The sequence below is a fragment of the Acinetobacter sp. YH12027 genome (assembly GCF_013420085.1).
Lineage (GTDB): Bacteria > Pseudomonadota > Gammaproteobacteria > Pseudomonadales > Moraxellaceae > Acinetobacter > Acinetobacter amyesii.
Genome location: NZ_VOYW01000013.1, coordinates 57,672 through 108,572, shown reverse-complemented (window position 1 = coordinate 108,572; position 50,901 = coordinate 57,672). Strand labels below are relative to the sequence as shown.

Here is a 50,901-nt window from a genome sequence, read left to right as displayed (position 1 = left end):
ACAATAGCAAGAGTGAACCACCTGATCCCTTCCCGAACTCAGAAGTGAAACCTCTTAGCGCTGATGGTAGTGTGGGGTTACCCATGTGAGAGTAAGTCATCGCCAGCTCATTATTCGAAACACCCCCTGATATCTCAGGGGGTGTTTTTTTATGCGTGATGAAAAGGGAAGAAAAAAATAATAAGAAAAGCAGAAGAAAAAACAGGGAAATGATAGATATTTAAAAAGAATAAGGCCGATCAACAATAAACTCGTCTAGAACTCTTTTATATCATTTAAAATGTTTTGCTAATGAAAATGTGTAATAAATCAATATAATAAAATCGTTTGTCTCTTTAATAATATATAGGGTATTTAAGATGTTTTTAAAAAAATTATTAGCTACAGTTTTATTTGCATTTGTTTCTTTCAATACTACAGCCGGTGTGTATCAGGATAAACTAAGTGAATGTTTGGTAAATAAAATTTCAGCAAAAGAGAGTCAGAACTTAACAGCTTGGATTTATTTGGCATTTTCAGCACATCCAGAAATTTCTAAATATAGTAAAGTAACGCCAGTTGAGATACAAAAAATTGATAAAAATATGGCTATTCTATTTCAAGATTTATTTACTAAACGTTGTAATGCTGAAATCAAAGCTGTTACAGAAAATGAAGGAACAAATGCTCTAGGTAAAGCATTTGAACTATTGGGAAATCGTGCAGCTGAAAATCTGATGAAAAATCCAATTGTTGAAAAACGTATTGCATCATTTGCGCAATATTTTGATGAAGATAAAATGCGTCAATCTATGAAATAATTGAAGAGATTAGACCTAACAAAATTTATCCTCTTAAGCTTAGTTAGGTCTATATGGTTAAATAAAAGATTAAATTTTTAGAAATTATAAGGAACTTTTTAAATTATTTTGATGTTCTTTAACTTGTTTTGCATAACGTTTGCCTTGTTTTTTCATTTTTCGATTGGTGTTATAAGCAGTAGGTCCGACATTATAGTAGGCTAAAGCTTTTGGAATACTACCTGCCGCATTTTTATATTTAGTTAAAATAAATGACCCACAATTAATATTGGTTAATTCGTCATATAAATCCCCAGGGCATGTTGCTTGCCAATAACGTGGCATCACCTGAGTTAAACCGACTGCACCTGCAGGAGAACTGACATAAGGGCGGAAAGTTGATTCTTGGCGAATAACGGCAGCCAGTAGTAAAGGATCTAAGTTGTATTGATCAGCAGTTTGCACAATGTAGGGGGACACTCGATTTGCAGTTTCAGGATTGACTGAATAGGCCTTTTGTATCCCTGATGAAAGTTTAACAGCACGTTTCTCTACAGAGCCACCACCAAGTGATGAACATGCAGAAATCAGACTTACAGATATAATAACAGTTGAAAACTTTAAGCTGTGAGCGCTCAGGAGCGAAGTAAGACGAGTTGAAAGGCGAGTTTTATTCAGTACATTCTGCATTTATGTTCACTTTAAAATAATCGTGGCTAAGTGTAATTTCTAAAGCGATATTATGAACTGGAGACTTAGAGGTCAATATTTTCTTAAGATGGTCTGTACAGTGAAATTGTAAGAATTGATGGAAATGTACTCAAATTACATGATTTTTTAAGTGAAGAGAGAAAAAGATCGTGTTAATTGAATCAGTATTTCTCTCTTAACATGGTACTTATTAAGATTATGGGAACATTCAAATCCCGAGAACTTTAGTTATAAAAAACTAGAATATCCATTCATCAAATAACTGTATTTGATAAAGCTGTAAATCTTTCCAGTGAAATTTGTAGAATCTAATTTTATTTAAAGCGTTTTAAGCATCCAAATTTCGCATGCTTGGCTATGACCTGTATTGCCCTTGGGAGCTTGTAAGTGTTCAAATCCTACTTTTTCATAGAGTTTTACCGCTTGTCCAAGTGCATGTGTAGTTTCTAAATAACACGCTTTAAAATTATGATCTTTGGCGAATTGAAAACAAAGTTCTAAAATATCTTTGGCTAAGCCATGACCACGTAATTCAGGCATAAAATACATTTTTTGGATTTCTAAAATGCTTGAATCTCCAGCTAAAGGAGAAAGGCCGCCACCACCTAAAATTGTACCGTGTTGATTTTCAATAACCCAATATTGTGCATTTGCTTGCGCATAGACGTGATATAAATCATCTAAAATTGGATCTGCAACGGAAAATCCTGATTCAGGTGCTAATCCAAATTCTTTGGAAACTGTGCGAATGACATTGGCAATGCTTGCATTGTCTTCAGGTTGAAGTGGTCGGATCTGAAACATAATCATCGAAAAACAAAAAGATGGATTGTTTTATAGACTGATCCTATATAAAAATCCATCTTTAAGTTTCAAATTGCTCAAGCAAAGTAATTATTTTAATTCGCTTGAACTTTTACCCAGTTCACGTCGTGCAACGATTAATTGTTGAATTTGCTGTGTTCCTTCAAATATATCAAGGATTTTTGAATCACGTGCCCATTTTTCCAATAATTCATCTTCGTTATAACCAACTGCAGCTGCGAGCTCTACACATTTTAAGGTGATTTCATTACCTACACGGCCTGCTTTTGCTTTAGCGATGGATGCTTCACGTGAGTTAGGTTTTTTGTTGTCGGCCATCCATGCGGCTTTGAGCATGAGTAGACGCGCTGCTTCCCAGTCTGCTTCCATACGGTAGATTTGTGCAGCAATATTCGAGCTTTGTAAGATGGGTGTTGAATACTGCTCATCTAGTTCATCTTTGAAGATTTCTTTAATTCGCTCTAAAGATGCTTTTGCACAGCCTATAGCCATCGCAGCAACGAGTGGGCGAGTATTATCAAAAGTTTCCATAACCCCAGCAAAACCCTTTGCTACATCAATTTCAGCATTGCCTAATAAGTTTGCAGCAGGGACACGACAATCTACAAAACTAATGGCAGCAGTATCAGAAGCTTTAATACCCAATTTATGTTCTAGGCGTTCTACAGTCATTCCTGGTGTACCTTTTTCAACCACAAGGGATTTAATCGCTGCTCGACCTAATTTTTTATCTAGCGTTGCCCAAACCACCACGGAATCAGCACGCTCACCCGAGGTGACAAAGATTTTTTCCCCATTGAGAATGTATTCATCGCCATCTTTCGTCGCTGTTGTCCTAATTGCAGCAGAATCAGAGCCGCAATTGGGTTCTGTAATGGCCATAGCGGCCCAAGTTCCTTTTAAGCGCTCTAGTTGTTCATCATTGGCTACTGCTGCAATAGCCGAGTTTCCAAGCCCTTGTCGAGGCATGCTGAGCAACAGGCCTGTATCTCCATAGCACATCTCGATGATACTGAGGGCTGTCGACATATTGACACCGTTTTTATTTCCTGTGTCTGTGTCGCCACGTTTATTGACGGCGGCACCTGCATTCATGCCATCACCGCCATCATTCATACCGTCGACGAGGGAAGATAACATATCTAACTCTTTAGGATAGGCATGTTCGGCTTTGTCATATTTACGTGAAATAGGACGTAGAACATTTAAAGCGACTTCATGGGCTTGGTCGATCAGCAATTTAAATTTTTTCGGATTTTGTAAGTTCATGGACATCTCCTTGTTTTTATTTTGCTGAATTATGCATGTAAGCCAGATTGAAGAATCGCTGTGGCACGTAAGTCTCGATACCAACGTTCTACGGGATGTTCTTTGGTAAAGCCGTGACCACCTAATATTTGCACGCCATCGGTCCCAATTTTCATTGACTTTTCAGCACATAGCACGCGGGCTAAATAGGCTTCACGATGAAATGGCTTGCCGGCTTCGGCTAGACTTGCTGCGTTTAGGATGAGCATATGCATGGCATCAATTTCGATTGCCATATCTGCAATCATAAATGCCACACTTTGACGGTGCGAAATTGGCTCTCCAAAAGCTGTACGTTCGTTTGCATATTGAATGCAATATTTTTTGACTGCAGTTGCGGTGCCAACAGCCATGGCACACCACATTAAGTTGCCAAGATCGATAAATGAGGTGTAATTGAAATCTTGATCACCTAAGCGTTGGGCAGGGGTGTGAGTAAATTTTAAAGTTACCGTTTCAGTGGCTTTTAAACCCATAGCTGGTGTTTTTTTAGCGCTAATGCTCTGGTCGCGTTGCACAATAAAAACTTCAGGCTGTCCATTGAGTATGGCACTCACTAACAGCACATCTGCCTGTTCGCCTAGAAGGACTAAGGTTTTCTCCCCACTGATTTTATACTGCTGGCCATCAGCAATCGCGTGAGTTTTAAGTTGATAGGGATTAAATGCCGCTGTTGCCTCTTGAACCGCAAAGCTTGCACGTAGGGCTGAATCATCTGCAAATGCCGCTAAGTAGGTTGCTTGAACAGATTCGGAACCCCATTGGGTGATGGCGTTGATACAGCTAAATGTCGACAGTAAACCTGCTGTTAAACTAAAGTCACCTTCAGCCAATTGTTCCGCAATTAAGATATTGCTAATGATGTTTTTTTCTGCTGCAACGCCACCCAAATCTTCAGGTAAGGCATAATAATTTAGACCTAGATCTTGGATATGTTGCGATAACGCTTCAGGAAATTTTTCCTCTTGATCGGCTTGATGAGCAAGTGGATACAAAACTTCTGTGGCAAACTGCTGCATCGCATCAGCAGTCATTTGCTGTTCTTCAGTCAGGTTTAAATCAAATAATGATTTTTGTTGATTTGGCAAACGTTGCTTATGCACATCTTTGTTGGTCTGAAATACTTTTTGCGTCTGGCTCAGGGTTTTAAAACCAGCTTTTGAGCTTTGATACAAAGATTTTTCAACAAATTTGCGCAGTTTAAACTGATCGAGTACATCACTTCCGGCAATTTTTGTTAAAAGTGAGAGTCCAAATCCTTGTGCCTTGTTTACCATATTGGTCATTGTTGTTTTCCATTTGCGTTGTTCTTATTTAATGCTGACATGCCAAAGATAGAAAAACCATGTCATAAATGACATGCATGATTGTCAAAGATAAACGGCGAGATTAGGTGGGATTTGATAGCTAAATGATTAATTAAGAATAGAAAAGTAAAAAGGCTTAAAAGGATTGTTATTTTGAAATTGACTTGGCTGACATTTGAGTCAGCCAAGTCTTAAGGTGTGCATTGAGTGTTTATTGATATTTTTGAATCATACGACGAACATTGGTTTTCGCTTCAATGACAGTCATAAAGGTATATGCACCGATAAATTTACGGCTAATAAACATAAACTCTTTCGGTGGAACTGAGAAGTAGCGAGATGCCATCGATTTTGAAGCTTGTTGCATTACACGGCTATGTAATTGGCTTTTTTTCCAGTCATAGCGTTGTTGTTCGTCCATAACACCAGCAGGGATGTTTGGGTTATTTTCAGTGCTACTAAATGCCTCTGTCGCTAACAAAAAGACTTTAGCCATATCAGGTTTAATACTTTGTGGAATACCATCAAAGAACTCATAACCTGTCATCGCTTTGACCATTTGCTCAGAGCTGTGATGGTAACCCGCGGTAATCAAATTACGCGCAACGCCTAATAGATGCTCATCGAACTGACGGATCGCACCAAAGTCGAGGAGTACAATTTTATCTGGCACATCCGCACCATTGCCTAAACGGACCAAATAGTTTCCGAAGTTAGGGTCGGTTTGCATTTCACCCCATTCAAAAATTTCGCGTACGGCAATTTCAAGTGATGCTTCACCTAAGGCGTTACGGCGCTCTTGAGGAAGTGACAGCATTACTGGGCTGTTAATCGGTACACCACGTTCAAAGGTCATACACAGTACTTGAGGTGTTGAATAACCTTCAATGATTTGCGGCACGATATAGCGTGGGTCTTCTTTTAAGCGTGCTGCAAAACGGCGAGTGGTATCTGCTTCGATTTTATAATTTACTTCACGATGCATCATTTCACGAACTTCATCAAACCACTGATCAAATTCACGGGTTTGGGGCACCATTCGTGTTAGTTTGAGCATGTTTTTGAATAGATTCATATCTGAATCGATTGCATCTGCAACACCTGGATACTGGATTTTTAATACCAGTTCTAAGCCATCAGATTTACGTTTTGCACGGTGAACCTGTGCCAAAGATGCTGTACCAAGTGGCTCATGATCAATCACGAGATCATCAAGCTTTGAACCAAGTTGATTTTGTAATTGGACTTTGATGGCTGGCCATGCCAATGCAACTGTTTGATTGTTCAGGGTGTTGAGGGCTTGGGTGATTTCTTCAGGCAGAAAATGTTCACCATACAATGCCATCATTTGCCCAATTTTTACAATTGAACCTTTTAATTTACCAATTTCTGCGACGAGATATTCAGCCTGATCTTTCATGGCTTTTTTACGCTTTTTCTCTTTTTCTTCTTCACTCGAAAAAATAGAAGTGGCGTTTGATGCTGCCCAACGAGTTCCCGCAAGTAGCGATGCCTTTGCGATAGATAAGCGTCGATCCATAGAAGACGTTTTCAAGTGTTTGAGCTTATCGTTCTGATCTGACATGTAAATTAAATCCTTTAATCAGCAATTCGCAGAAAAATACATTGTAGCTAATTTTAACGTTTCTTAACGTATTAAAATAGTTCAACTTACTGAATATGCAGTAAGCATTTGCAAACTTAAGCAAGATGCCACGTAGACAGGCACATTGGAAAAGAAAACTATAAACGATATTTGATTTTTACCGTATCGTTTTGCATCAATGCGGCTTTATGTTCTTCAATATGTTGATGAATAAGATGTTGGACAGATTCGTCTTTAAATCCGGCAGCATAACCTTTGACAATAATAATGCTCGGTAAGCTAAAAAATAGGGTACGTGCGTTTTCTAGACTCGCATCAGGGAAAACTTGATGTTCGATCAGCAGTTGCTGAAAAAATGCCTTTTCAGTTTGCACGTTTAAAGACTGAGTGTCTTCCCAATAGCTTTGACGCATAGCCATGAGGTTATTGTGCTTATAGCTCATTGGAGCTCCGCATTTAAAATTTAACTGTTTGTATGGGGATGATTTTAAGAAAATAAAGCTTAGGATCAAGTACAAATTGCTAAACAATTGAGCTTGAATTGGTTTTTATTCGTAATTTTCATCTAATTAGATTTTATAGAATGCTGAAAGGCATAAAGTACACATTTCATTTCAGCGAATGTATCAGACCTCATATATACGGTTATGAAATGCTTTCAAGCGGTGAATAATGCCGTATTTTTATTATAAATAGCATTAAAACAAGGTATCATAGGGTGTTTAAAAAATTATGAACTGGAGACGCCTTAAGTGGATCGACCGACTATTAGCCCTGAACATTTACAGGAAGCAGCTGAAAACCTATCTACAATTCGTGATTATATCCGCTTTGGGGTAACAGCTTTACGTCAATATGATGCCCACTTAGGACAAGGTACAGAAGACTATTTTGCTGAAAGCTCAGCATTGGTTTTACAAACGTTATCTCTAGATTGGAATGCAGATGCGGAAATCTTAGATGCGAAATTATTGCCAAGTGAAGTTGCAGAATTTTTAGCATTGTTAGAACGTCGTATTAATGAAAAAGTTCCGACGTCTTATTTACTTAACTTGTCGTATTTCTTTGGTAAGCCATTTTATGTCGATGAACGTGTACTGATTCCACGTTCTCCAATTGCAGAATTGATTGAAAACCGTTTTGCGCCGTATTGCTTAGGTGAAAATGGCGAAATGGGTGCTGCGGTTAATAACCTACCTGAAAATGCCAATCCAAAAACTCCTCAGCGCATTTTAGATATGTGTACGGGTTCGGGTTGTATCGCGATTGCCTTAGCTTATGCATTCCCAGACGCTGAAGTTGATGCAACAGATTTATCTAAAGATGCACTTGAAGTGGCACAAATTAACTGTGAACACCACAATAAACAATATCAAGTGGCATTACTCGAGTCTGATTTATTCGCCAAAATTCCAGCAGAAAATCAATATGATTTAATCGTGTCGAATCCACCGTATGTGGATGCTGAAGACATGGCAGATTTACCAGAAGAATTCCACCATGAACCTGAAATGGCGCTTGCTGCGGGTCAAGATGGTTTGGATCTTGTACGTAAAATGTTGGCACAAGCTGCAGATTACCTGACTGAAGATGGCTTAATTGTGATCGAAGTGGGTAACTCAGAATGGGCAATGCGTCAAAACTTCAATACCGTTGATTTTTATTGGTTACAGTTCCAAAAAGGCGGTACAGGTATCTTTGCATTGACTGCTGCTCAATGCCGCGAATACCGAGATTTATTCATTCAATCTGTTCAAGCATAAGGAGTCGTTTGACATGGCAGGTAATAGTATAGGGCAACTCTTCCGTGTAACGACTTGTGGTGAATCTCATGGCGTTGGTCTGATGGCCATTGTCGATGGGGTTCCACCGGGTATTGAACTGACTGAAGCCGATTTGCAAAAGGATCTGGATCGTCGTAAGCCGGGCACATCTAAGTTTGCGACTCAGCGTAAAGAACCCGATGAAGTTGAAATTATTTCAGGCGTATTTGAAGGCAAAACGACCGGTACATCGATTGGTCTATTGATCCGTAACACAGATCAAAAATCAAAAGATTATGGCAACATCGCGCAAACCTTCCGTCCGGGTCATGCAGACTATACGTATACACATAAGTATGGTTTCCGTGATTATCGTGGTGGTGGTCGCTCGAGTGCTCGTGAAACTGCGATGCGTGTTGCTGCGGGTGCTATTGCTAAAAAATACTTGTTTGAGAAATTTGGCATCGAAATTCGTGGTCATGTAACCCAAATTGGTACCGAAAAAGCAGAGAAATTGGACTGGACTGAAGTTCCGAATAACCCATTTTTCTGTGGTGATGCAGATGCCGTCCCACGTTTTGAAGCTCTCGTAACGTCACTTCGTGAACAAGGAACGAGCTGTGGCGCCAAACTGGAAATTATTGCGACACAAGTTCCAGTTGGTTGGGGCGAGCCTGTATTTGATCGTTTAGATGCAGATATTGCACATGCTATGATGTCCATCAACGCTGTAAAAGGTGTTGAAATTGGTGATGGCTTTGGCGTTGCTGAGCAGTTTGGTCATGAAACCCGTGATGAATTAACTACGGATGGTTTCTTGGCAAACCATGCTGGCGGCATTTTGGGTGGTATTTCGAGTGGTCAGGACATTCGTGTTGCGATCGCCTTGAAACCAACAGCTTCCATTACTACGCCGGGTAAAACCATTACGATTAATCGTGAAGATACAGATGTGTTGACCAAAGGTCGCCATGATCCTTGTGTCGGTGTTCGTGCGACACCAATTGCAGAGGCGATGTTGGCAATTGTGCTCATGGATCACTTCATGCGTAACCGTGCACAAAATGCGGATGTAGTCGCACCATTTGCCCCAATTGAACCCAAGTGAGGAAACAAAGCGCTGCTTTGTTCCGAACGCGGTTGGTGAGTAGCGTTAGCGAGTCACAGTAGATAAATAACAAAGCGTTGCTTTGTTCCGAACGCGGTTAGTGAATAGCGTTAGCGAGTCACAGTGGATAAATAACAAAGCGTTGCTTTGTTCCGAACGCGGTTAGTGAATAGCTTTAGCAAGTCACAGTGTATAAATAACAAAGCGTTGCTTTGTTCCGAACGCGGTTGGTGAGTCGCGTTTAGCGAGTCACAGTGGATAAATAACAAAGCGCTGCTTTGTTCCGAACGCGGTTGGTGAATAGCTTTAGCAAGTCACACTGATGAGAAAATTGCATAAAAAAACCAGACAATTGTCTGGTTTTTTTATTTCGGTAAACTAGGCCTATGAAAATAAATAGCAAAAAAATATGAATATACGAAATGCTTTACTTGGTGATATTCAGCAGCTTGAAAGCTTAATGAATACAGCCTATCGGGAAAATCATCCCAAGAGTTGGACGACAGAACATCATATTGTTCGAGGAAATCGAATAAATGTGTCTCAACTCAGTCAACTCTTACAAAAAAGGGATTTTCATTTATATGTGATTGAGTCGGTACATGCGCAGATCATGGGGTGTATTGGTATTCAAATGCAGGGGAAGAGCTGTGAAATTGGTCATTTTGCAATTCATCCAAATGAGCAAGCTCAGGGCTTAGGAAAAAAATTATTGCAATTTGCAGAACAGCAAGCGATGTTGATTGAACCCAATGTTGAAGAATTTGTGATGTATGTGATTGATCGGCGTTTAGAATTAATAAAATATTATCAACGACGTGGCTATAAGCTTACAGATGAAAATCAAGCCTATCCTCTTCATCTAGAGGTAGGTCAACCGATTTGTGAACTGACAATTAAACAATTAATTAAACGAATAAAATAAAGACCATGTGATGCATTTGATCAATTTATAAAGCGAGATGAATAAAAAATCCCCAAAAAACATACACTAACTTTTGGGATTTTGATTTTAGACTATTTGGGCTTAAGAGTAAGCACGTAAAAATAGACGATAGGCATCTGAAGATTTTTGGTTTTTTAGCATATAGTGTGCGATTTCACCTTGGTTGGTATTCATAATCACAGCAATATTTTTTGCGTCCCGAAATTTTTTAAGTACAGCATCTGGGATCATCACGGTATTAGAAGAATCAATCACATTTGAATTATCTAAGCGACGATAATTTGTTTGACCTATTGCAGGATAAGACAATACTTTGCCGTCGATCACAAAAGATATTTCATTCATATCAAGCTGCTGTTGATCATAAGAATGCAGTGAAAGTGCATACTCACCTTTATTCTTTTGCTAATCAATTGCAAGTTCAGGACATTTTTGTCCAGTTTCACACAGTAATTGACCTCGAGTAATGGTTCGTTGGATTACGTTACTGTTTTCAACGGTATTCACACCATTCAGCTTTAATGTTTTGGTTTCAGGTTTATTTTTAGGTACGGTAATACAACCTGTGAGTAGTAGGAGTGTAAATCCTAGAACTAAATAATTTTTCATGTGTTTTTCCATGTTAGCGTTATTTTTATAAGCAATATTTATTTTGGCGCATATTCACACAGAAAAAACAAAAAAGTAAAATACATCACACTTTTCTAGTTTTGTTTGAGCACTGCTTTGATATAAGTGGTCGATATTCAAATAAAAAATATTATTAAGTGATGTAAATCTTATTTCATTGAAATTTAGATAACTTAAGTAAGATCTGTGATTTTGCGCTATCAATCTGCTCGGGATTGGTTTGTCGAGACAATTGGTCACGTGGTTTTTCGCCTAAAAAATATTTGATCCGTTCAGCATTCGCACCCGATGGATGGGGAAGTCCTGCTAAAATCTGCTGATCATTTAAATAGCCTAAGCTGCTTACATAATTTAAAACCTCATCTACACCTTTGCCTAGCGGAATATAAATTGCGTTCGGAAGCTGTTGAATCATAGGAATAAAATAATCATCAATATGTTGTTTTAATAATTCATTTTTCAACATTGCGGGCGTTGAGCCTGCATAATTTTTTCCATTGACCAAAATACATTGCTGTAAAACCGAACACATTTGCACCATATCTTGATGATTGCTAAATAGCTCTGCAGTGGTCTGTATGCCTAATTGATTCTGTAATCCAATATGATCTAGCAGTTGAGTTAAATTTTTACGAATAGGACCACTAAAAGCACCACTATTCTTGGCAAGTTTAAGTATGTTTTCCTCAGATAATTGCTGCTCTACGCCGTCCTTCGCTGCAATTAATGCATTACGCCATTGTTGTTGGCCTGGGCAGATGCCGACGATGACCACTTTTGCATCATGATTTATGGCCTCGAATGGTGCATAAAAACTTTGAATAGGTCCCAGAGTCTTAAGTAGGAGTAAATCACTTTGGGTTAATTCTTCAATAGAATGTGTTTGGATCACAGATGCAAAGCGAGAGAAAAGCATAGACTTGGACATAAAACTTCAATCTTTCTAGATGTAAATTTCATTTAATATTTTAAAGATGAAGTATTTAGGTGTAGAAAAAATTGAGTCGAAATACTTAGCCTAACAACTTAAATCGATATAAAAATAATATTTAACAATATTGACCCAAATAGGACTTGAGATTTGGTACAAATATTGCTCATATCTAACTAAGGCAATACCAAGATGAATGCCGAATAAAAACGAATGGATGATTGCAGGAGAGAAGCACAGATTGTGCTCGCCGAAGGAACAAGTTCCCCCAGGAAACTCTCAGGCAAAAGGACTGTAATCATATAAAAAATCTGGAGAGAAGTAGGCTAGACCTACTCACCGAAGGGGAAGGTTCACATTGCTTCGCAAGGAACCAAAGCTCTCAGGTACCAATGACAGATGGGGCGAGCATAGGAAATGTAATTTCCAAGGAGCCTATATGTGTCATATTGTTGTGATTGGTGCAGGTATTACTGGGGTAACGACAGCTTACGAACTCGGATTACTCGGTTATCGTGTCACTGTGGTCGATAAACATCTTTATCCTGCGATGGAAACGTCGTTTGCCAATGGTGGACAATTATCAGCGTGTAATGCTGAAGTCTGGAACCAAAAAGCAACGGTGGTGAAAGGCATTAAATGGATGTCACAAAAAACCGCGCCATTATTATTAAATCCAAGTTTTAATCTACACAAATATTCATGGCTCTTTGAGTTTATGGGACATATTAAAGATTATCGTGAAAATACTCACGAGACCGTCCGTCTCGCATTGATGGCACGTCAGCGTTTATTTGAAATTGCTGAGCATGAAAACTTGCAGTTTGATTTAGAAAAACGCGGCATTTTACATTTCTTTCATAATCAACATGATTATGAGGTGGCGACTCAAGTTAATAATATGCTCTGTGAGGGTGGCTTAGAGCGTCATCCTGTGACATTAGCTGAAATCCGTGATATTGAGCCTAGTCTGACAGGTGAATACTATGGTGGTTTTTATTGCCCAGGGGATGCCACGGGCGACATCCACAAATTTACCACGCAGCTTGCTAAAGCAACAGAGCGCTTTGATGTGAAATATATGTGGGGTTTTGAGGTGACTGACTTTGAACATCATGCAAAAGGTGTCAATGTTCAGTTAAAAGCCAGTGATGAAAATATGGAACATCCTGATGCTGATACCATACTTGAAGCAGATGCTGTGGTGGTCTGTGGTGGTGTAGGTAGTTATGAACTTGCACATAAACTCGGTGACCGCGTAAATGTCTATCCAGTCAAAGGATATTCAATCACCATTAATTTAAATGATGAACAAAGTCAGGCCAATGCGCCTTGGGTAAGTCTGTTGGATGAAAGTGCCAAAATTGTGACTTCACGCTTAGGTGCAAATCGACTCCGTGTTGCAGGTACGGCAGAGTTTAATGGCTATAACCGAGATATTCGTGCCGATCGCATTCAGCCTTTAATTGATTGGTCGAATCGCAACTTTAATCTATCAACAGAACATGTGGTGCCGTGGGCGGGTTTACGACCAATGATGCCCAATATGATGCCAGTAGTGCATGCAGGTAAGCGAGATCATATTTTCTATAATACAGGGCATGGTCACCTTGGATGGACTTTATCTGCGGCAACAGCTGCAATGATCAGCCAGCAAGTGCAGCAAACACATCCGATTTAACTGACATATTGTAGACATCAAAAAAGCCTCAATGTTGAGGCTTTTTTGTATTTTTCTAAGTCATTCGAATTTGATCTTAATCATATAAACGATAAATCCCTGCAAAACGTTCACAGCCTTTTTGTTCGGTTTTTACTGAGAGTAAGGCCTTACTGTAATTGAACTGATATTTGCAGTCGTGTTCATTATCGGTGATTTGATTTTTTTGTTCGGGTGTTGTGTAAGCTAAAAATGGAATGGTTTGTGTTTCAACTCGATTGTTCGGATTACGATAGGCAATGCCTTCGATTTTGATGCTGTCTTTGCCCAGTTGATGCACTTTTAAATGTACAGGTGATGTCGCAAAATGGCCATTTTCAAATTTAAGATAATGCTGCGTTAAACTTTGGTTCATTGAGGTATAAATATTCAAATCTTCATAGCGAAGCTCGAATTGTTGTTTAAAACACTCCAAGTTTTTGCATTGCTGAACTCGGCTGTACCATAATTTTTGCGTATCTATCAGCAAGCGTATTGGGGCATCGGTAATCAACTGCGCTGTTAAAAAAAGCCCATCTAGCTTTTCACGTTGTTCTTCAAAACCGTTAGAACAGTAATTTTTTTTTGCATGAGTATTGGCATGATCACAGTCTATCTTTTCTGCATGCGTAAACGTCGCTAGGCCAGAACCTATTAGCAGAACCAGTCCGAATTTTTTGATGATATTTATTTCAGTTTTCAACAGCATGATCGCTTATACTTTCACTATGTTGCGCTTGCCCACACTATAGCGAAATAGAAAGCGTGAATACAAGATTTCAATCATTATTTTCTCAAGGAACTCAAGCATGATAGCTCAAATTCGTATCGGTCAGGGCATGGATGTGCATGCATTTGAAGAAGGTGATTTTGTAACGCTTGCTGGTGTTCAAATTCCACACACACATGGACTCAAAGCACATTCAGATGGTGATGTGGTATTGCATGCGCTTTGTGATGCATTATTAGGAGCTTTGGCACTTGGAGATATTGGTCAGCATTTTCCAGATACAGATCCAAAATTTAAAGGTGCCGATAGTCGAGTACTTTTAAAACACGTCTACCAAATGATTTTAGATCGTGGATATGTACTTAATAATGCTGATATTACCGTGGCTTGTGAGCGCCCTAAACTAGCAAAACATAATTTAGAAATGCGTCAAAGTATCGCAAATGTTATGGATGTTGAAGTTACACAAATTAGCATCAAAGCGACCACCACCGAAAAATTAGGGTTTACTGGTCGCCAAGAAGGAATTCTTTCTACCGCAACTGTACTGATTTCTCACGCAAAATGATCTGGATGGATCAGCGCATGTTGTAAATCTTGAGTTGCTTTACGGCCTTGAAGTTGTAAGGCAACCGCATGGATTAAACCTGTCCATGTTTCATTAGGTTCCCAAATTTGATGCATAAATTCTTGAGCCTTTGGCATATCAACATCCATATAGTATTGACGATATAAATACATCAAACTGCTGACACGGAAGTTTTTCGCACAGTGTAGCCAAACCGTTTGACCTTGAACCAAATGGTCAATCATATCAAGTACTAATAGGCATTGATCATCTGAAGGGGTATCCCAAGAGATTGGAACTTGGATATAGTTCAGGCCTAGATCTAGGCAAATGCGGTCTTCATGCTCGATATGATTGGATGCATCAGTCAATGCTAAATTGATAACTGTTGAAACACCATATTCTTTGATCGTTTGAAGCTCAGAAGGAGATGGTTGTCCTGACGTTAATAAGTGTTCATGTATATATTGGAAGTTTTCAATGTGACTTAACGCATTTTCGATTTCATTCATCTGACAAATAATCCTTCAAAGTAAAACGCCATCTCGAAGATGGCGTTTTTCATTCACTTAGCGTGTCGGTAACACGTCTTTAAGTGCTTCATGCATCTCTAACAAGACTTTTTCAGTCGTATCCCAATCGATACAGCCATCAGTCACTGATTTACCATATTCGAGGTCACAGAGGTTGGCAGGAATATCCTGACGACCACCTTTTAAGTGACTTTCTACCATAATACCCACGATTGACTTGTTTCCGTCAAGGATTTGTTCAGTAATATTTTTCAGAACAAGGGGTTGTAGGTACGGGTCTTTGTTTGAGTTTGCATGACTGGTATCAATCATGATTTTGCCACTAACTTTTGCTTTGGCTAATGCCGCTTCGGCATCTGCAACAGAACCTGCGTCGTAGTTTGGTTTACCGTTACCGCCACGAAGTACAACGTGTGCATAAGGGTTACCACTGGTACGAATAACTGAAACTTGACCTTGGTCGCTTAAGCCCAAGAAGCTATGACCATGTTTAACAGATTGCATGGCATTGGTCGCAACGGTTAAACCGCCATCTGTACCATTTTTAAAGCCCACAGGTGAAGAAAGGCCAGAAGACATTTCACGATGTGTTTGGCTTTCAGTGGTACGCGCACCAATCGCTGACCAAGAAATAAGATCTTGGTAGTACTGTGGTGAGTTTGGATCGAGCGCTTCAGTTGCACAAGGCAAACCTTTTTCATTCAATTCAAGTAAAAGTTTACGACCAATACGTAAGCCTTTTTCGATGTTGAAAGAGTCGTTCATGTCTGGGTCATTAATTAGACCTTTCCAACCCACAGTGGTACGTGGTTTTTCAAAATACACTCGCATCACGACATAGATCGTATCTTGGATTTTGTCGCTTAAAACTTTTAAACGGTCAGCATAATCATGTGCAGCGACTGTGTCGTGAATTGAACATGGACCAATGACAACAAAAAGACGTTTGTCATTTCCATCTAAAATATTACGTACAGTTTCACGGCCCTTAAGGACTGTTTGATAGGCAGTTTCAGTCAGAGGTAGCTCTTTTTTTAGTTCTGCAGGAGTAACAAGAGGCTGAATGCTTTTTACATTCACGTCATCAATGTCGTTTTGGGTAATAGAATTTGACTGTAAAGTATTCATTGCCGTCACTGGTTTGATTATACAAAAGGTTGTTTCGTGAGCCGAATATAACATGAATATAGCATTCAAATGTTATAAAAAAGATCAATAAGTCTCTGAAAAAAAAGTGATGAATCGGGCAGTTAATTTAAACCTGCTGACTATTCACTGTCGGTGCGATCAACATTGCAGTTGTTGGTTTTTCGACAGGTTTTGATTTTACTGGATTAATGATGAAATTCATGCCTAAAACAAACAAGGTAATGCCTAAGACTTTACGAATGACTTTTTCAGGTAAACGTGAGCTGATTAAAGTTCCGACCACAATTGCAGGAATAGAACCCACCAATAACCAACCCAATAAATGAAAATCGACATTACCTGAGCTCATATGACCCAAGCCTGCAACCAGTGTAAGAAGCACGGCATGTACGACGTCAGAACCAATAATACGAATCATCGGTAAGTTCGGGAACATAAGTACCAAAGCCATAATACCGAAGGCACCTGCACCAACAGACGATAGGGTAACGAATACGCCTAAAATAATCCCCATAATGATGATATATGCACGCTTATTTTTTGCTTGGAAATTGATACGTTCAAGATCCGCACTCATATCATCTAACTGATCAGTTTTTCGAAATTTATTAAAGAATTTTTCAATATGACCACGGAAAATAATTGAGATCCCAGTAATCGTCAGCATAAAACCCAAAAACATGGTTAATACGGTTTTGTAATGTGTCGATTGGCTCAGATAGTTTTCAAGGACCCAATGGGTCGCAAAAGACGCAGGGATACTGCCGACAGCAAGCCAAATAACAATGGTCCATACGATATTCATTTTACGTGCATGAACTAAAGAACCACAAAATTTTGAAATTGCGGCATATAGTAAGTCTGTGCCAATCGCAATATGGGGTTCAATTTTATACAGGCTGATCAGGATCGGGGTCATCAGTGAACCACCGCCAACACCGGTAATACCTACGCAGAAACCTACAATTACACCTGCCAGAATGAACTCTAAAGGACCGACCATCGCTGAATGCCAAATATCAAAAAACGTGCATATCTTATGACTAATTGATATAAGTCGTTGTCTCGATTAGTGATTTGCTTGTGAAAAAAATAGATAAAGAATGATTTTAATTTGGAAATTAATGGATTTTATATAACTGATGTTACGCACGTAAAAGTAATTTTGCATTTTTAGAATGATTTTTAAGCCTATTCGACGGAGTCTTGCATCTAGGGTTTAAATAAAGGGATTAGCCTTCGGCTGGAGGTACTCTTACGAAACGTTGTTTCTCATTTGGCAAAATGAGAAGCATGCTTCGTAAGGAAACAATCTTGCGGAGCAATGCTCCTCACCGCAAAACTCGTTCACTCGCGTCTACTTATTCAAAGTATCGCAAAAACATTTTTGATTAGACGTAGTCCTGTCTCAAACACTTGCGGATGACGTTACCGCGTATCGTCCTTTTATTTGAATCAAATTGCACTTCTGGTGTTACTGAGTAACATCAGTTAAAAAGATAAAGTTTCGCCATCTAAAGGAATCAACACTTTATCCTGAATATTTTGGGCTTTTACATAGGCTGCCAGTTGTTCACGCGTTAACGACATGTGGTTTATGGCGTCCATATGTACAGCAATAATTTTAGCTTTTGGCGCCTGTTGTACAGCACGTAAGGTGTCTTCTTTGCCCATAATAATGGATTCTTTAAACCCAGCGACTAAGGCATTGCCTGTATTCAAAATAATCACATCAGGTTGGGAGCTTTGAATGGCTTGCTCCACTTCAGGGCGCCAAATCGTGTCACCCGCCAAATAAATGGTTTCATGTCCTGAGGCTTCAAAAATGATCCCCATGGCTTCACCCAAGCTTTTTTTAGTTCAGGGACTCGATACATGGCATCCGTACCGTGTTGTCCACCGGTTTTGGTTAACTTCACGCCTTCAAATGTGGTCTGCGTTAATACACGTACATCTTTAAAGCCTTGGGATTGGATAGTCTTTTGATCTTGACTGTTTTGGACAAAGATCGGCAGTGTTTTAGGGATCGCTGCTTACGCAGCATCATCCCAATGGTCGAGATGAGTATGGGTAATGATCACGGCATCGATATTCGCCAAAATGGTTTCGGCTTTAAGCGGTAAATCCACCAATGGATTACGTAAATAACTCCGATATGTATGTGGAAACCCTTCATAGAATCCTTTGGGTGCAAACATCGGGTCTATTAAAAAGGTCGTGTCTGCATAGCTGATTTTGACCGTCGCATTACGTATTTCTTGAACTTGAGTGATTTTAGAAATATCACGGACTTGGTCTTGATTTGCCGATGCCGTAGCAGAGCTGATAATCAAAGCAGTCGCTAGAACCGTATAACCTAAAAATGTTTTCATAAAAAGCATTCGTATAAAAAGATAACTTTATTATTGGGAAATAAGCACTTTAAATATATTGTCCTCAAAGACATAAATAGAAACTATTAGGCCAAATGTTATAATGGATTTATTTATGAATAGCCGCGTGATGTCTATACCTAAAATTGCGTTGTTTATATATCCATATATTCCGCTGTTTCATTTTTCAGTCCCGCAAACCATATTCAATATTGAAATAGAGGGATAGAAATTATTTGAAGTAACGACGTTTTCGGTTGATGGAATGCCCGTCCGTACTGAAAAGGCGGTCATGATTCAGGCTGATGGTGGCTTAGAGCGGATGCTTGATGCTGACCTTGTAATTATTCCGGGCTGGGATGATATCCATCAAAAGCCAGAACTTGAGCTGATGACAGCCTTACAAAAGGTACATGAAAAAGAAATTAAGATTGCAGGCCTTTGCTATGGTGCATATCCATTAGCGTATGCTGGGTTACTTGACCACAAACAGGTCACGACACATTGGGCTGGCAGTGCCGATTTTAAGCAAAAATTTCCATGTGTGAACTTAGATAAAGATGCTTTATATATTGAAGATACAGGCCTCATTACTTCCGCAGGTACGGGGGCTGCTTTAGATTGTTGTTTATACATTGTCGGGGAAATCTACGGGGCAAAAATTGCCAATAAAATATCGAGATTGATGGTAATTCCAACCCATCGTGAAGGCGGACAGGCGCAATTTATTGAGCAGCCAATTTCTACGATGACTTACGATACGGAGATCAATCGTTTACTCGATTATTTACGGCATAACCTGTCGAAACCGCACACTATTGAAGAACTTGCCGATTATTCCAATATGAGTAGAAGGACACTGACCAGACATTTTAAACATGCGACAGGACTACCTATTGTCACTTGGTTAAACAATGAAAGACTGCGATATGCGGCTGAATTGCTTGAAGTGACAGATTATTCGATTGATAAAATTGCGGAAAGCGCAGGTTTTAATACCGCAGTGCTATTTCGTAAATTGTTTAAGAATAAATACGGTAGAAATCCGAACCATTGGCGGAAAAATTTTAATCAGCAGCTAAATAGCAGTGATGAATATTCCTAAAATGTTGAATTAAAGACGTGCAGCTTTTTTTTGGAAATCTATTAACTTTGTGAAGGACTCGTATAGAATCTATAGCTAAAGAACATTGAGTTAAAAGGACAGACTTTTGCAAAATCGGAAACTGAAAATTGGCATCGTGGTTGGGGAAGTATCCGGGGATACATTAGGCGCCAAGCTTATCCGCAGTTTTCGAGAGCAAGGGATTGATGCGGAATTTGAAGGCATCGGCGGTCCGCAAATGATTGCAGAAGGTTTTAATAGCTATTATCCGATGGATATTTTATCGGTAATGGGGATTGTTGAGGTCTTAAAAGATATTAAAAAACTCTTTGCTGTACGCGATGGTCTGGTTGAAAAATGGACTGAAAATCCTGTCGATGTTTTTGTGGGGATTGATGCGCCGGATTTTAATTTGCGTTTATCTAAGAGCTTAAAGCAAAAACAGCTACCAATTAAAACAGTACAATATGTTAGCCCTTCAGTGTGGGCGTGGCGTCAAGGGCGTGTACATGGCATTAAAGCAAGTATTGATTTAGTCCTTTGCTTATTTCCATTTGAAAAAGCGTTTTTCCAAAAATGGCAAGTTCCGGCTGCATTTGTCGGACACCCATTGGCAAGTCAGTTGCCTTTAGATAATCCACTCGTTGCGGCTAAACACGAGTTAGGCTTAGATGAGCATCAAAAGCACATTGCATTACTTCCGGGCAGCCGTCGCGGGGAAATTGAGCGCTTGGGGCCTTTGGTGCTGTCTGCCGCACAGATTTTGACGGAGCAGCATCCGGATTATGTTTTTCTGATTCCTGCAATCAATGATGCACGTAAACAGCAAATTGAATTGTTGCTCAAGCAGTACTCTGAAACATTACAAACCAAAGTTCGTTTGATGGAAAACACCGATACTGAATCTAAAATTGGCCGTCAGGTGATGAACGCATCCAATATTGTCGCTTTAGCATCTGGTACAGCGACTTTAGAAGCGATGCTTTTACACCGCCCAATGGTGACCTTTTATAAGTTAAATTGGCTGACCTACCATGTGGTGAAATTGCTGATCAAAATTCCGTATTATTCATTGCCAAATATTATTGCGGGCAAAAAGGTGATTCAGGAACTCATCCAACATGATGCAACACCTGAAAAATTAGCAGCAGAAATTGAAAGCTTGATGGATGTTGAAACATCGCAAATTCAAGTGATGCAGCACATCACCATGCATAAACAACTGCTTTCAGGCAATAGTGAAAACCCTGTGGAAGCGATTTTAAAGCTTTTAAATTAAATAACTGATGTTACGCAGTAACATCAGGAGCGTAATTTAATTTAAATAAAAGTATGATACACGGTAACGTCATCCGCAACTGTTCGACGCAGGACTACTTCTAATCAAAAAAGTTTTTGCGATACTTTGAGTAATTTGACGCTAGTGAACGAGTTTTGTCGGTGAGGTGCATTGCACCGTAAGATGGTTTCCTTGCGAAGCTTCGCTTCTCATTTTGCCGAATGAGAAACAACGTTTCGTAAGAGTACCTCCAGCCGAAGGCTAATCCCTTTATTCAATCCCTAGATGTAAGACTCCGTCGAATAAAATTAAAAATCATTTTAAAAATGCAAAATTACTTTTATGTGCGTAACGTCAGTTAAATAAACCTCTAAGGTGACTCAGTTTTTGCGAGTTGATGCTGCTGTCGATACTGGCTCGGTGTTAGATCATAAAACTTTTTAAAAGTTTGGCTAAATGCCGTTTCAGATGAGTAACCGATACGATGGGCAATTTGCTGAATAGTGAGTTGCCCCATTTGTAAGTGCTGTGTTGCCAGTCGCAAACGATGTTGCTGCAAATAGGCGAGTGGTGATTCACCGAGCATTTGAGTGAATAAACTGGCAAATTTAGAACGCGACATACAACATTGTTCTGCCAAACTTTCGACGGTCCAAGCATGCTGCGGTTGTTCATGAATCGCGGCCAAAGCGTTGGATAATTCAGGATGACTCAAGGCATGCAACCAACTGCTTGAATCTGACAAGGCTGCAATATAATCACGCACACATTCGATAAATAAAATACTCACCAAATGATCCAAAATTTTGTCGCGGCCTGGACGGATCTGATGCGCTTCAACGGCCAGAAAATGTAAGCCAATTTGCAACCATTCCGGTGCGGTACTGCTCATGATATGTGGTGTATGTAACAGCGTGGGGAGTGCATTCACTAAGGGCTTTGCCATAATGCTGTCGACATGCCCACGGATCGCTAGTACAAATAATTCTTCTGCTTCATGAGATTCGGCAGAATTTAAATCAATGGTTTTATTTCGTTGCTCTTGAAACAGTGGTGTGATGTTCACTGATTTGACCAAGACATCAGATTGTATAGATTTGCAGTGGTGGTTTTGCCCTGAGGGAATAAGGCAAAGATCGCCGGTTTCAAGCAAAACCTGCTCTTGATCTATATGCACAACACACTGACCTTGAATCACTACATACGCAACCATGGCGTTAAGATCTTGAAAATGAAAAGCCCAAGGATGCTTTGATCTCAAATAAATATATTCAGATCGGTGGAGATGAATATCATCAAAAATTTTACTTAAAGCATCCATATTTCAAATATTTACTCATATTAATTTTGTATTTATAGATGGTCACTATGTGCTTAAAGGTCAACATTTATCCTTAAATGCCAAAGACGATCACATAGTTTTTTTGGACGCTTAAAACTGTTCTGGCTGCCCATATTTTACGAATATAAACACAGAAGAAGTAATTAGGGAAGTCTAGCGCATGAATGCACCAGTAAAATTAAATGAACAGCAGCTCGCTCAGTTAGAAAGCAAAATCGGTAGTGTTTTAGATAAAAAACGTTATGGTTGGCTATTGAGTCCAGGTTTACCAGTCATTGGTATGGGGATTTTGGCGGGTTATCATTTTGGTCCCAAACCGACAAAAAAACTATTTGCCATGGGCGGGCCGCTTCTACTGCATGTCATTATTCCTGCACTAGATGCACTGATCGGTGATGATGCCAATAACCCGACAGATGATGACATCAAAGTTTTAGTGAATGATCCTTATTATGATCGTATCGTCAAATTATTTATTCCACTGCAAATGGCAGCGAATGCTTTTGCTGGCTATGTGGTTACCCGTAAAGATGTTTCATTATTAGATCAAGTTCTACTAGGGATTTCGATGGGTGCAATCAATGGTGTTGGCGTAAATACAGCACATGAACTCTGCCATCGACCACATAAAAAAGACCATTACTGGGCACATGCGACGCTCGCACCTTTGGGTTATAGCCATTTCCGCATAGAACATCCTTATGGACACCATAAACGTGCGGCAACTCCTGAAGATCCTGCATCTTCAAAAATGGGAGAAACCTTTTATGAGTTTTGGCCACGCACGGTATTTGGTGGAATTAAATCGGCGGTGCAGATTGAGAAACAACGCTTAAAACGTAAAGGTTTAAGTTTCTTTTCGAAGGACAATGAACTGTTTCATGGTTGGGCGATGAGTGCAGGTTTTCATGCCGCGATGCTGAAAATGTTTGGTAAAGGCGTGACACCGTATTTAGTTACACAGGCTTTTTATGGAATCAGCCTTTTTGAAATTATTAATTATATTGAACATTATGGCCTGAAGCGTGAGCAAAAAGCGGATGGAAGTTATGCGCGAACCATGCCTGAACATAGTTGGAATAACAATAATATTGTGACCAATCTATTTTTGTATCAATTACAGCGACATTCAGACCATCATGCTTATCCAACTCGCCCTTTTCAGGCATTAAGACATTTTGATGAAGCGCCAGAGTTGCCTAGCGGCTATGCCACTATGCTAATTCCTGCTTTAGTACCCTCTATTTGGTTTAAAATGATGGATAAACGTGTCTATGATCACTATCAAGGTGATTTAACTAAAGCCAATATTCATCCTAAACGTCGCGCAAGACTTTTTAAAAAGTTTGCGGTTTCAGACGTTTAAATTGAAAACATAATGAGAAGAATCCCAAGCTTGTTTGCTTGGGATTTTTTATTGTGCTTAATTTTAAAATTTCAAAATCTAAAAATGATTGTTGTAAATGGAGTCTCTTTTTAAGACCACCAATAGCGCAAAATGTGGAAAAAAATCGGTGCTGAAAAGCAGATGGAATCAATTCGGTCGAGCATGCCACCATGGCCTTGGATAAGTTGTCCCCAATCTTTTACACCACGATCGCGTTTAATGGCTGACATGACAAGACCACCAAAGAAACCGAATATACAAACAATAAAACCAATACATGCAGCCTGTAGATAGCTAAAGGGTGTAAGCCATGACATAGCAACACCTAGTGCAGTGGCTAAAGCAATGCCTCCGATTAAACCCTCAACGGTCTTAGATGGTGAAAGTATTGGTGCGACTTTGTGTTTTCCAAATAGCTTGCCACAGATATATTGCAAGACATCGGAGGCTTGTACCACCATGATCAGCCAGATCGCTAGCCAAATTTTTTCACCTTCAAATCCGGGAAGTTTAAGATTTAATAGCGCAGGTACATGCGAAATACAGAATACGCTGATCATCAGTCCCCATTGAATTTTTGAGCTACGCTCCAAAAATCGCGTGGTATCTTCAGCTTTGAGTGTAGCGATAGGGATAAGAAGAAACACATACAGCGGAATAAAAATAGAATATAGCCCATACCAATCGATATACACCAAGTAATACTGGTAAGGAATGACAAAATAAAAAGCGATCAGCAAAGGAAGATAATCACCGCGACGGGTTGGGAGCAAGCTAATAAATTCACGTAAAGCAAAGAGTGAAATCAACGCAAACAGGATCACAAAGGCAATTTTGCCTAATGAAATTGCTACACCAAGTACCAACAACATAACCCACCATGCATTGATCCGCGCATTTAAATTGTCGATGACCGGTGCAGGTGCATAACCCGCTTTAAATTTTAGTATTGAGCCAATGGTTGAGGCAATAATCAAAATAATCGCAAAGATACCAAACAATACATAAGTCATTTGCGCATTGGTGAATTCCATTATTGATACTCCAATGCTTTTAATTTGAGTAATTCTTCCTGAGCGTAGTTTAAAAACGCGGATTTACTGTGTTCATTATGAACTTCTAAAGGCTTACCAAAAATAACGGTAGATAATAATGGCAATGGTATTAGCGCACCTTTAGGCATGACACGTTTTAAATTTGAGATCCACACCGGTACAATTTCAACATCAGGAAATTGATTTTTGAGATGGAATAAACCGCTTTTAAACTCTAATAATTCAACGTCATCATTTAAATTCCGAGTGCCTTCAGGAAAGAAAATAATCGAGTCACCTTGTGCTAATACGGTTTTGATCGGTTCTAATGGATCTTGATTTTGCTCTCGATTTCGCTGAATAGTGACGCCAGTAAACGTGTCTTGAATGAGAAAACGTCGAAAGCCATCTTTTAGCCAATAATCCGAAGCCGCTACAGGACGCGTCTTTCGTCTGAGATCTGTCGGTAGTGATGACCAAAGCAAAATAAAGTCGATATGGCTATTATGATTTGCATAATAAATACGCTGCTTCATTACAGGTTTACACCCGACCCATAGACTCCGCGCGCCCGTGAGCAGCCGCGCACCACGACGAGTGAGAAAGGCAATATAGCGAGCAATTGAACGGCTTAAAAAATTACCTTTCATTGGTGAGTGAGCATTCCTTGAAGTGTCTAATGGAGTTGGCATAGCTTCAAATTATTGTGAATTATTTATACAGTAAAAATATGCAGAGGAATGCGATGTATTGCAAGCAAAGCACAAAGATCTGCCATTTAAATAAAGCCAGACAACCTAATTCACGCAGCTCCCATGCGCGACCACATTTATTTGCAGGCATTAATTTTAAGTTGATTAAACTTAAGTCCAGCTCCTTGGTGGTTTGTTCAAGGTTTTGAGTTTGGCTGTATTCAGCGACAGTGGCTAAAAGTGCCGAATCAAATTTGATTCTCAGGCTTAAATAATGTTGTATTCCGAGCAAAACTAGACAAATTAATAAATATAGCAAATCGAATAGCATCACATTACCAAACTGGATAATGAGCCAGAGCGTGAGGATCGCTGCTACATAAGCTGAAATGAGCAATCCAGTGGTGGATTGTAACAACTTTGATAGCACCACAAGTTGTAAATTCATGGTGCAAGTCCTTTAAGTTTTAAACGATAAGTATTTAAATGTTTTATTTGCGGTGTTTTAAGCACAACCCAAGGATGGTTATGGCGAATAATCCGTAAAACATCTTCGACTGAATATTCAGGATGTTGTTTCAATAATAATGCGGCAACTACAGCACTACTTCGTGAATATCCCAAAGCACAGAAGACCAAGATGTTTTGTGCTTCATCATTGTTATTAGATTTCAAGAATAGTTCTAAAGACTCTACAGCATTATGTAGCTGATTGGCCTGTAAAGGAATTAGGTCTAAACTCAAGTTTTGAGCATAGGAGCATTTTGGATAAGTGGGTAATTCTGCGCAACAATCGAGTAAAGCATCATATTGCTGCATGACGTGTTTGGACGGATAGCGACCTAAATAAATATAACTCTGATTGATTTTGATGATTTTAGAATCTTCAGGATGGCGATAAGTCCAGATTCGGCTATTGATCCAAGCAAATACAAAGTAAGGCGCAAACAATATTTTTGCAGCAATGGTCATATCACCATGACTGAGTTTTTGAAAAAAATGGGGTCGATTGAATAAATATGCAAACGCAACTAAAAGCAGACTGCTTGCAGGATAGAGCAGCCAAAGCCACCAACCTTTTGCATGTGCGATTGCGCTACAAAATAAGGCAGCAAACAGATAAAGGATGCCGATTTTAATGTGCTTTAAGCTTAGCCGACTCTGTATATTTTTAGCCCATGGCGCAGAGCCAGCCATCGGGAATAGCCATAAACATAAGGCACCGACCAATAAACCCGTTGGGATATCTATAAAATGGTGCTGCCAAGTGGTTAGAACCGAGAGACCGATCAAAAAGGACCAACCATCTACCAGATATTTCAGCTTGCCTGTGCTATGCCGACGGTAAAAATCCCAAAGTATCACCAGTAGTACAATGTGCAGGGAAGGTGCTTGATTGAAGGGTTTATCAAAGCCCATCAAGACATCAAACCATAGGCCGAAAAAACCTGTGAGTTCGGGGCGTTCAAAGCTAAAACGTAGCGGGAAAATTAAAAAGCAGCTGATTGAAAGGATTTGTGCTGAAAATAGTCGCAGGACATGTTGTTTTAATTCAAACTTATTCCAACAAAGTAATAAAGACAAACCATAGAACAGATCAATCGACCAATAAGGCACAATACTCCATGGCCAAAGTGGAATATATTTTTCCCATTCAAAGACGATAACAGGTACAGACGCTAAACCCGCAGCGTATTGGTTGGCAAAACCATAACTTAAGAAGAAAAAAGGTGCCAGAAATGCCAAACACAGTAGGCCGTATTTCCAAGTTCCTTTTTCAGTATCCAGTTTATGCATAAGATTGACCGTCCAAGCTTAAATTTTTTGTGCAACGGAAACGGTGAAAATACCAAACTCATCAATAACTTGATCGATTTTTTTGAAACCAGCTTGCTCAACTAATGCATCCATTTCTGCTTGTGAGCGTAAACGCATCACCCATGCATCTCCATGGCGATGTGAGGTCAGAGCACGGGCAATAAACTCTTGTTGCGGATGCCAAATTTGACCTGTGTAGATGAGATACCCATCTTTCTCAATGGCCTGACATAAGCCGGATAAGGACTGTCTGAGTAAATCATTATCACTAAATAATTCGTATAAACCTGAGACCACGGCTAGAGTGGGTTTAGGTTCAACACTGGCTAATGAAGTGGCATCAAAGGCATCCGCTTCTACAAAATTGGCAATCTGGCTTAAACCTCTTTGCTCAATCATTGCTTGACCCGCTTGTACATTGATCGAGCTATAGTCTCTAAGCAGGATGGATTCAGGCTGCTCAGGCAGTTTTTGTACAGCATCTAAAATATATCGGCCATGGCCTGCAGCAATATCCATAATCCGTACCGCGTGTTGGTCATCATGTAACTTAGAAGCATATTTCGTTAATAGCGCTTCAATATTTTGTTTTCTAAGGCGAATGCCACGCCAACCAATCGCATTTAAATATTGTCGATCGATGATTTTACCGAGAGCATTTTGGCTTTCTGATTGATCTCTGTAGACAAAATCTAAGGTGCTGCCAGAGTCGTATCCTGTATCTTCACCAATTTTTAAACCTTTAGAAAAGAGACTACCAATTTTAAGATTTTGTTTGGTTAAGCTCCAAAATGCATGTTTTAAAGAGTGTTTTGGAAGCGTTGAACTTAAGGTTTCTGCAACAGCACAGCTCGGGCCAATTTTATCGGCATCTAAAAGTTTAGGTGCGGAATAGGGTTGTTTAAAACATTGTTGAATAAAGCGATGGATTTTATCTGTGGCGATTTTGCGATGTTTTTCACCCAAAGTATCATGATAAAAACCGTCTAAGACGTGAAATTCCTTCATTGGATGAGGGAGTTTTTGATAAAACGCCAATTGTGGTTTTTGATGCACCACGAAGTCAGATCCTGAACATAAAATCTGTGTAGGAACAAAAATATTTTGTGCATCTTTAACGATTCGATCTGACGCTGCATATAGACCCAGCAGCATCCGGACTGATATGGCCCGAGCGATCTGCGGGTCTGTGTCATAACTTTGCGCACGTGCAGTATCGTGCGTCAGCATTTTGGCTTTGACATAACTATTAATAAAAAAGTTGCCAGCGAATTTGTTGAGGAGTGTTAAGCCGGGTTTTGCAAAAGGCACATAGAGTTTGATGTCAAATGCAGGCGAGGCAAGGCATAAAGCACGAATTTTAGGGGCATAATCATGCACCCATGTCGCGGCTAAAACAGCGCCAACGCTTTGAGCTACAATTGCTATATTTTCTGATCGAATTTGGTAATTTTGTTCTATATGCTGAACAAAATATTGAATGTCTTGAACGCATGCAGAAAAGCTCGGTGCATCTCCTCGTTCACCAGGAGTATTACCGTGACCTCGCGCATCCCAAGCGAAAAAATCAAAATCAGGCAAATTCAATTCATTGACCAAATGCGCCATTCGTCCCGAATGTTCATGGCCACGATGAAATAAGATCACCGCTTTTTTCTTACGGTTGCTTTTTAAACTGCTATTTTCCCAATGTTGATAAAACAAGGATGTTCCATCATGGCTCGTAAAGGTATGCTGAGTATTGTTATACATTGTGTTGTTCTCAAAATAATGAATCGACTGACGATCTAAACTGAAATTTATTGTGGGTTGATAATGCTATTTTTAATGCGGTTATAAATCGTAATAAATAATAAAAAGATGGTAATAATCAAAATACTATTGCAGATAAGAGACAATGTATTTAAGCCAACATTCAATATAGAAGAGGTCACGATGATGACGCAGATGATGCTAAATACAAAAGCGCGGTCACTTTTTCCCATTGGACCATCGTAACGACGTTCTTGCCCCACTAATGGCGCCATCACACCGGTATATTCGGCAAGTATGGCGAGAAAACAGGTTAAAATAAGTAATTCAGCTTGAATAAAAGCAAAACAAATTAAACTAAAATAGAGTGCTGAGTCGGAAATCACATCACATAATTCATTATAAAAAGCACCGAGTTTGGATTGTTGGTTGAACTCACGTGCCAGCATGCCATCTATGGCATTGAAGCCCATTCGAATAAGCATCCACACGGGGAAAATCAACAGTAAAATGCCAATACCGTTGTGAGAAAAATAGATATAAATAAAAAATGCCACAGCTAGCGAAATGAACATTGCCAGTAGTGTTACTTGATTTGCTGTAATACCAAGATGATGAAGTGATTTAACCAAAGGTCGAAGCAGGTTTTGAAATGCAGGCTTAAGCTGGTAGATCGAAGGCATATTATTGTTATAGCGGTATGATTTGCATGAATTTTATACGATTGATGCTTAACTTAACAAGAATTTGAATGTTAAAGATTGTCACAAGGCTGACGATTCGCCTGTATAACGCATTAAATTTTCTTGTGTGGTGCTTGCGACTAATTTTCCATCTTGCCACATTTGCCCATGACTAAGCCCACGTGATTGCGAGGTTCGAGTGGTATTCATGTCATAGAAAATCCAATCATCCACCCGAAAGGTATGATGAAAATACATCGAATGATCAAGGCTGGTTGCGATGAGTTCAGGAGACAGATAATTTAAACCATGTGTTTTGAGCGCCGCAGAATATAAATTATAGTCTGAATAGTATGCTGCAATGGCCTGATGTATATGAAGTTGGTCAAATTGGGCATCTAAGGCATCATGGAGTTTTAAATATTCTGCATATTGATTTTGATTTAAGACAGAAGCTTGACCGGACGGTGGCAAATCTGTCAGCACGTATTCAATTGGTTTAGATATAAGCTGAAAAGGCTGTAAAAATGTGGATAGATATTCAGGTGAAATAGATGATTGGATTTGCGCTTTATAGAATTGCTCCTCTTTGAGGCTACTTGGTGGAAATTGTTGGATCAAATCTGGTTCAGGTATTTGATACTCCATACCCATTTCGTTTTTCATATAGGACAACATCACCATATATATTGGTTTGCCATGCTGTATGGCGGTCACTTGTCGTGTAGAAAAACTATGGCTATCACGTAAATTTTCGACTTTAAATAATACGGGATGATTTGCATGACCCGCAGAAGTAAAGTTGGCATGTAAAGAGTGGAGTGGGAGTGTACAGGTATAGGATGCACTGACTATGCTCTGAGCAAGTAATTGTCCACCAAAAATATGGTCACCAAACAGTGGTTTACTTTGTGCTAAAAAGTAGCCCTGCTCTTTGGGCACTACAGATAATAATTGGATGAGGTCTTGAATCAGTGTTGTCATCTTTTTTTGAAATTTTTGCTTTGTTTAAATGTATTCAACTCGAACTTATTGCACAAGCCATGTTCATGAAAAATATAAAAGTCTTCGCCAGTCTTTCTAGAATAGGCTTATAATCGAGTTTTCCTAGTTGTCCGAATGGAATGACGAAAAAGCAATGACACCTGCATGTAAACTCTTAAAATCTAATAAAATCGACTTTACCATTCATGAATATGATCATGACCCAGAAGCAAAAAGTTTTGGTTTAGAAGCTGCGGAAAAACTAGGCTTAACGGTCGATGAAGTATTTAAAACCTTGATGGTTACGGACGATAAAAATTACTTTGTTGCCGTATTGCCAGTTGAATATCAGCTAAATTTGAAAAAAGTAGCCACAGCATTTGGCTGTAAAAAACTCAAAATGGCTGACCCAAAAGATGCAGAGCGTTTAACCGGTTATTTGGTTGGTGGTATTAGTCCAGTTGGACAGAAAAAACGCTTAAAAACTGTGATCGATGCTTCTGCACAGAACTTAGCTAAAATCTATGTGAGTGGTGGTAAGCGTGGTTTGGATATTGGTTTAAAACCCGAAGATTTAGCAAAAGTTTTGGGTGCAAACTTTGCTGATGTGATAGATGTTTAAGTGCGGTTTTTGACTACTTAAATTTAAGTGAATTTAGAGGGAATACCTTCCACTTCAAAATCTATAAAATTACAAAAGCCGCATTAAGCGGCTTTTTGCTTGATGACGCATCAAGTGTCACGGATTTATTGGACATGGTGCAGCTTTTTATATTCGATATACAGGGTACTAAATTTAGGATTGTAGGCTAAATTTGATTATTAGTAGGTATATATATGGTGCTTCTTGAATTGATATGAGAAATACCGAGCGCGCAGAAATTGATGCCAAATTTGATGTGAAATGAGGGTTGGCAGCTTTGCATATATATATTGATAATGTTGTAAACCAACCATGGGCTGGTTTTTTTTGCATTACATTTGGGATTTGTAATTATCTAAGATAGATTTTCTACCATCAGGAATTGTTTCTATTTCATAGAGCGACTCATATATTTCTTTGTCTTCTGAAAATTTTTTTGAGTCCACAAGCTGCTTTAATTTAGATTTATATTCTGTTTTACCTGCATGGAATAAGCTCGCATAGTAAGCCCATTCTGTTTGATCGTAATAGGGATCATTTTTGGGCATATTATCTAACTGTTTTTTATATAAATTAGCATTGTATAAATAACAGTCTTCAATATCCTTTTTTGGTTTGTTTAAAACTTCAATGAGTAAACATTGAAAATTTTTCATATTGGTTGTTTCTTTTTTTTCTAAAATTGTATTTGTAATAGCAAAGGCTTCTTCATAATTGCCAAGACGCATATTGATGTTTAGTAAAAGGTTATTTCGTTCATTCTCTGAGTTAATTTTAGAAATTTTAGGTAGAATTTTTTTGAGCTTTTGATTGGTTATTTGAGGGTCTAACTCACTTTGAGATTGAATTAGTATCTGATTATATTCATTGATGATTTCTTTACTTTCTGGAGAAAGCTCAGCATCAACTTTAGTTGCTGAACTTTGTGCAAGGGGGGGCTGTTTCACTTGAATTACCACAAGCTGAAAGTGGAAGGATTGATAGTAATAATGGAAATATTATTTGTTTCATTAGTTTACACGCTTAGCTGCTGAATTTAGTTTAAAAGTATATTTCTTATATGGAGGAATAGGGGTTACGTATCCCACACTATCTGCTGGTTTCACTGTGTATCCTAATGTTAATTCAACCTCAACGAGTTGTAAGTTTGGCTCTGGTAAAGTGATATCGCAACTTCCAAGCGGTGCTTTCTTTTCATCTGTATCCCAAATTCCTTTTCCAACTGTTAATTTAGTTAGTAACACACTAAGCAGACAAGTTCCTTCTGCTAATACAGTCATGACTCCTGCCATTGGAAGTAGTTGTAAGCTCACTTGGAAACAGGTGGGCTTTTTTGTTATTTCCGTTTTAGCTTTGAATAACGAAAATCCATGAAGTTGCAGAAGCAAAATTTAGTAAAACTTCATGTTTAGAGGCTCATTCCTTAATAGTGCTTAATTATATTTAAATGTAAAAATACCTATAAAAAATAGGTATTTAAAATCCGACTAGAACAGTTGTATTTTAATTTAAAAGCTGTAATTTGAAAGAGCGATCTAATAAAGAGACAACAAAATGCCTTATTCAAATATTAAAGCGATTATTGAGCAAATCTATAATTTTGTATTAGAAAAACATGGTTTAGCGTCTAAAAGTCGATTTATGCAGTTATCGATTTTCTTTAAAGAATTACATGAAGGGGATGAGTCAAAATTTACCGCAGATAGGTCTTTTTATTACAAAGGAATATTTAACAACAGAGAAAAAAGTGTATTTGCGAATGCTGCGCCAGACTTTTTTGATAAGCACAAGTTTTTGGATTGGGTTGTTAAATCAATTGATTGATTTCAACCCAATCGTTTGAGTACATATTCATCATTCATGCTGTATAGCCAGTCTGAATAGAAGATATGGATCAGAAATCAGTAGGTGTTTGTTATGAAATACATGCTTATAGTCAATAAAGATGCATGATCAGTATGATGCCAGTAAAGTCTTCAATGATTAAAATTTAACTGCACATTTCGTTCTTTGATTTAAATAAAAGCTTGGTTCAAAGCAGAATATAAAAACCCATGTAAAAGACATGGGTTTTTAGTTTAAGTTGCACAATGTGATAATTTGGCTAAAAAATAAGCAATTCGATTCATTTGTTCTATGCTAAATGAGAAAATTATCATTTAGTTCCATTTCAGAAAATTGTATAAATAAAAACAGAAAAGTTCATATCAAAAAAATTAATTTTTAAATACATAGAGATAAGACCAAATTTGCAATCCTGTAGCAAATCTTCACAAAAATGCAATTATTAATAATAATGATTATCATTAACATAGTTTCACGCTGGCCAGCGTACTAAGCATGACTTGCACAGTTAAAGAAACATAATTACATGACAAAGCTTGGAAAAGCTTAAAAATAGAGGATATGGTCAGATGAAAGAGCTTGCTAATCGCTTGGCGATGCAGCATCTTGTCAATGCATACTCACAAGAAACCGGTAAAGGTATTTTGCTGGAAAAGTATCAACAGAATTCATCACAATTGACGTTTAGCCAAGGCTTGACGTTGTTATGCATCCCTTTAGATTGCATTCAATCACAGTTATTTGTACCACTATCTTATGTCAGCCTTGTTGGTAGACATCGTCTTGCAGATCTCCCATACGTTTTTAATAAAGGACAGAAACTGTCATTTAGTATCACCGCGATCGCGAGTTTATTGCTTGAACAGCTCGTACAAGAGTCAGGTTATACACTGGATGCTTCATCATTATTAGAGCGTTGGATCGAAAGTCGTGAAGCGCTTACACAATTTTTGACACTACGTGAACATGATTTAGAGGCCTTGGTCCAAGCGGAACAAAGTTTCATTGAATCAGAACAGGCCTTAATTTTAGGGCACAGCATGCATCCTGCACCGAAAAGTCGGGTTGGTTTTGTGCATGAAGATTGGGAAAGGTATTCGCCAGAAGCCAAAGGTCTAAGCCAACTGCATTATTGGTTGGTAGCTCCAGAATATATTCAAGAAGGTTCAGCTTTAGATCAATCTATATCAGCGCAATTGAAAAGCGAATTGCAATGGCATTTATCAGAAACAGATCAAGCACTACTGAATGCTTATTCGCATTATAAGTTATTGCCTTTGCATCCTTGGCAAGCACGTTATTTACAGTCAAAAGCATGGTTTAAAAGTTTAAAAACCAAATTAAAAATTATCGATTTTGGCGAGAAAGGTTGGGTATTTTCCCCAACAACTTCGGTACGTACACTAGCAAGTTTTGCAGCACCGTGGATGTTGAAACCATCGCTATCGGTAATGATCACCAATTCAATCCGAGTCAATCTTGCCAAAGAATGTCACCGTGGCGAAATGACCCATCGACTTTGGCATTCAAGCCTCGGTGAACATATTTTACAACAATCCCCAACGCTCAAAGCGGTGAATGATCCTGCTTGGATGGCATTGAGCATAGATGATGAAATCGTCGATGAAACTATTTGCATCTTCCGTGATCAGCCTTTTAGTGAAAAGCAGCAGGTGAGTTGTATTGCATCATTATGCCAAGATCATCCTGCACAGCCGAAAAGCCGTTTTAATGCCTTATTTGAACAAATCGCAAAACAACAACCTGAACTTGATCAAAGCGCCATTGCGATCAATTGGTTTAAACAATTTTTGGCAATTAGTCTGAAACCACTGATGTATATGTACCATCAATACGGAATGGCCTTTGAATCACATCAGCAAAATGTCTTACTTGAGCTGGAACATGCAATGCCTAAATATCTATGGCTGCGTGACAATCAAGGCTTTTACTATATTGAAGAACTTGCAGGTGAAATCTTAAGCACGTTTCCAGAGTTGCAAGAAAAAGCGCATGCCGTGGGTTCAAAAGCCTTTGTCGATGAGCGCTTTAGCTATTATTTCTTTGGCAATACTTTATTTGGAATCATCAATGCAATTGGTGCAACTGGATATGTCACAGAGCAAGTGTTGATATCGATATTGCAAAATGAACTGTTGGACTTACATCAGGTTTATCCAGAGAGTTCATTGATTCATTCATTACTGTATCAGCCGACCTTGCCGTATAAGGGTAATCTGTTGACGCGCTTGTATGAGCTGGATGAATTGATTGCCCCAGTCGATCAGCAATCGGTTTATGTACCGTTGCCAAATCCTTTATGTGTGGAACAGAAGGATGTGCAATATGCTTGATTTTATTGGGATAGGCTTAGGGCCATTTAACCTTAGTTTGGCGAGTTTGCTACATAAGCAAAATCATTTGCAGTATCAATTTTTTGAAAAGAAACCACAGTTTGACTGGCATGCGGGTATGCAATTGCCCAATACCGTGCTGCAAGTGCCGTTTATGGCCGATCTGGTTTCCATGGTCGATCCAACCAGTCCTTTTAGTTTTTTAAACTATTTAAAGACACAGCAACGATTATACAAATTCTATTTTTTAGAACAAGCACAGATTCCTAGACGTGAATATAACCATTATTGTCAGTGGGTTGCAGACCAACTAGACCATATTCTATATCAATCAACCGTAAAAGCCATTTATGCCCAAGAGCAAGGCTTTGAAGTCATGGTTGAGCAAGATGGACGTTTTAGACGTTATCAATGCCGAAATCTGGTCATTGGTTCGGGCAATGTTCCGCATTTACCACAGTGTCTAAAAGACATACAACAGCAATATCCGGAGCGCTGCTTACATTCTGCAAATTATTGCAATGCAGCGTTAAATCACTTGAAAGGTAATGTGGTTGTACTGGGATCAGGCCAGTCTTCGGCCGAAGTCTTTATGGATCTTTTTGATCGTCAATATTTGCAGGATCAGACTACAACAGCGCAGTTTAAATTGCATTGGATGACCCGTTCTAATGGGTTTTTCCCGATGGAATATGCACCGCTGGGTTTAGAGCATTTTAGTCCAGATTATACCGCGCATTTTTATCAACTAAGCCCTGAAAATAAAGCTGAACAACTGAAACAACAAGGCCTGTTATATAAGGGCATCAGTGCAAAAACCATCCGTGATATTTATCAAAAACTATATCACCGGAGTATTGGTCAAAATATTCAACAGACGCATTTACATGCTCAGGTGGGTTTGGTTGCTGCCGAGCCGCATGGCGCGGGCATCCGTTTGCAGTTTCAGCATAAAGTCACGGCAGAACAATTCTATCTGGATGCCGACTTTGTTGTGGCTTCAACGGGATATCACAGTCCAGAGTGGCAATATCTCAAATATCTAAAACCACTGATTCAATGTGATGAATTCGGCCGCTGGAAAATCAGTCAGGACTACCGCGTACAGCATGACGCTGTCGGTGAAATTTTTGTTCAAAATCAGGAAATGCACAGCCACGGTGTAGGAACTCCAGATTTAGGGTTGGGTGCTCACCGTGCAGCAGTCATTGCCAATCAATTATTGGGTTTTAACTTATACGATTTGAGTGATCAAGCTCAAAGTTTCCAACATTTTTCACCCAGTGAAAATGCTGAAATGCACAGTATGGGCATTGTGAAGAAATCAGCGCCAACCAATATCCAAAGACCTTTATCCGTTAAAAAAACCATTGCCAACTATGCAATGAACCGCAATACGACCATGCCGAATAAGCAAGAACAGAATACGGTTAAACTCGAGAAATTATAATGACATTTGCAAAATTACAGATAAATCAAACACAGTGGCGCCGTGCAGGGCAAAGACTGATTGAAATGGCGATTGCTGAATTTTTATATGAAGAAATTATTCAGATTCAGCCAGTGGAAAATAACACTTGGCAACTTAAACTAGATGACAAAACGTATCAATTTGAAGCGACGCAGTTTCTGCTTGGACATTGGCGTATTGTTCAAGGGAGCGTTCGAGAGTTAAGTGATTTGACAGCACAGCCCGCATGGAATCTGCATGAATTTATTCGTGCATTTTCAAATCAAGCTGAGGTGAAGCCATTTACCAAAGCCTATTTGATTAAAGAAATGAACAATACATGGTTAGCAGAAGCACATGTTTTTGATGAACAAAGATTGCTAAGTCAGGCTGTGCTGTCAGCGCCACACTATCAAATTGAAGGCATGTTACGTGGACACCCATGGCTCATTATGAGTAAGGGGCGTATGGGCTTTGGCTATGATGATTATTTAAGCTCAGCACCAGAGATTTCTCCAACAGTCAAAGTCTTGTGGTTAGCTGTTCATCGTAATTTAGCTGAGTTTCGTTCGACCGAGGCTTGGGATGCGAAAAGCTTATATCGCCATGAATTGAATTCTGCCCAATTACACGATTTTCAACAGCAATTGGCGGACAAAGCCGTAGATGCTGCTGAGTATTATTTTATTCCTGTACATGCATGGCAATGGCATCAGTGGTTAATCCCGACCTATGCCAATGAAATCGTCGATAAGCGCATTGTCGAATTGGAGATTGGACAAGATGATTATGTGCCAATGCAATCAATTCGTACCTTATGCAATACCAGTCATCCTGACCGTCATTATGTGAAGTTACCTGTCAGTATCTTTAATACGGCGGTATATCGAGGGTTGCCTTCAAAACGAAATTTGGCTGCACCTGCGGTGACCGCTTGGCTGAAGGACATTCAACATCATGATGCAGACCTGCAAAAAACACAGGTGGCATTTTTGGGCGAAATTGCGAGTCTCACTTTACAACAGCCGTGTTTTGATCAGATAGACGGTGCGCCTTACCAATTTAAAGAATTGTTTGGTTGCTTATGGCGTGAAAGTGTAGAGCCTTACATCGGTGAACATCAGTTAGCGCTTTCCCAAGCAGCATTGTTGCATCGAGATCTAAATGGTCAGTCTATTTTATCCGTGTTGATTCAGGCTTCAGGTTTGACGCCTTTGCAATGGTTGAAGCGTTTTGCCGAAGTTTGTGTAACACCGTTACTGATTTGCTTATACAAATATGGTTTGGCTTTTTCTCCACACGGTGAAAACACCATGTTGATCCATGAAAATGGTTTACCGAAAAAAATGGTGCTGAAGGACTTTATTGATGATGTCAATTTAGTTGATGAAGATTTTCCAGAACTCGAAAATTTACCACCTGAAGGGCAAATTTTACTGCGTCATTCTGCTGAAGAACTTAGTCACTTTATCTTTACAGGTTTGTTCATGGTGCATTACCGCTATATCTGTAATGTCTTCCTTGAAGATTATCCAGAGCATACAGAACTTGAGTTTTGGCAAACCATCTCCACCGTGATTGACGAATTTCATCAGGCACATCCTGAATTGGCAGATCGTATTGAAAAATTCAGTATGTTCCGTCCAAGGTTCGAGAAAATTTGTCTGAACCGAGTTCGACTGTTTACCACCAGTTATAACGACGAAGCAGAACGCCCAGTACCTGTATTTTTAGATCCAATTGCAAACCCTGTGAGTCCAAGCACGTTAAATCAGTGGGCAGAACAACAGCATACTGCTAAGCAGAAAATGACAACCAACCGTATTGCTTCATAAGCAGATTTTTGAGCTAAGAACAGAAAAGATTAAACAAATTTAAAGGACGACATCATGACAACGTTATCACGACAACTACCTGATTTTTATGAGTACCATGAGAATGAGACGCAATACTATTTACGACAAATGCAATATCCAGAAGATATGGCTTTGGTTCATAAATGGATGCATGAACCTCATGTTATTCCACAGTGGCAGCTCAATAAGTCAGAAACTGAACTAAAAGTGTATTACGAAAAAATGCTGGCAGATGATCATCACCGAATTTTGATTGTGGGGGTAAATGGTGAAGATGTGGGCTACACAGAGATCTACGAAGGAAAACGGGATCGATTAGGTTTGTACTACGACGGTGATGAGCTTGATCTAGGTTGGCATTTGTTATTTGGTGAAAAGTCCGTTTTTGGTAAAGGCTATTTACGTCCCGTCATGCGTTTATTGAGTTTTTATATCTTTGAAAATGCTGCATCAGCCAAGATTGTGGGAGAGCCTGATCATAGTGTGAAGCCTTATGCCGTCGTAGTTGAAGACATGTGCTATGAAGCGCAGCGCCTAATCCCAATGCCTGAAAAGACCGCCATGTTGTATTACTGCTTTAGAGAAACATTTTATTCAAAATTTGGTCATTACTTAAACGACTCCAAGGCATTTCAGCATCAGCAACTAGCTAAGGCGGTGTCATGAGTTATCGCTGCACCCACATGCACATACTGGACATGCGCTTTTCAGCGCATGTTTCAGTGGAAGAGTTTGAACAATGGTTGACTCAAGTTGAGCGCTTTTTTCTGAAAAGTCAGCCCTTTGTTTTGGTTATGCAAACGGCTGAGGGAACGACTTTTCCTGAAGAATATCGGCAAATACAGGCCGTTTGGTACAAGAAGTTTAAACATCTCTTTTTTCAATATTGTTTGGGTCTGGTGCGTATTGCGCAAGATCCAGATGACTTCAAACGTTTAAATACACCCGCGCTGCATGCAGCGTGGCGTGTGCCTTATTACGTTTCATTAGAACAGTCTGATGCGCTGCAATGGGCAGTGCAGAGGTGGATATGCAACAACACTCAAGAAAATTAAATCATGCAATTTCACCATCTCAAATTTCAGTCCTGAGTTTGAGCGTCGTGATTATTTTGTACTTAGCACATGCATTGCCTTTGTATTTTTACAATGTGGCTTTGCCTGCCATTTTACGACATCAAGGGGTAGATTTACGCTGGATCGGCATGTTATCGCTGCTTTATATTCCATGGGCATTCAAGTTTTTTTGGGCGCCTTGGATCGATCAGCTCTATGTCAAAAAACTCGGTAAACGTAAAACATGGCTGTTGTTTACGCAAATCGCATTGGTACTGGGGGTACTGGTTTTAGCCTTTACGCAGTTTTCTTATGGGCTGACTTTATTTGTCATTGTTGGTTTATGGATTTCAACGTTTGCGGCAACGCAAGATATTGCGATTGATGGTTATACCGTAGAGAAATTTACCGAAGGCAATTACCGTCTGGGCAGTATGGCACAGAGTATTGGGGTGGCCGTCGGTAGCATGCTTGGTGGCGCTGCAACTTTATGGATTTACCAATATTGGGGTTGGCAGTCAGCGCTCACAACTTTAGCGCTGCTGACATTTTTAACCATGTTTGCTGTGTTTTTTATTCAAGAAGAACCACAAACTCAAATTGCCAAAGCCAAACCAAGCCTACGACAAGCGTTTAAACGACCTGCGATTCGTTGGGCCTTGCTGCTCATCGTTTGTTATCGCGTGGTGGAAGCACCCGCTATGGCAATGCTGAATCCCATGTTGATCGATCAAAAATGGTCACTGTCTCAGATCGGGGTGTTGATGTCTGTGGTCGGTGCCGGTGTCGGTCTGATTGCAGCTGTTAGTGCAGCTGTATTGCTGAAAAAAATCAAAGCGACGCAATTGTTGGTCTGGGCAGGATGGTTACGTACATTGCTATATGCCGTCATTGGGGCAGCCGTTGTATTGGAGTGGTTGAATCAATGGCATCTGCTTTTAGGTCTATTTGTCGTGTTGATGCTAGCCATTCGTTATATCGCCATGACATCACTCTATGCCTATTTCATGCAGACCAGTTCTAAAGAACAGGCGGGTACCGATTTCACCATATTAGTGTGCTTTGAATTGCTCGTTTACTTCATTGGCGGTGCATTTTCAGGCTTTCTCGCAAAATCATTAGGCTATGGACATTTTTACTTGGTATTGGCAATTGGCTCAGTAATCAGCGTCTTAATTAGTCAGCGCATTGTTTTAAAAACACAAAATTTTAAAACTCAAACACTTCCGACTCAATCGGAACTCTAAGAAATGGAAAAGAATATGAAACGTTTAGCTCTACCGATGCAACTGACGTGTCTCAGCCTTGCAATTTGCACTCAGCTTTATGCACAAGACGTCACAACGGACACAGCACAAAATACTGCAGTTGAAACACAAACTGCAGTAGCTACTAAAATGGCACCGATTGTTGTGACGGCAACTCGTTCTGCGAAAAGCATTGCCGATATTGCGGGTACGGTGTACAGCATTCCTAAAGAAGAAATTGAAAAACAAGCCAATGCAGGTAAAAGCACAGCTGATATTGTTGGTTTATTGGTGCCATCACTGACTCCATCGAGTGGTACAACGTCTAACTATGGGATGACCATGCGTGGACGTGTGGTGCAATACATGATCGATGGTGTGCCGCAAACGGGATATCGTGATGGATCTCGACAACTGGCGAGTATTAGCCCGTCGATGATTGAACGAATTGAAGTGGTCTCTGGCGCAAGTAGTATTTATGGTTCAGGTGCGACAGGCGGTATTATCAATATCATCACCAAACGAGGTGGATCTGAACCGCTGAGTTTTGAAACGAAAGTCGGTGTTACTTCTGGTAATAACTTTAAGTCTGATGCTCTGGCTTATGAAGCTGCACAAACCATGAACTTTAATCAAGGCAATTTACGCGGAACTTTAGGTGCAAGCTATACCAAACGTGGTGAAATACAAGATAGTCATGGCAACCGTATTGGACCTGAAATTGCACAAACAGACCGTCAAGATACCGACACTTTAGATCTAAATGGTCGTGTCAGTTGGAAAATTGCCGATGGTCAAACGCTGAGTTTTGGCGCGCAATATTATAATGATGAGCAAGATAGTGACTATGGCCCTGACTATGGTCCAAATTTAAATGCGCTGCGCTCACAGCCCGTGGGTGGCAAGCTGCCGTTGTCATTAAATGCGGTAAAAGGCTTACAACTTGCTGAACAACCACAAACTGAACGTTATAGCGTCAACGCACAATATGAAAATCAAGATATTTTAGGCCACCGTCTAAACGCTGAAACCTATTATCGAAATGAAAAAGCACGGTGGTTCCCATCTGCACGTCAAATGGCACCTGAACTCTTCTTGGTGTATCAGTCAGAAACCGATATCGATGTTTTAGGCGCGCGTGTTGCTCTACAAAAAGATCTTAACTTAAATGGTCGTGAACTGGGTTTAACCTATGGTGTGGACTATGAAAATGAAAAAGATCAACAAAATATCCAAATGTATGACAGCGCAACGTTTATTCAAAGTAATGGTTTGAGTTATCAGCCGTTTAACTACTATGCCTTTGGCCCAGATGTTGAAACAGAAAAACTTGGCGTATTTGCCCAAGCGCAATATGAATTAACCGACCGACTTGGCTTACAAGCAGGCATTCGCCATGAACGTGTAGAAAGCGATGTCGATTCATCTGTGCCTTATATGGAAGCAATTACTGCAGATTTAACCCCAGGTTATGTGGCGAAAACACTGAATGGCGGCAAAGTAAAACATGATGCAACGCTGTTTAATGTTGGCGCGGTGTATCACTTAAGAGATGCACAGCAAGTGTTTGCTAATTTCTCACAAGGTTCAAACTTGCCCGATGTGCAACGTATGCTGCGCGATGTGCCGGCACATTCTGTGATTAATAGCCAAACCATTGACCCGATTAAAGTCAATAACTATGAACTCGGTTGGCGTGTACAAAATGCCGGTGGTTTAAATGCAGGAGTCACGGCTTTTTATAATGACTCAGATAAAAGCCTGAAATTTGGTGCGCCGAATTACACCATTGATGTTATTGATACCGATGAACGTATCTATGGTGTCGAAGCCAATGCCAGTTATGAAGTTCAACCAAATTGGACGGTTGGGGGCACAGTTGCATATACCACGGGCCAATTTAAAAATACCCAAGGTGACTGGCAAGAATTGGATGCCATTCGTGTAGCACCTTTAAAAGGTACAGCATTTTCAGAGTGGCAATTTGATAATGACATGAGCCTACGTGTTCAAGCTTTAGCGATTGGCGGTACAGACAAAGCCCAAAAAGACGCTGTGAAATATGGATCTGCTCCAGCAGCGTCAATTAAAGGCTTTGCAACGATGGACGTGATTGCCAATGCAAAAGTAGGACCGGGTAATGTGGGCTTTGGTGTCTACAACGTGTGGAATACGGATTATAAGTCGGTATACAGTCAGTCGGTTGAAACTGTCTATGGCCCAATTTCTAGCCTAGCGGCTCAAGGTCGCACCTACGGTTTAAGTTATACGGTGAAATACTGATTTAAAGCCTGAATCAGGTTTAAAGCACGGTATCGTGACTTACAAAATAGAGGTGGCTTAAGTCACCTCTATTGTTTATAACGTAGCCATTAAAAATGGATAACAAAAATAATGGATCGAAATAATAAACTGTTTATTGCTGCCAGTCTTGCCAATGGTGCAAGTTTCTCGATGATATTGCCGCTGTTGGCGCCATTGGTTCGTGAGTTAAAATTTTCTGAACTACAAGGCGGTGCGATGGTTTCCGTCGGTGCGCTGCTGATGGCTGTTGGTGCCATTTACATTTCAAAAAATCAATCCAAGTTTTCGATTTATCAGTTGTTGAGTATCGGTTTTGTGGGCATGGCAGTGACATGGGGGCTATTTACAGCCCTGTTGATGTATGGCCTTACTGTTCAGATAGGGATGTTGCTGCTATTTAGTTTATTGATGTTGTCACGCGCAGCGACTGGGGTATTTATGGCGATGCCACAGATTGCCTTGCAAACTTATGTGATGACCCGTTTTAGCAATGAGCAGCAGCGTTCACAAGCAATGTCAAAATTCGGTGCATTAAATAGTGCAGGCGTGATCATTGGTCCATTTCTAACCACCTTGCTGCTGGGCTTTGGTGGAATCATGACGCCGCTTTGGGCAGCAATCATTATTTTAGCGTTGATTTCTGTGGTCTTGGTGTTCAGCTTTGACCGACATACCGAACAGCATAGCGTTGAAAAGCTAGTGACAGAAAAGCATGAGGCAGCATCTACGGATTTGAGCATTCAGCAATGCTATCCATGGTTAATGTTGGGATTTAGTCTCTATCTTGCCATCGTGACCGTAAATTTAACGGCCGGGTTTTATATTCAAGACCGCTTTAATATGACTGCTGCAGAAGGCGCAGTGCATTTTGCAGAATGTTCTCTTGTCGTCGGTATTGCTTTGGTGATTATGCAAACGCTGATTTCTAAGTATTTAAATTGGTCCGTATATCGCTTACTGTGGGTTGGGCTGTTTAGCATGGCAGTAGCCTTGCTGATTTCGGTTTTCACCAATGAATTACTGATATTTCAAGCCACGTACCTGTTATATGGTATATCGGTAGCATGTTTAATCCCTGCATTTACAACGGGTGCAGCGCAAACGGCGCCCAGTGCGTTACAGACTAAGGTGGCAAGTTGGTGTACAGCCACTCAGGCTTTGAGTTTTGTTGTCGGGCCACTGATTAGTACGGGTTTATACCAGTGGCACAAAGAATTTCCGTATTATTTTTTATTTTTAGTGATGCTCGGTCTGATCGTATTCTTTTTATTTCAAACCAAAACTCAAACCGTGAAGCGAGTGACTGAGTGAAATATGCATCGAGTTGTATAAATACTTCAATAGGTCGGTGTGAAGATAGGACTATCCTACCAATAGATGGTTTTGATTACATGATGTTACTTGATCGGTGATTGATCTTACAAAATAGATTTTAAAAGCAAGATTTTTGATTAAAAAATAACCACAATTGTTTCATTAATTCTCAAAGTACTGAATCAATAGTTTTCTCCGTTATTCTTTTTACATAAAAAAATAACGGAGGTTAAATGCTTAAATTTAATAATGATTTGGTTCTGGGCGCCATTTTTGATATGGATGGAACAATGTTTGATACTGAACGTTTACGGTTTCAAACATTGAAACAGGCATCTCTTGAATTGACCGGTGTTGAGTTTTCCGAATCGTATCTGATGAATTGTTTGGGGTTAAGTGCACAAAGCGCGCATCGATTGGCCCAAGCCGAATATGATGAAAACATTCCATACGCAGATATTCGCAAACGCGCAGATGAATTAGAGTTGGAGCATGTTCGTCAGTTTGGTGTACCGATCAAAAAAGGCTTGGTTCAAGTATTAGAACGCTTACGCAAGTCAGGACTGAGGATGGCCGTGGCAACATCGAGTCGCCGTGCAATCGCAGAAGAATATCTCATCAATGCCAATGTGTATAAGTTCTTTGATGTCTTAGTCTGTGGCGATGAAGTTGAAAATGGTAAGCCACATCCTGAAATATTTATGCGTGCTGCCGCAAAGCTGAATTTAAATCCTGCTGATTGTTTGATGTTTGAAGACTCGGAAAATGGTGTGACTTCGGCCTTTGACGCTGGCGGTATTACCGTACTGTTTAAAGATATTAAATCGCCCAATCAAAACATGCTGTCCAAAGCCAAATATTATTATGAATGTATGTATGACTGTTTGACGGAACTTGACCCGTTCACTGCGCATTTAGAGATGCCGCATGTGCAAGAGGCTTTTCCACAAACCCTTAATCAGCTCACTGTCGGTATTCATGGTTTTGGAGCGATTGGTGGTGGCTATTTAGCTCAAATTTTGTCGCATTGGGATGGTTATACTCGCCCGAAAAAAATCTATGCTTCGACACGTAACCCTTTATATCGTTCTGCGGTCAATGCATTTGGTACCTACTGTATTCGCTATGGTCAATTGTCTTATGACGAACGCATTGAAAACATGGCAGTCATTGATGCTGAAAATATTCAGCAGATGCAAGAGATGTACACAGAGTCAAGTTTGGTTGCCATCTGTTTGCCTGAAAAAGCGATTGCAGAAGAGGCCAAAACCATTGCACAAGGCCTGTATGCACGACATATTGCACATGATGAGAAAGCCATCGAACCTCTAACGATGCTGATCATTTTGAACAAAGTCGGAGCAAAACAATTATTAATGTCACATTTAAAACAGGCTTTAACTGAGCTTGCTGGAGCGGTTGTTGCAGAGAAAATCATGCAACAACACTATTTTTGCGATACCGTGGTCAACCGCATGGTATCTAAGTTAAGTGACCAAAACTTATATCGTCAGCTCCGTATAAAATATAATATCTTCAAACAATTTCAATTAGATGAAGTTGAAGTGAATGCTCAATTAGACTTAGAAGATGCGACGAAATTAAATCCTGATCAGGAACGTCAAGCCACTTTATATGTTGAGGATATGCGCCGAAATTTCCACCCAAGTCATATATTGCAAAGCATGGATTTAATTTTATTTAACTCAGAATCTGACATGCCGATCTATGTAGAAAATAACAGTCCTTTGTTAGAAAAAATGCGTCAAATGATTTTGGTCGATCATATTGAAGATATTCAATTAATTAAAAATCGCTTATGGAATGGCGTACATGCCATGTTGGCTTGGCAATCAGCACTGTTCAATCATCAAACCATAGGTGTGGCACTTGCAGATCATCGGGTTGATCAATTTATGCATGAACTTATTGACGAGGTGCAGGCTGGTTTAGCACGACGCTTACCAAATCGTGCTTTTGATCTAACACGACTGGCAGAAAGCTTTATAAACTCTTGTGAACATGCGTATAAAGATCCATGTGCGCGTGTGGCACGAGATCCTTTACGTAAACTTGCAATTAATGAACGAGTGTTGGGCTCGTTGGCGACCAATGTGAAATATGGACTGGAGACAACGCACCTACAGCAAGGTATTGTCTATGGTTTGATGTATGCCGTGAGTGTTAATCAATGTTCGATGGATCAGGCTATCAACTTTATCCAGTTGCAATTTTCAGAACTGAAAAAGACAAACGAGCTTGAACAACTGGAACGTATTGAACAGATTGAGGCCAATGTAATGATACAGTTGCAGCATTTTTCTGATCAGTCCACAGAGCAGTTTACATCTTGGAAAAACCATGCTGTAACGCAAGATCAGAAAGATACTGCGAAATTTGCCTAAAATATAATGCTTATCTGTGCGCAATATATATTGAATCAAAAATGCTGAGTATGACTCGGCATTTTTTTTCTTAAATAGAGGTCTTAGATGAATGAATTTCAGTTCTAACTGAATATTACTAAATCAAAATTGGGTAAAGTCTGTTTTGATTCATGCTTTAATAAAGCAGATTGAATTTAAAGTGATTTATCTGTGTTTCTAAAACCTTCAACGCAAGTCGTACCGACGCTCAATCAGGATTATCCCGATTGGCATCAAGGTCGTCAGCACTATGCTTTGTGGTATCTAGAAATACAGGATCCTAAATTATTGGAATATCTCACAGCACTTCGAGCGCAGTTTTCAGATCTTTTATACACGCCGAATACGCGCCAATTTCATATCACCGTGTTTATTTGTGGTTTTTTTCAAGAGCTGAATAAAACCCAATTAATCGATCATTCTGAACAACGATGGAATGATAATTTCTCAGCAGATGAATTGGCACTGCACCAACAACAACTTCGACAGTTATCGCTATCTAATATTTGGTTACGTACAGGTCAGATCAATAGCTTTCAAAGCGCGTTGTTTATTGAAATTGTGGATGTAGAGCGTAAGTTAGAGCATCTACGTCAAGCTTTGAATTTAACTTCGAATGAAATTGCACCAATAGACTATTGTCCGCATATCACATTGGGCTTGTATAAACAGGCATGGTATAGCGATGATATTTTTGAAAGAATCCAACGAATTGAACAGCACAGCTTTGATTTTGAAAGTGAGCAGCTGACTTTTGGTCATTATCAGGCTCAAGTACTACAAGGGGCGTTGAGTCCTTATTATCAACATCAGTTTAGACAAAATATAGAGATGACACAGTCATGATTCATTTTATTTTGGGTGGGGCACGTTCAGGGAAGAGCCGACTTGCAGAACAAAAAGCCAAAGAAAGTGCTCAAGCCGTCATCTATGTGGCTACAGCACAAGCCAATGATGAGGAAATGCAGGAGCGAATTCAGCATCATCAAGCCGACCGCCCAGAGCATTGGAGGCTGATTGAAGAGCCTTTGTATTTAGCCGATCGCTTAGTTGAAATAGACCAAGCTCATCAAACCATTCTTATCGATTGTTTAACGCTGTGGATGAGTAATGTATTGCTGCATGAACAAGCAGACTTTCAACAGCAACAATGCCAAAAATTACTTACGGTGCTGCCAACATTAAAGTCAGACATTATTTTAGTCAGTAACGAAACTGGACTAGGCGTTGTTCCCATGGGACAAATCAGTCGAAAATTCGTCGATGAATCTGGGCGCTTACATCAACAAATTGGTCAAATTGCTGACCATGTGGTGTTTTGTGTTGCAGGTTTTCCAATGATCTTAAAAGGAGATAAAGCATGAACTGGTGGCAAGAACCCTGTCAAAATCCGAGTATCGAAGCAAAGCAACAGGCGGCAAATCACCAGTTACAGCTAACCAAACCTACGGGTTCACTTTCAGAGCTTGAAAATGTTGCGGTGCAACTTGCATCATTACAAAACACAGATCAGCCCAATATCGATTTTCCGTGGATTACCATCTTTGCTGGTGATCATGGTGTGATGGAAGAAAATATTTCAGCCTACCCACAAGCCGTCACACGCCAAATGCTACAAAACTTCACGACAGGTGGAGCATGTATTAGTGTCATTGCACGTGAGTATCAAGCCAAACTACAAGTGATTGACTGTGGCTCTGTAGGTGAAGCCTATGAATATGCAGGGGTTGAGCGCTACTGTATTGCAGCGGGTACAGCAAATTTTGCTAAAACTGTTGCGATGAGCGAATCACAATGTATTGAAGCGATGAATCTCGGCCGTAAAAGTGTTGAAAATGCTATCGCTGCAGGTGCGTCTATTTATGTCGCAGGGGAAATGGGCATTGGCAATACCTGCTCGGCCTCTGCTGTTGCATGTTTTTTATTTAATGAGCCGGCCGAAAAATTGACAGGTGTTGGTACAGGTATTCGTGCTGAACAATTGGCACATAAGAAACAAGTGATTGATCAGGCCTTGGCTTTACATCACGACTATGTCGGCCAAGATGTCTTTAAAGCCCTATGTGCTGTAGGTGGTTTGGAAATTGCCGCAATGGTTGGAGCATACATTCGCTGTGCGCAATTGGGGCTAGCAATGGTCGTGGATGGATTTATTAGTACGGTTTCTGCCTTGGTCGCTGTTCGTTTAAATCCTGCTGTACGTGAATGGATGCTTTTTGGTCATCAATCGGCTGAATATGGGCACCAACGTTTACTTCAAGCCCTTGAAGCTGAACCACTCTTAAAGTTGAATTTACGTTTAGGTGAAGGCAGCGGTGCCGGTGCGGCATTAGGTTTAATTCGTTTGGCATGTCGTTTACATAACAACATGGCAACTTTCGCGCAAGCTGCTGTGATTGGTGAAAAAGTTTAAATGGAACATTTCCGTTTAGATATATTGCGTCATGGTGAGACTGAACTGAGCCATACCTTACGTGGCTCTACAGATGATACTTTGACGCAAAAAGGTTGGCAGCAGATGCAGCAGACCATAGATGATGTATTGAACGTCATACATACACACGGTTTAGCGAACTGGGATGTCATCATCACTTCTGACTTACAGCGCTGCCGTTTATTTGCTTTAGATTTGTCTCAACAACTCAAATGTCCAATGTTTGAAAATGCGAAGTTTCAAGAAATGCATTTTGGCGACTGGGAAGCGGTATCAACCAAGCATATCTATGAAAACACCCCAGAGTTACTCGCACAGTTTTGGCAAAGTCCCAGCACATTTACGCCACCGAATGCAGAAAGTCTTCAGCAATTTCAACAACGGATCTTAAGCGGTCTAGATGAGCTAGTCTTGCAGGCTCAACAGCATCATTGGCAACGCGTTTTATTGGTTTCCCATGGTGGCGTGATTAAATTATTAAAATGTATGGCACAGCAAAGTCACTTAGATGATTTATTAAAAATGACGGCTGAATTGGGACAATTAAATTCATTTCTTGTTCAAAATCGCGCAAATATCCGTCTTTTGGAGCAAAGTGAATGACACCTTTTTGGATTGCTCTACAGTTTCTCACGACTTTTCCGATTCAACTTAAAGCGATGCCATCGAAACAGCAAAATGGACAGTCTTTACTGTTTTATCCAGTGGTGGGATTGCTGATCGGTGGCATTCTTGCCTTGCTTGCTTTTACATTGCATAGTCTGCCGATTATCTTACTCAGCAGTATTTTGCTGGTAGTTTGGATTTGGCTCACAGGTGGATTACATCTAGATGGTTTAGCTGATACGGCAGATGCGTGGGTCGGTGGCTTTGGTGATGCCGAGCGTACACTTAAAATCATGAAAGACCCTGCATGTGGGCCGATTGGTGTG

47 protein-coding genes, 1 rRNA gene, 3 pseudogenes and 1 riboswitch (1 of these 52 cut by a window edge) are annotated in these 50,901 nt (G+C 39.8%); of the genes and pseudogenes, 27 read left to right on the top strand and 24 right to left on the bottom strand.

Annotation, left to right across the window (positions count from 1 at the left end; all coding sequences use genetic code 11):
- Positions 1–108 (top strand): 5S ribosomal RNA (gene rrf, locus FTT94_RS06520); the annotation flags it as partial.
- A gap of 251 nt (positions 109–359) precedes the next feature.
- The gene (locus FTT94_RS06515; RefSeq protein ID WP_180005580.1) at positions 360–800 is read left to right on the top strand and encodes a hypothetical protein; all 441 of its coding nucleotides are present in this window, start codon (positions 360–362) and stop codon (positions 798–800) included.
- Between the two features lie 84 nt (positions 801–884).
- Here the strand turns inward: FTT94_RS06515 and FTT94_RS06510 are convergent, their stop codons facing one another.
- From FTT94_RS06510 to FTT94_RS06485, 6 genes are all read right to left on the bottom strand, one after another.
- Positions 885–1,469: a lytic transglycosylase domain-containing protein gene (locus FTT94_RS06510; RefSeq protein WP_180060136.1), complete on the bottom strand. Its 585-nt coding sequence runs from the start codon at positions 1,467–1,469 to the stop codon at positions 885–887.
- A 339-nt stretch (positions 1,470–1,808) separates the two neighbouring features.
- Complete coding sequence (locus FTT94_RS06505) at positions 1,809–2,294, bottom strand: GNAT family N-acetyltransferase (protein ID WP_180170448.1); 486 nt, start codon at positions 2,292–2,294, stop codon at positions 1,809–1,811.
- A gap of 90 nt (positions 2,295–2,384) precedes the next feature.
- The gene (locus tag FTT94_RS06500) at positions 2,385–3,584 is read right to left on the bottom strand and encodes an acyl-CoA dehydrogenase family protein (RefSeq protein WP_180065106.1); all 1,200 of its coding nucleotides are present in this window, start codon (positions 3,582–3,584) and stop codon (positions 2,385–2,387) included.
- A gap of 29 nt (positions 3,585–3,613) precedes the next feature.
- The gene (locus FTT94_RS06495; protein ID WP_180170447.1) at positions 3,614–4,900 is read right to left on the bottom strand and encodes an acyl-CoA dehydrogenase family protein; all 1,287 of its coding nucleotides are present in this window, start codon (positions 4,898–4,900) and stop codon (positions 3,614–3,616) included.
- Positions 4,901–5,141: 241 nt separating this feature from the next.
- Complete coding sequence (locus FTT94_RS06490; RefSeq protein ID WP_180005577.1) at positions 5,142–6,515, bottom strand: AarF/ABC1/UbiB kinase family protein; 1,374 nt, start codon at positions 6,513–6,515, stop codon at positions 5,142–5,144.
- A gap of 158 nt (positions 6,516–6,673) precedes the next feature.
- Positions 6,674–6,979 (bottom strand): hypothetical protein, encoded by a 306-nt coding sequence (locus FTT94_RS06485; protein ID WP_078191029.1) that lies wholly within the window; start codon positions 6,977–6,979, stop codon positions 6,674–6,676.
- A gap of 309 nt (positions 6,980–7,288) precedes the next feature.
- Here FTT94_RS06485 and prmB point away from each other — a divergent pair, with 309 nt between their 5' ends.
- From prmB to FTT94_RS06470, 3 genes are all read left to right on the top strand, one after another.
- Entirely contained in the window at positions 7,289–8,299 is a 1,011-nt protein-coding gene (gene prmB / locus FTT94_RS06480) for a 50S ribosomal protein L3 N(5)-glutamine methyltransferase (protein ID WP_078193871.1), read from the top strand.
- Positions 8,300–8,312: 13 nt separating this feature from the next.
- Positions 8,313–9,407 (top strand): chorismate synthase, encoded by a 1,095-nt coding sequence (gene aroC, locus FTT94_RS06475; RefSeq protein ID WP_180155866.1) that lies wholly within the window; start codon positions 8,313–8,315, stop codon positions 9,405–9,407.
- 409 nt (positions 9,408–9,816) lie between these two features.
- Positions 9,817–10,332 carry a GNAT family N-acetyltransferase gene (locus FTT94_RS06470; RefSeq protein ID WP_180005575.1) on the top strand — a complete coding sequence of 172 codons (516 nt, stop codon included), beginning with the start codon at positions 9,817–9,819 and terminating at the stop codon, positions 10,330–10,332.
- A 102-nt stretch (positions 10,333–10,434) separates the two neighbouring features.
- Here FTT94_RS06470 and FTT94_RS16645 read toward each other — a convergent pair whose 3' ends face one another.
- From FTT94_RS16645 to FTT94_RS06460, 3 genes are all read right to left on the bottom strand, one after another.
- Positions 10,435–10,698 (bottom strand): hypothetical protein, encoded by a 264-nt coding sequence (locus FTT94_RS16645; protein ID WP_257231261.1) that lies wholly within the window; start codon positions 10,696–10,698, stop codon positions 10,435–10,437.
- Between the two features lie 60 nt (positions 10,699–10,758).
- Entirely contained in the window at positions 10,759–10,962 is a 204-nt protein-coding gene (locus FTT94_RS16640; protein ID WP_252725826.1) for a hypothetical protein, read from the bottom strand.
- Between the two features lie 175 nt (positions 10,963–11,137).
- Entirely contained in the window at positions 11,138–11,911 is a 774-nt protein-coding gene (locus FTT94_RS06460) for a hypothetical protein (protein WP_257231260.1), read from the bottom strand.
- A gap of 217 nt (positions 11,912–12,128) precedes the next feature.
- Positions 12,129–12,219: riboswitch (glycine riboswitch) on the top strand.
- A 134-nt stretch (positions 12,220–12,353) separates the two neighbouring features.
- Here FTT94_RS06460 and FTT94_RS06455 point away from each other — a divergent pair.
- Positions 12,354–13,595: a D-amino acid dehydrogenase gene (locus FTT94_RS06455; protein WP_180162737.1), complete on the top strand. Its 1,242-nt coding sequence runs from the start codon at positions 12,354–12,356 to the stop codon at positions 13,593–13,595.
- A gap of 76 nt (positions 13,596–13,671) precedes the next feature.
- On the opposite strand, the gene FTT94_RS06450 is transcribed toward FTT94_RS06455, so the two are convergent.
- On the bottom strand, positions 13,672–14,322 hold the full coding sequence (locus tag FTT94_RS06450; protein WP_180003787.1) for a hypothetical protein: 651 nt from the start codon (positions 14,320–14,322) through the stop codon (positions 13,672–13,674).
- A gap of 100 nt (positions 14,323–14,422) precedes the next feature.
- Between FTT94_RS06450 and ispF the strand changes: the two genes are divergently transcribed.
- Positions 14,423–14,911 (top strand): 2-C-methyl-D-erythritol 2,4-cyclodiphosphate synthase, encoded by a 489-nt coding sequence (ispF, locus tag FTT94_RS06445; RefSeq protein WP_078193864.1) that lies wholly within the window; start codon positions 14,423–14,425, stop codon positions 14,909–14,911.
- Here ispF and FTT94_RS06440 read toward each other — a convergent pair.
- The 4 genes and pseudogenes from FTT94_RS06440 to FTT94_RS16830 all read right to left on the bottom strand — a co-directional run bounded on the left by FTT94_RS06440 (position 14,899) and on the right by FTT94_RS16830 (position 18,965).
- Positions 14,899–15,423: a protein tyrosine phosphatase family protein gene (locus FTT94_RS06440; protein WP_180003786.1), complete on the bottom strand. Its 525-nt coding sequence runs from the start codon at positions 15,421–15,423 to the stop codon at positions 14,899–14,901. The two genes, ispF and FTT94_RS06440, sit on opposite strands and share 13 nt — an antisense overlap.
- A gap of 57 nt (positions 15,424–15,480) precedes the next feature.
- Positions 15,481–16,572, bottom strand: a complete 1,092-nt coding sequence (locus FTT94_RS06435; RefSeq protein WP_143221612.1) for a 3-deoxy-7-phosphoheptulonate synthase — start codon at positions 16,570–16,572, stop codon at positions 15,481–15,483.
- A 127-nt stretch (positions 16,573–16,699) separates the two neighbouring features.
- Positions 16,700–17,596, bottom strand: a complete 897-nt coding sequence (locus FTT94_RS06430; RefSeq protein ID WP_078193863.1) for a sulfite exporter TauE/SafE family protein — start codon at positions 17,594–17,596, stop codon at positions 16,700–16,702.
- A 488-nt stretch (positions 17,597–18,084) separates the two neighbouring features.
- A pseudogene (locus FTT94_RS16830) lies at positions 18,085–18,965 on the bottom strand (MBL fold metallo-hydrolase).
- A gap of 247 nt (positions 18,966–19,212) precedes the next feature.
- Here FTT94_RS16830 and FTT94_RS16825 point away from each other — a divergent pair.
- The 3 genes and pseudogenes from FTT94_RS16825 to lpxB form a co-directional block, all read left to right on the top strand.
- Positions 19,213–19,593: pseudogene (locus tag FTT94_RS16825) on the top strand (DJ-1/PfpI family protein); the annotation flags it as partial.
- 57 nt (positions 19,594–19,650) lie between these two features.
- Complete coding sequence (locus tag FTT94_RS16820) at positions 19,651–20,070, top strand: GlxA family transcriptional regulator (protein ID WP_306670671.1); 420 nt, start codon at positions 19,651–19,653, stop codon at positions 20,068–20,070.
- Between the two features lie 106 nt (positions 20,071–20,176).
- Entirely contained in the window at positions 20,177–21,349 is a 1,173-nt protein-coding gene (lpxB, locus tag FTT94_RS06415; RefSeq protein WP_180170443.1) for a lipid-A-disaccharide synthase, read from the top strand.
- A 370-nt stretch (positions 21,350–21,719) separates the two neighbouring features.
- Here the strand turns inward: lpxB and FTT94_RS06410 are convergent, their stop codons facing one another.
- Positions 21,720–22,670: an AraC family transcriptional regulator gene (locus tag FTT94_RS06410; RefSeq protein WP_180170442.1), complete on the bottom strand. Its 951-nt coding sequence runs from the start codon at positions 22,668–22,670 to the stop codon at positions 21,720–21,722.
- A 181-nt stretch (positions 22,671–22,851) separates the two neighbouring features.
- Here FTT94_RS06410 and FTT94_RS06405 point away from each other — a divergent pair, with 181 nt between their 5' ends.
- The gene (locus FTT94_RS06405) at positions 22,852–24,057 is read left to right on the top strand and encodes an alkane 1-monooxygenase (RefSeq protein WP_180170441.1); all 1,206 of its coding nucleotides are present in this window, start codon (positions 22,852–22,854) and stop codon (positions 24,055–24,057) included.
- A 110-nt stretch (positions 24,058–24,167) separates the two neighbouring features.
- Here the strand turns inward: FTT94_RS06405 and FTT94_RS06400 are convergent, their stop codons facing one another.
- From FTT94_RS06400 to FTT94_RS06370, 7 genes are all read right to left on the bottom strand, one after another.
- Complete coding sequence (locus tag FTT94_RS06400) at positions 24,168–25,112, bottom strand: phosphatidate cytidylyltransferase (protein WP_180089943.1); 945 nt, start codon at positions 25,110–25,112, stop codon at positions 24,168–24,170.
- Positions 25,112–25,762 carry a 1-acyl-sn-glycerol-3-phosphate acyltransferase gene (locus FTT94_RS06395; protein ID WP_180170440.1) on the bottom strand — a complete coding sequence of 217 codons (651 nt, stop codon included), beginning with the start codon at positions 25,760–25,762 and terminating at the stop codon, positions 25,112–25,114. Before FTT94_RS06395 ends, FTT94_RS06400 begins: the two co-directional genes overlap by 1 nt.
- Positions 25,763–25,823: 61 nt before the next feature.
- Complete coding sequence (locus FTT94_RS06390; RefSeq protein ID WP_180003781.1) at positions 25,824–26,252, bottom strand: hypothetical protein; 429 nt, start codon at positions 26,250–26,252, stop codon at positions 25,824–25,826.
- Positions 26,249–27,601: a phosphatase PAP2/dual specificity phosphatase family protein gene (locus tag FTT94_RS06385; protein WP_180060116.1), complete on the bottom strand. Its 1,353-nt coding sequence runs from the start codon at positions 27,599–27,601 to the stop codon at positions 26,249–26,251. Before FTT94_RS06385 ends, FTT94_RS06390 begins: the two co-directional genes overlap by 4 nt.
- 18 nt (positions 27,602–27,619) lie before the next feature.
- On the bottom strand, positions 27,620–29,374 hold the full coding sequence (locus tag FTT94_RS06380) for a bifunctional alpha/beta hydrolase/class I SAM-dependent methyltransferase (RefSeq protein WP_180170439.1): 1,755 nt from the start codon (positions 29,372–29,374) through the stop codon (positions 27,620–27,622).
- A 47-nt stretch (positions 29,375–29,421) separates the two neighbouring features.
- The gene (locus FTT94_RS06375; RefSeq protein WP_168378667.1) at positions 29,422–30,057 is read right to left on the bottom strand and encodes a CDP-alcohol phosphatidyltransferase family protein; all 636 of its coding nucleotides are present in this window, start codon (positions 30,055–30,057) and stop codon (positions 29,422–29,424) included.
- An 81-nt stretch (positions 30,058–30,138) separates the two neighbouring features.
- Positions 30,139–31,041: an acyl-CoA thioesterase II gene (locus FTT94_RS06370; protein WP_180007865.1), complete on the bottom strand. Its 903-nt coding sequence runs from the start codon at positions 31,039–31,041 to the stop codon at positions 30,139–30,141.
- A 154-nt stretch (positions 31,042–31,195) separates the two neighbouring features.
- Between FTT94_RS06370 and ybaK the strand changes: the two genes are divergently transcribed.
- On the top strand, positions 31,196–31,663 hold the full coding sequence (gene ybaK, locus FTT94_RS06365; protein WP_180170445.1) for a Cys-tRNA(Pro) deacylase: 468 nt from the start codon (positions 31,196–31,198) through the stop codon (positions 31,661–31,663).
- Between the two features lie 353 nt (positions 31,664–32,016).
- Here the strand turns inward: ybaK and FTT94_RS06360 are convergent, their stop codons facing one another.
- Together FTT94_RS06360 and FTT94_RS06355 are read right to left on the bottom strand one after the other, a co-directional pair.
- The gene (locus tag FTT94_RS06360) at positions 32,017–32,631 is read right to left on the bottom strand and encodes a hypothetical protein (protein ID WP_180170438.1); all 615 of its coding nucleotides are present in this window, start codon (positions 32,629–32,631) and stop codon (positions 32,017–32,019) included.
- Positions 32,632–32,694: 63 nt separating this feature from the next.
- Positions 32,695–32,964, bottom strand: a complete 270-nt coding sequence (locus tag FTT94_RS06355) for a hypothetical protein (protein ID WP_180003768.1) — start codon at positions 32,962–32,964, stop codon at positions 32,695–32,697.
- A 274-nt stretch (positions 32,965–33,238) separates the two neighbouring features.
- Here FTT94_RS06355 and FTT94_RS06350 point away from each other — a divergent pair, with 274 nt between their 5' ends.
- The 15 genes and pseudogenes from FTT94_RS06350 to FTT94_RS06280 all read left to right on the top strand — a co-directional run.
- Positions 33,239–33,508, top strand: coding sequence for a hypothetical protein (locus FTT94_RS06350; protein WP_180040275.1), 270 nt, complete (start codon positions 33,239–33,241; stop codon positions 33,506–33,508).
- A gap of 590 nt (positions 33,509–34,098) precedes the next feature.
- Complete coding sequence (locus FTT94_RS06345; protein ID WP_180170437.1) at positions 34,099–35,883, top strand: IucA/IucC family siderophore biosynthesis protein; 1,785 nt, start codon at positions 34,099–34,101, stop codon at positions 35,881–35,883.
- A complete protein-coding gene (locus FTT94_RS06340; protein ID WP_180170436.1) occupies positions 35,876–37,333 on the top strand; it encodes a lysine N(6)-hydroxylase/L-ornithine N(5)-oxygenase family protein in 1,458 nt (485 codons plus the stop codon). The genes FTT94_RS06345 and FTT94_RS06340 overlap by 8 nt, the downstream gene beginning before the upstream one ends.
- Before the next feature lie 176 nt (positions 37,334–37,509).
- Positions 37,510–39,168 (top strand): annotated as a pseudogene (locus FTT94_RS06335) (IucA/IucC family siderophore biosynthesis protein); the annotation flags it as partial.
- 54 nt (positions 39,169–39,222) lie between these two features.
- Positions 39,223–39,855, top strand: coding sequence for a GNAT family N-acetyltransferase (locus FTT94_RS06330; RefSeq protein ID WP_168378659.1), 633 nt, complete (start codon positions 39,223–39,225; stop codon positions 39,853–39,855).
- A complete protein-coding gene (locus FTT94_RS06325; protein ID WP_078190999.1) occupies positions 39,852–40,244 on the top strand; it encodes a hypothetical protein in 393 nt (130 codons plus the stop codon). Before FTT94_RS06330 ends, FTT94_RS06325 begins: the two co-directional genes overlap by 4 nt.
- Positions 40,220–41,491 carry an MFS transporter gene (locus tag FTT94_RS06320; protein WP_257221052.1) on the top strand — a complete coding sequence of 424 codons (1,272 nt, stop codon included), beginning with the start codon at positions 40,220–40,222 and terminating at the stop codon, positions 41,489–41,491. The genes FTT94_RS06325 and FTT94_RS06320 overlap by 25 nt, the downstream gene beginning before the upstream one ends.
- Positions 41,492–41,506: 15 nt before the next feature.
- On the top strand, positions 41,507–43,774 hold the full coding sequence (locus FTT94_RS06315) for a TonB-dependent receptor (protein ID WP_180170434.1): 2,268 nt from the start codon (positions 41,507–41,509) through the stop codon (positions 43,772–43,774).
- A gap of 111 nt (positions 43,775–43,885) precedes the next feature.
- Complete coding sequence (locus FTT94_RS06310; protein ID WP_180170433.1) at positions 43,886–45,106, top strand: MFS transporter; 1,221 nt, start codon at positions 43,886–43,888, stop codon at positions 45,104–45,106.
- Between the two features lie 236 nt (positions 45,107–45,342).
- Positions 45,343–47,514 carry a bifunctional mannitol-1-phosphate dehydrogenase/phosphatase gene (mtlD, locus tag FTT94_RS06305; RefSeq protein ID WP_180170432.1) on the top strand — a complete coding sequence of 724 codons (2,172 nt, stop codon included), beginning with the start codon at positions 45,343–45,345 and terminating at the stop codon, positions 47,512–47,514.
- 192 nt (positions 47,515–47,706) lie between these two features.
- Entirely contained in the window at positions 47,707–48,381 is a 675-nt protein-coding gene (locus tag FTT94_RS06300; protein ID WP_180170431.1) for a 2'-5' RNA ligase family protein, read from the top strand.
- Positions 48,378–48,899, top strand: coding sequence for a bifunctional adenosylcobinamide kinase/adenosylcobinamide-phosphate guanylyltransferase (gene cobU, locus FTT94_RS06295; protein ID WP_180170430.1), 522 nt, complete (start codon positions 48,378–48,380; stop codon positions 48,897–48,899). The genes FTT94_RS06300 and cobU overlap by 4 nt, the downstream gene beginning before the upstream one ends.
- Positions 48,896–49,948: a nicotinate-nucleotide--dimethylbenzimidazole phosphoribosyltransferase gene (gene cobT / locus FTT94_RS06290; RefSeq protein ID WP_180170429.1), complete on the top strand. Its 1,053-nt coding sequence runs from the start codon at positions 48,896–48,898 to the stop codon at positions 49,946–49,948. The genes cobU and cobT overlap by 4 nt, the downstream gene beginning before the upstream one ends.
- Positions 49,949–50,572, top strand: coding sequence for a histidine phosphatase family protein (locus tag FTT94_RS06285; RefSeq protein ID WP_180170428.1), 624 nt, complete (start codon positions 49,949–49,951; stop codon positions 50,570–50,572).
- A protein-coding gene (locus FTT94_RS06280; protein WP_180170427.1) for an adenosylcobinamide-GDP ribazoletransferase crosses the window boundary here: on the top strand, positions 50,569–50,901 show its beginning. Its footprint extends 414 nt past the window's final position; 333 of the gene's 747 nt are visible here — the first part of the coding sequence; it begins with the start codon at positions 50,569–50,571; its stop codon lies off the right edge, out of view. Before FTT94_RS06285 ends, FTT94_RS06280 begins: the two co-directional genes overlap by 4 nt.

Excerpts from the sequence above, each read along its gene's own strand:
- cobT (WP_180170429.1), top strand. The coding sequence starts at position 48,896 with ATGAACTGGTGGCAAGAACCCTGTCAAAATCCGAGTATCGAAGCAAAG.
- ybaK (WP_180170445.1), top strand. The coding sequence starts at position 31,196 with ATGACACCTGCATGTAAACTCTTAAAATCTAATAAAATCGACTTTACC.
- FTT94_RS06330 (WP_168378659.1), top strand. The coding sequence starts at position 39,223 with ATGACAACGTTATCACGACAACTACCTGATTTTTATGAGTACCATGAG.
- FTT94_RS06320 (WP_257221052.1), top strand. The coding sequence starts at position 40,220 with ATGCAACAACACTCAAGAAAATTAAATCATGCAATTTCACCATCTCAA.
- FTT94_RS06485 (WP_078191029.1), bottom strand. The coding sequence starts at position 6,979 with ATGAGCTATAAGCACAATAACCTCATGGCTATGCGTCAAAGCTATTGG.
- cobU (WP_180170430.1), top strand. The coding sequence starts at position 48,378 with ATGATTCATTTTATTTTGGGTGGGGCACGTTCAGGGAAGAGCCGACTT.
- FTT94_RS16645 (WP_257231261.1), bottom strand. The coding sequence starts at position 10,698 with ATGAATGAAATATCTTTTGTGATCGACGGCAAAGTATTGTCTTATCCT.
- FTT94_RS06430 (WP_078193863.1), bottom strand. The coding sequence starts at position 17,596 with ATGGTCGGTCCTTTAGAGTTCATTCTGGCAGGTGTAATTGTAGGTTTC.
- FTT94_RS06350 (WP_180040275.1), top strand. The coding sequence starts at position 33,239 with ATGCCTTATTCAAATATTAAAGCGATTATTGAGCAAATCTATAATTTT.
- FTT94_RS06390 (WP_180003781.1), bottom strand. The coding sequence starts at position 26,252 with ATGAATTTACAACTTGTGGTGCTATCAAAGTTGTTACAATCCACCACT.
- ispF (WP_078193864.1), top strand. The coding sequence starts at position 14,423 with ATGATAGCTCAAATTCGTATCGGTCAGGGCATGGATGTGCATGCATTT.
- FTT94_RS06505 (WP_180170448.1), bottom strand. The coding sequence starts at position 2,294 with ATGTTTCAGATCCGACCACTTCAACCTGAAGACAATGCAAGCATTGCC.
- FTT94_RS06380 (WP_180170439.1), bottom strand. The coding sequence starts at position 29,374 with ATGTATAACAATACTCAGCATACCTTTACGAGCCATGATGGAACATCC.
- FTT94_RS06345 (WP_180170437.1), top strand. The coding sequence starts at position 34,099 with ATGAAAGAGCTTGCTAATCGCTTGGCGATGCAGCATCTTGTCAATGCA.
- FTT94_RS06385 (WP_180060116.1), bottom strand. The coding sequence starts at position 27,601 with ATGCATAAACTGGATACTGAAAAAGGAACTTGGAAATACGGCCTACTG.
- FTT94_RS06510 (WP_180060136.1), bottom strand. The coding sequence starts at position 1,469 with ATGCAGAATGTACTGAATAAAACTCGCCTTTCAACTCGTCTTACTTCG.
- FTT94_RS06285 (WP_180170428.1), top strand. The coding sequence starts at position 49,949 with ATGGAACATTTCCGTTTAGATATATTGCGTCATGGTGAGACTGAACTG.
- mtlD (WP_180170432.1), top strand. The coding sequence starts at position 45,343 with ATGCTTAAATTTAATAATGATTTGGTTCTGGGCGCCATTTTTGATATG.
- FTT94_RS06410 (WP_180170442.1), bottom strand. The coding sequence starts at position 22,670 with ATGGATGCTTTAAGTAAAATTTTTGATGATATTCATCTCCACCGATCT.
- FTT94_RS06460 (WP_257231260.1), bottom strand. The coding sequence starts at position 11,911 with ATGTCCAAGTCTATGCTTTTCTCTCGCTTTGCATCTGTGATCCAAACA.
- FTT94_RS06455 (WP_180162737.1), top strand. The coding sequence starts at position 12,354 with ATGTGTCATATTGTTGTGATTGGTGCAGGTATTACTGGGGTAACGACA.
- FTT94_RS06340 (WP_180170436.1), top strand. The coding sequence starts at position 35,876 with ATGCTTGATTTTATTGGGATAGGCTTAGGGCCATTTAACCTTAGTTTG.
- FTT94_RS06470 (WP_180005575.1), top strand. The coding sequence starts at position 9,817 with ATGAATATACGAAATGCTTTACTTGGTGATATTCAGCAGCTTGAAAGC.
- FTT94_RS06440 (WP_180003786.1), bottom strand. The coding sequence starts at position 15,423 with ATGAATGAAATCGAAAATGCGTTAAGTCACATTGAAAACTTCCAATAT.
- FTT94_RS06400 (WP_180089943.1), bottom strand. The coding sequence starts at position 25,112 with ATGGAATTCACCAATGCGCAAATGACTTATGTATTGTTTGGTATCTTT.
- FTT94_RS06500 (WP_180065106.1), bottom strand. The coding sequence starts at position 3,584 with ATGAACTTACAAAATCCGAAAAAATTTAAATTGCTGATCGACCAAGCC.
- FTT94_RS06435 (WP_143221612.1), bottom strand. The coding sequence starts at position 16,572 with ATGAATACTTTACAGTCAAATTCTATTACCCAAAACGACATTGATGAC.
- FTT94_RS06375 (WP_168378667.1), bottom strand. The coding sequence starts at position 30,057 with ATGCCTTCGATCTACCAGCTTAAGCCTGCATTTCAAAACCTGCTTCGA.
- FTT94_RS06370 (WP_180007865.1), bottom strand. The coding sequence starts at position 31,041 with ATGACAACACTGATTCAAGACCTCATCCAATTATTATCTGTAGTGCCC.
- FTT94_RS06515 (WP_180005580.1), top strand. The coding sequence starts at position 360 with ATGTTTTTAAAAAAATTATTAGCTACAGTTTTATTTGCATTTGTTTCT.
- FTT94_RS06490 (WP_180005577.1), bottom strand. The coding sequence starts at position 6,515 with ATGTCAGATCAGAACGATAAGCTCAAACACTTGAAAACGTCTTCTATG.
- FTT94_RS06325 (WP_078190999.1), top strand. The coding sequence starts at position 39,852 with ATGAGTTATCGCTGCACCCACATGCACATACTGGACATGCGCTTTTCA.
- FTT94_RS16640 (WP_252725826.1), bottom strand. The coding sequence starts at position 10,962 with ATGAAAAATTATTTAGTTCTAGGATTTACACTCCTACTACTCACAGGT.
- FTT94_RS06315 (WP_180170434.1), top strand. The coding sequence starts at position 41,507 with ATGAAACGTTTAGCTCTACCGATGCAACTGACGTGTCTCAGCCTTGCA.
- FTT94_RS06310 (WP_180170433.1), top strand. The coding sequence starts at position 43,886 with ATGGATCGAAATAATAAACTGTTTATTGCTGCCAGTCTTGCCAATGGT.
- FTT94_RS06355 (WP_180003768.1), bottom strand. The coding sequence starts at position 32,964 with ATGACTGTATTAGCAGAAGGAACTTGTCTGCTTAGTGTGTTACTAACT.
- FTT94_RS06395 (WP_180170440.1), bottom strand. The coding sequence starts at position 25,762 with ATGAAAGGTAATTTTTTAAGCCGTTCAATTGCTCGCTATATTGCCTTT.
- FTT94_RS06450 (WP_180003787.1), bottom strand. The coding sequence starts at position 14,322 with ATGCTGTTGAAAACTGAAATAAATATCATCAAAAAATTCGGACTGGTT.
- FTT94_RS06405 (WP_180170441.1), top strand. The coding sequence starts at position 22,852 with ATGAATGCACCAGTAAAATTAAATGAACAGCAGCTCGCTCAGTTAGAA.
- aroC (WP_180155866.1), top strand. The coding sequence starts at position 8,313 with ATGGCAGGTAATAGTATAGGGCAACTCTTCCGTGTAACGACTTGTGGT.
- FTT94_RS16820 (WP_306670671.1), top strand. The coding sequence starts at position 19,651 with ATGGTAATTCCAACCCATCGTGAAGGCGGACAGGCGCAATTTATTGAG.
- FTT94_RS06495 (WP_180170447.1), bottom strand. The coding sequence starts at position 4,900 with ATGGTAAACAAGGCACAAGGATTTGGACTCTCACTTTTAACAAAAATT.